Genomic DNA, 57671 nt, shown 5'->3' with positions numbered 1-57671 from the left:
CCCGGGAGAATCCGCCCCGGAAGACTTAGATCATCACCATCCCCCTATGGGGTCAGCGGACGTGCGCCGTACTGAGCCCAACGACGGGAAGCCCCCACCGGATGTGTCCGGAAGGGGAGGCATGGAGAGACCCACCGAGCGGCGCGCGTGAGGCGCGGCACTTTCTCGGTGGGTCTTGTTGCGTCCGGGGGGGCGCATGCGGGTACGCTGCATCGCATAGACCTCCTGCTTAGGTCTCCGGCCCCGAACCGCCGCGCACAGCGACTCCTACATCGCTGCGGCTGGCAAGGGGCCGTTTTCTTTGGCTGGCGCCAGCTTCTCGGTGTGTCGGGCACACCTTTGGCTGACTGCGGCCGATCCTAGCCCTATCTGCCCCCCTGGGGCACACACCAAGGGGTTACGGGATCGCGTGTCGGCAATCCCCCGGACGCCCCAAACCACCCCGGAGGCTGACGGCCGGTCATCGGTCAGAACCAGCCATAGGCGTCCTGCCACGAACAGGTGACCGGACCCCACGCGCCCAGGGGAACCTGGAAATCCGCACCAAAGGCGTAGGTGCCGGGCGGAACGAACATATCGGCGAGCCGGGTTGAGGCTCGGTCCAGCAGGTGCGCGACCGATGCCCCGGAGGACGTGCGCACCGTGCGAACCCAAGGCCGCGGGTCCACCCGCACCCAGTCGCCCGACACGATGGACATGCCCAGCTTGAAACGGACCTGGTCGCCGATCCAGACCGTCGGATTCAGCGCGGGCCCGTTGATGGTGATGACGGGCCACGTGGACATGTCACCGCGCATGGTCACCGACCCGCGGGCAGGTTGGCTGATAGGGGGCCTGACCGGCTTCGGTCCGACGGGCACCACAGGGGACTTCGTGCTGATGGTGACCACGTTCGAGCTTGAGTCGTACCAGCGGTCATCAGCGCACTGGAAGTCGGCGACGACCGGGGTGTACCCCTGGCGGAACAGCTTGGAGTGCGCCGGGGCGAACCGCCGGGGCCGTCCGTACGCGACCCGGGTCCGCGCCTCCGTCTGGTGGTACAGCGAGGCGACCGTTCCAGCCCCCGCGCGAACCGCGTCCGCCCGCCAGATCGAGCGGAGCTTGCTGAGGGCGTTCTGGTTCGACCGTCCCATGAGGGTGCCCGCCGGCAGGTGCAGCAGGTTCGCCTTAGTCCACTCCGCTGCCTCCGTGACCGTGTTGAGGCTGTTCGGGCCCCACGTCGACACGGCTGCCTCGAAGGTGACGCTCATCGCCCCCATGTAGTCACGGCCGAAGCGGATGCCGTCCTCGCCGGGAAGCGGCTGCTCACCGTTGTTGGCGTCGCCGAAGGTGATGTCCGGTTCCTGCGTGAGCAGCATCCCTGTGCTCTCCGTGCCGAAGATCAGGTCAGCGCCGGGCAGATGCCCCCTGGCGCTGTAGGCCAGACGCCACTGTCCCGCCAGCATCAGATACCTCCCATGCGCAGGCGCCGCAGCTCGAACAGGGCGTCGCCGATGCCGTCGCTGACGCTGTCCGCCTGCGTTGTGATCGTGAGATCTCCGCCCACCAGGGCGAGGGGGCCGCGGCCGGCTACCCCGGCCTGCCCGGCCCTGCGGGAGGACCGGAACAGGGCGTCGGCGCCGCTGAACCCGCCGTCGGAGAACCACTCGACCGCGCCGCCGAAGCGGTCGACCACGTTCTCTACGACGGCCTTGGACCGGGAGCGCTTGTCGGCCGCGAGGGGTACGTAAGCCTCGCCCCCGGTCTCCCGCTCCGCCCACACCCGCATGGCGCCGGCCGGGGCGATCTGCGCGACGTGGTTCTCCCGCACGCCGCCGTCGGCGTAGAAGTCCATGACGCCGCCGTTCGCCTGCGCCTTGAGCACGCCCTGCGGCAGGCCCGAGCTGCGGTAGCGCACGGGGATGTTGATGGGGATGCCCCGGAGGTCGTTGACCCGGTTCTGGATGGCGTCCAGTTCCCGGATCGTCTGCGCCTTGGGCACGGTGATCTCGACCTTGCCCTTTTCCAGGTGCGTGACCTTGTAGCCGAGATCCTTGAGCTCCTTCTCGGCGAGCGCAGTCGGGGCCTTCACGACGACGCTGGAGCCCTTCGGCATGCCGTTCACGGCGGTGCGGACCCGCTCCAGGTCGGTGGAGGCCTTCTCGATCTCGGCCTTCACGTCGATCGAGACGCCCCTGCGGTCAGCCTCATCGACCAGCGCCATGATGTTCGCCAGGTCCGCGCGGGGCTTCCCGATCGGCGCCCGGACCTCGATCTGCCCGTTGGGCAGGGTCTTCACGGAGTAGCCGATGGCCTCCAGGGCGGCCCGTGCCTGCGGTGCCAGGACGGACACGGTCGTGACCTTGTTGCCCTTGATGTTGTCGAGCTGCTTCTGCACCGCGAGCATCTGCTGCGAGGCCTCGGACTCGGCGCGGAACTCGAACGCGGTCTTCACCGTCTCGGGGATCAGCCCGAACTGGTCGGCGATCTTCCCGGCCTGCGTGGCGGTCAGCCCGAGGCTTTCCGCGTAGTCGATCGCGGCCTCGCGGGCGCGGACCATCTCCTGCCCGGCTGCCTTGGCCTGCGCCGCGGGGCTACCGCCCTGCGACTTGGCCCGGTCGGCGGCCGCGATGGCGGCCGAGTCGGCCTGCTGCTCCAGGCGCTGCAGAAGGTCGTACGCGGTCTGCCCCGTCTCGGTGACCGACGACAGGTTGCCGCTCTTGTCGAGTAGCCCCTTGGGCGGCTTGGCCTTCCGGCCCTTCTTCGCGTTCTCCTCGTTGGCCTTGGTGTTGGCCTTGGTCGCCTTGGTGACCTCGGTGATGGCCCGGTTGACCTCGAGTTGCGCGTCGGCGTACGAGCGCTGCTTGCCGGACAGCAGGTCGATGGTGGCGCGCAGTGCGTCGGTGCGGGAGTCGGCGTCGAGCGTGGTGTCGGCGAGCACCTGCACGGCCTTGGTGAGGCGGCTGTAGATGGTGGTGCCGTCCGCGCCGACCTGCTTGGCCGCCGACAGGAAGTCGGCGTTCGACTTCTTCGCCTTGTCCAGGTTCCCGGACATGCCGTCGATGGCGTCCGCCGCTTCGAGTGCGGTGTGGCCCTCCTGCGTCATGATCGGAAGCACGCCTTCGGCCGTGACCTGCATCCGGGTCATGCCCTGGGCGGTGTCGCGCATCTGGTCGGCCACCGTCCCGAGGGACGGGGCCAGGCCCAGTGCGGAGTCGGTGAGCTGCCGCAGGCTGATGCCCTGCGCCTCGGCCACCTCGGCGACGGTCTTACCGGTGTCGCCGACCTCCTTCTCCTGGAACTTCTTGGCGACCAGGCCGCGCACGTTCTCGTCAATCTCGCCGTTGGAGTCGCGGAGGGCCTGCGCCAGGTCCTCGATCTCCGCCCGGTGCGCCCGGGCCGCTTCGGCGTTCTTGCGCTGCCTGTCCATCAGCAGACCGAGGCCGATCACGGCCCCGGTGATGGCGATGCCCCACGGCCCGCCGAGGGCACCGGTGAGGCCGCTCACCGCGCCCCGGAGGCCGCCCATGCGGCGCCCAGCGGCCTGCACCACGCTGCCGACACCGGACACGGTCCGGCTGAACCGGTTCGCGCCCTCTGCGGCGCTGGAGAAGCCCCGCGCGTAGGCGCGCTGGACTCCGGCGATGGTGCCGGACTGGCGGGTGAAGCGGTCGACGGTGGCGCTCAGCCGGGACACGCCCTGTTCGGCCCGCTGCGCCGTGGTGCCGATGCCCACCAGCCGGTCGAAGACGCCGCCGACCAGGCGCACGGCCTTGAGGACGGTCAGCAGGGACAGCAGGCCGCCGACGAACAGCGCCAGGCCGGGCACCGACTTGAGGAGGAACGCGGTCGACGACGCGAGGGTGTCGATGGCGTGGATGATGATGCCGATGCCGCCGCCGGCCGCCGACAGCTGCGCGAGCACTTCCGCGAGCGACCCGAAGGCGTCGATGACCTTGGGGCCCACGTCGCGCCCGAGTTGGTCCAGGAAGTGCCCCACGCCGGGCAGCAGGTCGTAGCGGAGCGACTGGAGCATGCGGACCAGGCCGTTGTCCTCGGACATGCGCCCGAGGCCGCGGCCGATGTCGCCGAGGATGCCGACGACCTCCGCGAACGCGGGGCGTGCGCCGTCGAAGAACTCCTTCATGCGGTTCTGGCCCGCGACGGAGTTGGACCAGATGCTGAACTCCTGCAGGGAGTGCGTCAGCCCGTTGAGGATCGAGTCGCCGGAGTCGGTGGCCGCCCGTCCCATGGCCTTGAGGCCTCGCCACAGGTCCCGCGTGGCCAGGGAGAACTGCGAGGCCTTGTCCCCGGCGCGGTCCAGGAACCGGGCGAGGGTGCCGGTCTCCCGGCCGACCGCGATGGACGTCTGCAGCCACCGCCCGGACTGGGCGATCCAGCCGGCGACCCGCTGCGTGAGCGGCGCGGACGCGACCAGGAAGTCCAGCAGGGCGTGCCCGAGCGGCCCGAAGGCCTGCCCCATGCGCTGCAGGGCGGACGACGAGGAGCCGACGACGCGGGTGAAGTCGGCGCGGAACAGGGGGGTGCGGAAGAACTGCGCGGCCCGCTTCGAGCCGTTCCCGAACGCGTTCGAGACGTCGTGGATGGCGTTGCCGAGGATCGGCAGGACGCGCTCCCCGGTGGGCTTGATCTCGTCCGCGAGCTGCTTGAAGACGGCCCGCTGCGCATCGAGCTTGATGGACTTCCACGCGCCGCCGAGACTTCGCACCCCGGCGATGGCCTTGATGACGCTGCTGTCGACGCCGTCCAGGGCCTTCTGGATCTGCTGCTGCTCGGACTTGGTGAGCTTGGCGCCGCTGTTCAGGGCCTGCTGCTGCTGGGCGTAGGCCTGCGCAGCCTTACCCACCCCGCCGAACGCGGTCTTGAGGGACAGGAACGCCAGGCCTCCGGCGCCGATCAGGCCGGGGATGGCGCCCAGGATGCCGACAGCAGGCGCCAGCGCGGATATCTCGGCGGTCAGGCCGGTGAGGGCCGCGCCGATCGTGCCGACGGCCGGCTGCACCAGCGACGCCAGGCCGCCGATCTTGAGGAGCGTGCCGAGGAACCCGATGCGCGGCTGCCTGATGCGGGGCGTGACCGGGTGCCGGTCGGCTTCGGCCTGCATGCGCGTCAGGGCCGAGCGCAGCTCGGAGATGGCGAGCTCCTGCAGGGGCCCGTCACTGTCGAACCGCACGTTGACGGTCGACGCGCCGTCTTCCTCCGCCTGCGTCAGGGCGCGCTGCAGCTCCTCGCGGACCTTGTTGCGGTCCAGGCGGGCCCGCACCTCCGCGGGCTCGGTGCTGTCGATGGCGCCGTTGACGGCGTCCCGCAGCGCGGTGCGGACCTGCCCCTGGTCGACCTCGGCGGCGACCCTGGCCTTGGCGCCGGTCGACGCCTCCGTGACGGCCTCTTCCAGCGCCGCGCGGACCTGAGCGACGTTGAACGCCACGTCCACGCGGGCCTTGACGTTCTCCGCCGCGGTCTCGATGGCCTCGGTCAGGTCTGCGCGAGCCTGCACCGCGTCGAACTCGGCGCTGATCTTGGCCACGACACCGTTCGCGGCCTCTTCGATTTTCGCCCGCAGCTCCGTGGCGAACTTCGACAGGTCCGCGACGACCGGAACTTCAAGGCGTCCGGCGACCTGGCCCTCAGCCATGGCGGACCCGGCCGGCGGCCGCCGCGGCCGCCATCATCTGCAGGTGCGCAGCCTGCCGAGGCGCCCGGTCGGCCGCGCGGTACGGGCGCGGGATCTCCCGGGGCTTCTTGCGGCGGTGGTCGGACGCCAAGATGGACACCTCTTCGACAAGCTGGGCAAGCAGTTCTTCGACCTGCCCCCATGGGGCGCGGGCCCGGTCTGGGCGGCGCACCTGCGCGTGCTCTGGCAGGCCCGCGACGAGGACGATCAGCCGTCGGACTCCGAAGAAGCCGGGCTGTCCGGGACGCCGGTAGACGCCGCGAAGGTCGATCCCGGGGTAGTGGTGCGCGAAGTCGGCTTCGAGGTCGCTCCACCGCTCGCGGGCGAGGTGAGCGACCGCGCGGCTTCCCCCAGGCTCACGCCGTACAGGGACCACAGCGCCTTGATGAGCCGGATGTAGTCGGGCACCGACGGGCGCAGCCGCGTGAACTCGGCGTACTCCTCCACGCCGAACAGCGACTCCAGGGCGCGCGTGAAGGCCTTGAGGACGCTGTGCGGCAGGTCGGCGCGGTCGAGCAGCGCGTCGACCACGTCACTGCCGAACGTGGCCGTGGTGGACCGGTTGAGGCGCGACAGGAGGCCGGGCAGGTCCAGGCCCGGGTCCAGGATCAGGCCGGTGAGGGTGTCCAGGGGCAGCTCCGCGGGGAGCGTGAACGACTGGCCGCCGAAGCGCACCGGGATGCCGTCCGGGTGCGCGGACTCGCGGCGCGGGGCGTCAAGGTCGATCAGGGGGGCAGACACGGCAGGGCTCCAAGGCTCTGGGGGGAGGGGGCTGGGTATAACCGGCTTGATCAGGGGGTGGTGGTGTCGAACGCGGGGTCGTTGGTGATCGCGTACCAGGGAGCCGTGCCGTCGCCGCCGAGGATGCCCAGCTTGAGCGGCAGCGTGGAGGCGTTGGACTTCTTGAACTCCAGCTCCACGCCCTCGATCTGGAACACGCGGGGGAAGGCGAAGCGGTAGATCTTGTCGCCGTCGTGGGTTTCGAGCATGCAGGCGCGTTCGATGCGCTCGCCGATCTGCGGCGGCGTGAACTTGTAGATCTCCGAACCGGCCGTGCCGGTCTTGGTGATGCTGCCGCCACCGAACACGGCCTGGAAGTTCGGCCCGGACCACTCCTGCAGGGTGACCTCGATCGACGCGGCGTCCTTGGTCTGCACGCGGCGCACGGGGAAGTCGGACTGCGCGGAGGTGATCTCCTGGAAGTCCGGCTCGGTGCTGAACTTCAGGCCGTCTTCCTCGGTCAGGCCGACGCTGATCCACGCCGCGGCGGGCGCGGTGTCCACGTCGACGGGGAACGCGGTGGCGACGGGCGCGAGGTAGACGAACGTACGCGCGGCGACAACGAGCTGCTGGGGGTTGGTGACAGCGCCTGGCATGGGCTCTCCCGGACATGGTGGGGGCGGATCGCGCTGGGGAGCTTCACCGCCGGGGGGTGCTTACGTCGCGTGCTCAAGCCGGGGCCGGGTGGGAGGTGACGAGCACTCCCGTCGACCAGCGGGGCTGTCCGGTCTCCAGCGGCGTCCACGCCAGCGCCCCGGACGGGGACACAGCGGTGATCACGGGTGCGCCCGGCGGGCGGTCCGCGTCGGGCAGGTCGATGCACGCGGCGACCGCGAGGAGCGCCAGGCGGCGGAGCTCCGCCGGCCCCGGCCACCCCGACGGGTGCCCGTACGCCTCGATCGAGATGTCCATGACGGTGTCCCAGCGCAAGGTGCGCAGGTCTCCGCCCGGGCCGGGGGTGACGGTGATGTGCGGCCACGGCTCCTCCAGCAGCCCGGAGACGTGACCGGGGCCGCCCAGGGCCTCGGTCACGTCCGGGTGCTGCTGCAGGTAGGCCAGCACCTGCGGGAGGGGGTCCGCACCGGCCAGCCGTGCCGCGTTGCTCATCGTCAGGTCCGGGCGGCGTAGCCGTTGGCGCGGAGCTGGCGGGCGTAGGCGGCGGACACGGCGACCTTGGCCCCGGGCAGGAGGTCACGGCCGTCGATCCTCATGTGGTGGGAGAGGGTGACGACGGTGGGTGCCTCGCCGAGCGCGAGAGCGGGGCCGACGGTGGGGATCTGCTCGGTGGGGGCGCCGGTGGCCACGGCGGGCGCCGCCTCGGTCGCCGCGGCGGCGGCCGCCGCGGCCTTGGTCATCTTGGGGGTGCTGGTGGAGTCAGTCATGGGCGGGAGGGTGAGGTCCGGCCAGGCCTTGTGTCGCCTGCTCAGCGGCGGGATGCGACCGCCGCGGCGCCCCGCGCCATGAAGTGCGCGCCCGTGGCGACAAGCTGGCCCTCGTAGACCGTGCCGTACTCGGACTGCACCACCCAGTTGCCCTGGCAGACCACGGTGGCGGTGACTTTCTTCCCGGTGATGACGGGCGGGGTCGTGTGGATCAGGCGGGCGATGCCGTCCTTGTCGACCTGGCGGGCGCACCGGCAGTTCACCAGGTTGGCGACGGCCCGGCTCGTCTCGTCCTTCGGCCACCGGAAGTAAGTTTTTTCGCCGACGCCGCGGTGTTGCCGGTCCCAGTCCATGGACGTCACGACGAACCGCAGGTTGTCGGGGACCTCCTGGCCGTGCGCTTCGGCGTGCGTGGGCCGTACCCGTTCGTCGCCGACGGTGATCCACTTCTTGGTGGGCGGGGCGAAGCGCTTCGCCTCGGTCTCCACCTGCCGGGCGATCCGCTCGACGTCGGGGGCGACCATCTGGGCCACCATTTCCTCGAGTCCCGGCACGGCCTTGAACTTCGCCATCACACCGCCTTGGGCGGGTCCAGGACCCCGTTGGCCTGGATGTAGTCGGCGCCGCTGTCGACGGGCACGGCGCGCAGCCACGCCCCGGAAAGCACCCACGTGAGGGTGCCGTCGGTGATGCGGTCGCCGGGCCGTACAGGCCACTGCGACGGGTCCAGGCGCAGCGTCCATGACCCGTCGGGCTGTTCGGTCGCTGCGCCTGGCAGGGAGGGGCCGGCCGGGGCCGTCACGGTCGCCGGGTCCGGGGGGACGGGCTGCCCGTAGGCGTCCCGGTCCCACGGGTGTGTCCCTGCCCGCTGGACGGACAGGGAACGGTTCGGCAGGAGAACGGCCACGGCTCGACCCGACCTGTCAGGCGAAGACGAACGACTGGGTCTTGGTGACCGCGCCGCCGTCGTCGGTGGCCACGATGTCGACGGTGGAAGCCGCCTTCGCCGGGGTCGTGATGCGCAGCTCCGTGTCGGAGACGACGGTCAGGGCGGTGCCCGCCGTGCCGCCGAAGGTGACGGCCGTGACGCCGTCCAGGTACGTGCCCTTGAGGGTGACGACCGTTCCACCCGCGACGCCGCCGGTAGCCGGGGAGACGGAGGTGATGGTCGCCGGAGGGAACAGTTCGTTGATCTTCGACTGGCGCAGCTTGGTGCCTGCGCGCAGCGAGATCATCTGCATGGTGCCCTGCGGCAGCGCGTCGCCGTCCCAGCGGCGGGTGGACGTGAGGTCTTCGGAGACGACCATCAGCGGGTCGGAGTTGTCGACGGTGGCGGGGAAAGCCGCCTTGGTGACCCGACTGCCGTCGGATGCCTTGAAGATGCCCATGGGGGTGCTCTCCCTGCGCGTGGGGTGGTTGTCGGGGCGGATGGTGGCTTCTGGGCGGGGCTACCGTCGCCCGGTGCCGGTCACGAGTAGGGCCAGGGCATGCGGTGGACGCGCGGCGGGGCGCCAACCGGCATGGCCCGGTACGGCGCGAGATCCTCCAGCGCGGGAAGCGACCCGGGCTGGCCCGTGGTGGGCGTCGCCTCGTACGACACGGACTGACCCTCAGCCGAGACCGATGTGGTGCGCCGCGTGCCGTCACTGCCGCGGGTGCGCAGGGCCTCCCCGGCGTGCGCGGTGACGTACCGGCGGACCGCTGTCTCCGCTTCGGGCTCCAGGCCGGCGCGCACCGTCACGTCGTACAGGCCGTGGTCGCGGTCCACGACGGCGACGACGTCGAAGTCGTCGCCCACGACCAGGTGCCGCCACGTCCGCCAGTCGTCTATGCGGCGCGCGGCCGCCCAGTTCGGCGAGACGCCCGGGTACGTGGCGTAGGAGACGGCCAGGTCACGCCCGAGGTAGGTCCGCACGTCGCCCTGCGCGTCCTCGATGGCCTGCGCGAACCGGTCGCGCTGCACGGCCGTCAGCGGCAGTTCGATGCCGAGCCGCACCGCGACTTCCTCCGGGGAGGTGACAAGCCCGGAGTCCGTCGGCAGGTCGATGCGCGGGTTGCGGTCACGGGCCTGCACGGCCCCGGTCCGCGGAAGGTACTGCACCGCCCCCCAGTACCGGCCGTCAGGCAGGTCCGGCAGGTCAAAGATCCAGCGGCCCGCCGCGTCGGGCCCGGTAGGGGCCGGGACGGTGGCGATCGGCGTACCGGTGCGGTCCGGGGTGTCGTACAGGTCCACGGCGAGCGCCCGGCCGCCGGCCGCCGCGATGTCCACGACCGGACGCCATTCCCACGTGCCCACGGTGCTCCCTCCCTTCTGCCGGTCCGGTCAGTCCTCGATGGCGTTGCGCACGTCGGCCTGGTCCTTGAGGCGCTGCAGGACGGTTGCGGCGGTCTCGGCGGACACCTGTGCGTGCCGGGCGACGAGCAGCCGCATGGAGCGGCGGCCGTAGGTGTCGGCGACGTGCTCGATCAGGCGTGCCTGGGAGACCATCACGGTGCCGAACGTCGTGAACGGCGTGAACAGGGCCTCCAGGTCGGCCGGGGGCTCTCCGGTCTCCTCGTCCACGATGAGGCCGATCACGGGCGCCTCGGGCAGCACGTCGGTGGCGTTCTTCCGCTCGGGCGCGGCCGGTTCGGCCTTCTCCGGCTCCTGCGCGGGCGCCTCCAGCGGCGCGGCCGCCGACACGGACGGCGGAGCGGGCTCCGGCACGGGCTCCGGCTCCGGTGCGGGCTCGGGGGTGGGCTCGGGGGCGGCGGGGGTCTCCTCCGGCGCCTGCTCGGGCAGCGGCTCCTCCGCCGCGGCGGCGGGCTTACGGGTACGGGCGGCCATCGTGGTCCTCCAGGGGTGCGGCACGGTCGGCGGTCACGGTGCCTGCCCGGCCCGGCTTGCGTCGCCCGCAGCACGCAGAGCGGCCCCGGGCGAAGTGCCGGGGCCGCTCTATGCCCTACCTGCGGTCAGATCAGGCGGGGGTCGTCCACGAACCGATCACGAACGACTCGGGACGGTCGACGGAGAAGCCAACCCTGGACTCCGCGCGGATTGAAACTGCTCCGCGCTGGAAGTTGTCCTGGTCCTCGCTGGACACGGTGACCGTGGTGTTCTGCCGGTCGTAGATCTGCGCGCCGAGACCGAACGCGCCCAGCAGATACTTGCCGGACGGCATCGCGGTCGTCTCCACGACCGGGATGCGCCACACCTTCTTCTCCGCGCCGATGGCGACGGACACGGCGACGCGGAAGGCGCCCGTGTCGTCGGTCTCCAGCTCGACCTTCTCCCACATGTCGGGGGCCAGGACGAGGCCGGTCGGCTCGAACTCGGCGAGCAGGGACCGGGTGATGGCGCGGCGGACCTGCACCGAGTACCCGTCCTGGTTGGAACCCGTGTACGTCTGGACGCCGGGGGTGTTGAACAGGCCGGTGAGGGCCTGCGAACCGCCCGTGCCGGACAGCAGGTCGACGTCCTCGCGGAACTTCAGGGCCTCGGTGAGACGGCCCGACAGGAAGCTCTTGAGCATGGGCTCGTCGGCGAGGGTGTTCTTGTGGACGCGGAGGATCGTGGCGATCTCCACGACCGGGTACATCATCGACTCGAACGTGATGTCCGACTCCTGGGCCTTACCGAACACGTCGGTCGGGCCGCCCGTCGCCGGAGATACGCCGTCTGCGGCGTAACGCTCCTTGACCTGGGCTGCGTTGTTCGTCCACCCGGTCTCCCGGATGCCGTAGAGGATGCTCGCCTTGGTCGTGGCCTTCGGGAACAGGTCCCGGATGTGGGTCTTCCGGCGCTGGTACTCCACCAGGCCGATGTCCTGGGCGGAGCCGAACGCGTTGATCGTGTGGGTACCGGCGGACAGGGAGAAGATCGACTTCCCCTCCAGCTCGGTACGGATGTACGGGCGCTCGGCGAAGCCGTTGGCGGCCGCGCGCTTGTACTCCGGGGACTCCACGAACAGGTCGCCGAGGCTCTTGGCTTCCATGCCGCTGTCGCTGCCGCCGTAGTAGCGGCCGGCGGCGGTCGGGCCCTCGGGGGCGTCCAGGTAGGCGTCGATCTCGTCGGCCTGGCGGCGCGAGTCGATGAGGCCCTTGATCTCCTGCGCCTCGCGGATGGCCTTGCGGTAGGCGTCGTTCTGGGCGGTGGAGATCGTGAAGCGGTTCTTCTCGTCGACCTGCCAGGTGTCCGCGATGCGCTGCGCTTCGGCGCGCTTGGCGGCGAGCTCGGTCGTCAGAGTCTTGAGGCTGATGCCTTCGGTGCTCATGGGGTGAATACCTCGGGGGTGCTGGTGGGTGTGCGTTTGGGCGCGGTCGCTCGCCCGGCCAGCACCGGGACGACCCGATCGTCGGAGTCATGTGACAGGGGGTGGAGTGCTTGTGTCGCGTGCTCCCCGCACCAGGTGCGCGGGGAGCAATCGCGCAGGTCAGTCGTCCAGTTCGGCGAGCTGCTTGTGGACGTCGTCGGGGTTGAGCGAGACCGTGCCGTCGCCGTCGTCGCCGTCGTCCTCGTCGTCGTCGCGGCCGCCGTAGTCCAGGCCGTCGTAGGCGGCGTAATCGGCCCCGGCGTAGTCGCTGCCCATGTCGCTGCTGGGCGGCGGGGGCGGCACGGGCCGCCCGCTGTTCATGCCGTCGTCGCCGTCGTCGCCGTAGTCCCAGTCATCCCAGCCCATCTCGTCGTCGTCCTCCTGGTCGTCTTCGTCGTCGGGGCCGGGTCCGTCGCCGAGGGGGACGGTGGACTGCTGCGGCGCGTCCATCGGCATGCCCTTGCGGGCCAAGGTCGCCATCAGGCGCTGCATGACGGGCCGCAGTGCGGCCAGGGCGCCAGGGCTGGCCTGCGAGGCCTCCAGGGCGCTGGTGGCGTCATCCAGGCCTGCGGCGGCGGGCTCGATGTACCGGGCGTCGGCGGTCTCCTGCGGGCTCGCCGGGGCGTCGTCCTGGTCGTAGTCCTCGTCGTTGGGGACGGCCACGACCGTCACGGCGACGCGCTGCGGGGCTCCGAGGACCGGGTCGGTGCCCTCGAACCGGTAGGGCACGGAGTAGGTGGCGGGCGAGGAGTAGTCGGGGCTGCCCACGGTGGCGATCACGTGAGTGGGGTACGTGGCCTCTACGCAGCACCAGTGGTCAACGGGCGCTGCTCCCGAGTCGTCGTCGGCGTCGGGGTGGAACAGGGTGCGGATGGCGTCCGTGAGGGCGCGGCGCTGCTCCTCGAAGGAGCCGGGCATGTGGCCGGTCATGTTCTTGGTCTCCAGGGACGGGCGGGCGGCCGCGACCGCGGCACGGGCGGTCTTGGTCTGGTAGCGGGTGCGGGGGCGGCTCGGGGGCCGGCGGGCGGCTCGGACGGCGGCGCGTGCGGTCTTGCTCTGTCGGCGGGCGGCCGCCACGGCGGCGCGGGCCGACTTGGTCTCCACGGGCGCGGCCGCGGGCGTGGGTGCGGCGGGCGGCTGGGCGTCCTCCTCCAGGAGGGACAGCGGGATCGGCGTGCGCTCCTGGCCGACCACAACCCACAACTGATCGAAATGCACCGGGGTCGGGGGGACCGCCGGGGTGTCCGCGGGCAGGTCGTAGCCGAGCGTCAGGTGCGGCGTGAACCCGTGGTCGGCGCGGAGCTGCTCCGAGAACACCGACGTGGACAGGCGGGAGGCGACGCGATCCTGCAGCGCGGTCAGGCCGGGCACGTCCACGGGCACCCAGCACGGGGTGCCGTCCTCACTGGGCGGGAAGAACCCGATGCCGCCGATGGTGCCCTGCAGCGGCTCCGTGTCGGCCGCCAGGTCGCGCACCAGGTCCGGCAGGTCGTCGGGGTGCCCGCCGAGGTCGCCAGCCTGCCCGAGGTAGGCCAGGGTGACGTGCAGCTCCTCCGGGGCGGTGCCGTCGGGGTGCGCGATCCGCTCCGCCGTGTCCAGGTCCGGGTACAGGGCGACCATGACGCCCTCGCCGACGTTCGGTTCGCCGTGCGGCTGGCCGCCCGGGGTGGCCTTGTACTCCATCCCGTCGCCGACCCCGGCGGGGTTGCCCTTCACCTGCAGACTCATCGTCAGCGGGTGCGCGCCGTGCAGGACGGGGCTGACCTCGTACAGCTCCAGCTTGTGGATGATGCGGACACCTGAGCGCTTGGTCGCGCCGCCCTTGGGGACGGTGTAGCCGATGGACCACTGGGCGCCGCCGCCCTCCACGTGCCACTGCTTGACCTGCTCGTACACATCGCGGCCGCGGGTGGTCTTCATGTTGAACGCGACGTTGGCCACCAGGGCGCCGGCCGCAGCGGGCCACGGCTCACCCATGGGCGTGTACTTCGGCAGCCGCGGGTCTCCCGGCGGCCACTCCTCCACGCTGCGGCAGGCCCCGATCGGGTCCTTCCACTCGTGGCTGAACACAGGCTTCACCGGGCGCTTGCGCAGCGTCTCGGCGAAGGCGCCGGGCAGGATCACGTCGCCGACGTCGTCTTCGACGCCGGTCACGGCGGCTATGGCCAGGGAGGTCCCCCGCTCGGGGGGCTGAGGGCGGGGGCGCGGCGGCACGGTGGTCCTTCCAGGCCGGGGGCTTTGGCCTGCGTACCGTGCGCGCCGCGTGTGCCTACCGTCCTGCGCTATACCGCCGGGGCCATGGCGGTGAAGGGCTTCACGTGCGCGGCGATGGTGGCGATGAGCGCTTCCGGGCCCGTCCACACGCAGTATTCGTCTGCCTTGTAGAAGGGCACGGTGCCGTCGTCGGGGTCGATGACGCGGGCGGTCCGCAACGCCCGGTAGATCGCGTCGTGCAACTCCTGGTCGACGGGCGCCGGCTGCCGTGAAGGCCTACGGGTCACCGGGTGCCGTGCCTGCCGGGGTTGTCGTAGCCGAGCATCCAGAAGTGCCGGTGGAAGCGCTGCACAACGTCGCCATCGGCCGAGTACGGGCAGGCCTCTACGGCCTTGCCGGTGCGTGCGGCCTCCGCTCCGGCCTTGGCGGACCGGAAGCCCTCCGTGAGCGTGGCGGGCGGGGTGGTGTCGCTCATCGTGCCTGCCTCCGGGTCACTTCTTGAACGGGTTGGGCGACGCGGAAGGGTCGTCCTCGTCGTCCTCTTCCTCGTCCTCTTCGTCGTCCGGCTCCTCGTCCAGGCCGGGCAGGTCGCCCTCTTCGTCGCCCTCCTCCAGGCCGTCGCCCTCCTCGCCGACGGCAGGCTCGCCCTCGGGCATGCCGTCGGGGGCGGGGGCGCCGCCGCCGGAGGGAGTCATCCCGGCGTCGTCCACGTCGGTGGCCCACGCGTCGGCGTCGGAGTACCGGTAGACCTGGCCGGTGGCGTCACGGACCCACCCGGTGAGGGTGCCGTCCGGGGCCTTCTCAAGCCAAGCCTCCTCCCCGTTCGGGTCGGAGAAATGGTCGGTGACCGACGGGTCGTCGGGCTGCGTCTCGTCCCCCTCGTCGTACAAGTCACCTGCCCACGGGCGGGAGTCGTCGGTGGGCATCGGTGGCTGGCCGGCGTTGGGGTCGGCGGCCGCGGCCGGATCGGCGGCGGGGTCCATGGGCGGTATGGCGGGGCCCGCGCCGGGGGCACCCTTCACCTGGAGCTGCAGTCGGAATCTACGCACGGGCCGGACCATGACCCCCCGGGCGGCCTTGCGTCGCGTCGCCCCTCATCGGCGGCGGGCGGGCTTGGAGAGGGACGGCCCCCGGCCGGTGCCGCTGCCGGTCTTCGCGCGGGGCGTCTTGATCTGGGGCTTCCGGGCGGGCGGCTTGGTGGAGCTCTTGCCGTGGTGCCAACCGCCGTGGTGGTGGCCGTCGTCGTCCCAATGGCTCGACACCGGAGCGCTTCCGCCCGTGTTGGACGGGGCGCAGGCGGCGACTACGGCGCCGATCAGGATGACGATGACGAACAGGGCCAGGACGCCGATGACGGCGTGGAAGTCGGGTGAGCGGCGAAGAGTCGGTCTCATGGCGCGCACCATGGAGCGCGGCGCGGCCTTGCGTCGCGCTCCACGGCGTGCGGGCTCAGTGCACAGCCCCGGCGGGCCGGGGCGGGCCCGCCGGAGCGGGCACCTGCCCCGTCACCTCCTGCACCTTCGTCCAGGACTCCAGCACCGCCAGCACGGCGCGGGCGTTGGTGCCGTCCAGGTCCGGCAGCCGCGTGAACATCGCTGCGACCCGCTGCGACCCGATGACGGGCCGGGCCCGCTGCCCGGTCAGCCGCACCGAGTACAGCGACCCGTCATCGAACGCGCCCTTCACCTGCACGACGCTCACGCCGCCACATCCCTTCGGCTCACGGCCTGCGGCCCAGTACGGCGAGCGCGCCGAACAGGAACTTCCGCAGGTCGTCGTCCAGATACCACGAGTCGGAGAACAGTGACTCAAGGCCCACGGGCAGGAGCTGCCACGACTTGCCGTCGCGGGCGTCCATGCCGGCCAGCAGGTCCGCCCAGTAGCCGTCACGGGCCGTCGCGTCGGCACGGTGCCCACGGCTGGGGAACCGGTCCCTGAGCCGCACCTGCGTGTTGCGCTTCCGGTTCCCGATGCGACCGGTCGACGTCCGCAGCCAGTGGTACGCCTCCGAGGCGGCCGCCAGGTCCGGGATGGAGTGCTGCATGTGGTGGCCGAGCTGGTGGAGGGCCTGCGCGTCCAGCGTCGGCGCGGACGCCACCGAGGCGCCCTCACTGCCAAGGGCGGCTTCGCCCAGGTCCAAGTTGTAGTAGCCGCGGGTGAGGCCGTCGGGGTGGACGGTCAGCTCCTCGGCCGCGCTCAGCCAGTCCGTGGGCAGGAACTGCAGGGACCGGTTCACGGCCTCCTTGCTGTCGCCGTCGGGGCCGCCTACGACCATCGTGTCGGCGCCCGGGCCCATGGGCCGGACGTCGCTGAGGGCGGCCAGTGCCGACTCCCGCAGCGCCCGGTTGTAGGCCTCTTCCATGCGGCGGGCGTCCGCTGCGGCGTGCCGGGCCTCGGTCTCGGCCCCGGCAAGGTCGAGCTCGGCGCCACGGTTCCCGGATCGGGCCTGCGCGGTGACCTGCGCGACCCGTTCCACGGCGCGCCGCTCGGTGTCGCGGGCGGCCGCCACGGTGGCGTGCGGGTCCGCTCCCAGCTCGGGCGCGGCCTGCCGCATGCGGGTCAGCACGTCGGCGTCCAGGGCATCACCCGCGCCCAGCAGCGTGTCGAGCTGCCGCATGGCGTTCTCGCCCGGTCCGCCGTCGGCGGCACGGTCGGCCGTCCACCGCGTGCCGTCGGAGACTTCCGGCAGACGGCCGGACTCGAGGGCCGCCGTGCTCGTACGGCGCCAGCCGGTCACGCGGCGGGCGATCTGCCCGAAGCGGCCCGGCTCGGGCATCTCTCCGGCGTGGCGGGCGAGGCGTTCGGCGCTGTCCGCGCCGTCCTCCGCGCCTTCCACGGCGTCGGCGACCAGGGAGCGCAGCCCCACGGCCTCCGGCCACGACTTGATGCGCCGGGCGAGACCCTTGCCGATGCGGGACAGCCGCTCGCGGTCCCGGTCGCGCCACTTCTCGGCGGCCTTGCGGGCCACGGACCGCACCCACTCGGCGACCTTGCGGGCGATGCGCTTGATGAACGCCCAGATCCGCGCCCACAGGCCCGGGCGGGGCTCCTCCCCGGTGGCGTCGGTGACCGCCGCGGCGATCCGCCCGGCCACGGCCTGCTCGCCGTTCTGCAGGGCGGCAGCGGCCTCGGCGGCGATCCGGTCGGCCTCGGCGGTGGTGAGGGTGCCGTTCGTGGCGGCGTCGGCAATGCGGTTCAGCGCGGGCGTGACGGCCTGCGTGACGTGGTCGCTGACGGCCCGGTCGGTCTCGGCCTGCGCCCGGCGGCTGCCGAAGCCGAAGTTGAGCTGAATCAGCGGCGCGTTGCGGCCGCCGCGGCCGCCCCGGCTGGAGCCGCCGTAGCCGCCCCGGCCGGAGCCGGCGCCCCCACTGCGGGGGCTGTTGATGGCGGTGATGGTGTGCCGGGACGTCGCCGCGTTGACGATGCGGTCGGCGTCGATCGCGCTGGAGACGCCGCGCAGCAGGTCCACGGCCCGGCGGGCGGTGTCCTCCTCGGTCTCGTCGGGAAGGGGCTCGATGTCGTTGACGATCCGCAGGGCGGCCGCGACGGCCTGCTCGCGGGCCTTCTTCGCGGCGTCGGCGGCGACCTTCTCCGCGTACTGCCGTTCCGGGCCGCTGATGCCGTCGTACTCCAGCCCCGCGAGGAACGCCGCGGCGATGCGCTGCTCGGCGGCGCGGGTGGCGTCCGGGGTCATCTGCTCGGCGATGGACTGCCGCAGGGCGTGGATGCTGCCCGGGGTGGCTCCGGAGATCGCGGAGTCGATCACGGCGTCCATCACGGACCGGGCGCGCTCGGTCGTCAGGTCGGCGATGGTGCGCGGCTTGCGGTCGTCCCGGTCGTGGACGGTGGCGACCCATCCGGCGTGCCGGGACAGCTCCATCACCTCGCCGGTCTGCATGTCCTGGACGGTAAAGCGGCGCCAGAACCCTGCGACCTGCGGCGGGGCGATGATCCGCACCCGGCGGTGCGAGTGGGTGCCGTTGCTGAGCTTCATCGGGGCGTCGATGACGTCGCCCCGCTTGAGCTGGGAGGCCTCCATGCGCATCGGGGCCCGGGCGGGGGTGCTCGCGGCCGGGGCCGGGGCGGCCGGGGTGCGCGGCGCCGGGGCCGGGGTCGGCGTGCGAGCCGCAGCCGGGGCCGGGGCGCTCGGGGCGGCGGGTGCGGGAGCGCTGGGGGCGTCGGCGTCCAAATCCTGCAGTTCGGCGTCCACGTCGGCCGGGTCCAGCGTCACCGTGCCCTTTCCCTCGCCGGCGGCGGGGGTGAGCAGGCTGCGGCGGCGGGCGAAATACTCCTGCGGCCCGTTGCCGTCACCGTCGATGACGCGCACGATCTCGGCAAAGCTCGGCTTGCCGAGGAGTTCCTTGGAGGTGGGGCCTCCGCCGATCCCTTCGAGCTCGACCGTCACCTCCTCGCCGGTGCCCGGGGTGAGCGACACGATCTTGCGGGTGAACCAGCCGCCATCGCGCTCGGGGTCACCGACAACCATGCGGTCGCCGACGGCCAGGTCGCTGGAGCTGACAGTCCGGTAGCCGTCCTGCGCAGTGGCCGGGCCCCGATCGGGGGTGACCTGCTGCAGGACGTGGAACTCGGCGTTGCGGGGCACCGTCTGCCGCGCGAACCGCCCGTTCTCGTCGGCCACGAGGAGCCGGAACGAGGTGTTGGTGTCGTCGGTGGACTCGTTTTCCAGGACCAGGAGCCTGCGCATCTCGCCGCCCATGGGGGCGACGATCACCGAGCCGGGCCGCAGGTACCGGACCCGCTCCGGGGCGGTGCCTGCCAACGGGTCGGCCTCGGGCTCGGCGCCCTGGTCGTCGCCGGTCGACGGCAGGATGACGCGGTAGCTGTTCGCCGGGTCGGGCAGGTGCCACACCGCGGCGCCGGCCGCCATGGTGTGCTGCGAGGCGTTCCCGTCGGCGTCGGTGACGTCCAGGGTGCGGGTGCCGCCGGGGCCCTCGGTCACGTCGTTGACCGCGACCGGTTCGGCGGTGCCGTCCGCGTCGGGGATGGCGACGTGGTCGCCGGGGGCAACGTCCCCCGCGGTGCCCGGGGTCGGCCGCTGCTCGCCGTCGGGCTGTCCGCCGTCGAGCTTGTCGGCGGCACGGCGCGCGACGCGGCCGCGCGGCCCGTTGTCGGCGTGCTGCCGCAGCGACTCGGCCAAGGCCTGCGCCTGGTCCTCGGTCACGGGCAGGTCCGCGTTCAGGCGGACGGAGGCCTGCACGGCGTCGGGGTCGTCCAGGTCCATCAGGTCCAGGTCGTCCACGGCGTCACGCTCGGCCGGGGTCAGGTCCGGGTCGGTCGTCGGCCCGGTCACGGGGTCGATCGGGGCGGGCGCCTCGATGACGCGGGTGTCGTCCACCTGCGACGTGGCCTCGTACGGGGCGATGTCGGCGGGCCGGCCGGAGCCGTCCAGGGCGCGCTGCACCTTGGTAGAGCTGACGTCCTCGAGAACGCCCACCTCCCCGGTGGCGATGTCCGCGTACTCCACGCGGGTCCGGTCCCCGTTGTGCGTCACGTCGGTGACGTGGACGGGGGTGGGGTGTCCGGCGTCGTCCAGCATCACCGTGTGGCCCGGCTGCAGATCCCGCAGGGCGGTGGGCTCCAGCGAAGTGACCGCCGGGCCCTGCTCGGTCCCGGTGCCCGACACGCGCAGGGTGGAGGCGTCGACCTGGTCGGTGCCGTCGGGGCTGGTCACGGTCACCTGGTCGCCGTCGACCCGGTCGACCACGCCCAGCGGGCGGCCGCCTTCACTGATGGCGACCTGGCCCGGCTCGATGCGGCGACCGTCGGCGGTCCAGCCCTCGGGCCGGGACGCTCCGCCGTCGGTCACGCTCAGCTCGGTGGGCGTCGTCGGCTTGCTGCCGCGCTCGCCCTCCCAGTGCACCGCCACGGTGCTGCTGTTGGCCTCGGTGACGATGCCTTCGCGGCCGCCGTGGTCGCGGACGACGCTGCCGGGGAAGATCCCGTTGCCGTCCCGGTCGGTGGGCACCTGACCGGGCAGGTTGCCCTGCAGCGCGTCGAGCTGCGCCCCGGTCGGGGCCGCGCCGGGCGTCGACTGCGGGAGCTGCTCCGCGCGGGCCGCCTGCGCGTCGACCGGGACGTACACCGGAGTGCGGTCACCGGACGCGGCGTCGGGGGTCTCCGCCACCAGGATCTTGAGGGCCTGCTGACGCTGCCCGCGACGGGAGACCGTCACCTCCTGCGGAACGCCCTGCACGTAGCCGGACGCGACGCGCGGGGTGCCGCCCTTGGTAGTGCCTTCCAGGCGGGCCACGTCGCCCTGCTGGAGCTCGTCCGCGCGGACCCAGTGTGCGGGCTGCCCACCGATCGGCTCCGGCGCGTTCACGGGCGTCTCGTCGCCGCTGGTGGCGGCACGCTCGGCGTCGGCCGCCGCGTGCTGCTGCGGGGTGGCCAGTTCACCGCGGCGCGGCCGCCGGCCGATGACGGTGTGCTCGCGGGTCACCCACGCGACGGGCACGGGCTCGGTGACGGCGCCTTCCGGGCCGTCCTCGCGGACCCACTTCGCGTCGTGGAGCTGCCCGTCCTCGCCGATGCGGGCCCGCACCGTGGCGTACTCCACGCGCGGGTTCTTGCCCACGGAGGTGATCGACGCGTCGCGCTCGTTGGGGTGCGCGAACGGGGACGGGGTGCGGCCGCCGTCTTCACGGAACGGCACCGCCGCCAGGGCCAGCACCTCATCGCCGGGCCGCAGTTCGGCGGAGTCCCACACCGGCCACGTGTAGCCGTGCTCTGCCCACTGGTCGCGGGCCGCGCGGGTACGCCGCACCCACGCCTCGCCCAGCGGCTCCGGCACGGGCGGCAGGCCGGGCGCGTCGAACCGGGCACGCTCGACGGCGGCACCGATGCGGCGGCCGTCGGCGTCGCGGAACCCGGAGTCGCCCAGCGGCGGCAGGTCGGAGTCCCAGCCAACCGGCCGGCCCTGCCAGTCCTGCAGGTCTTCCAGCGCGTCAGCCAGCGCGTGGGCCTGCTCGCGGGAGTCCAGGCCGTCCGCGTCGCCGACGTCCTGCGCCGACCCGGGCGCCATGACGTGCCAGCGGCCGTCAGCGCCCTCGTGCACGGCCAGGCGGCCGCCCCTGGACAGTTCCAGCGACGGGGCGTCGGCGGCGCCCTGAGCGGCCTTCACGCGGCGCGCCCACTCGTGGGTCTTGAAGCCGGACGGGTCCTGCTCCCGGGTGGGGCTCTCGGACCACGTCAGCTCCCACAGGTGGTTGCGCAGGTCGTCCAGGCTCGGGAAGCGGCGCCCGGCCTCGCCCTGGCGCTGCGCCAGGTCGGCGGCCGCGGCCTCCCGCTCCTCGTCGTACGCCTCCTGCTCCGCCCGGCGCTGCCTGATCTGCTCGTTGTAGAAGGCGGTGCCGGACATGGGGCGGGCGTTCTCGTCGCCCCACTTCTCGCGGACCCAGTCCTTGAGCTCGTCCGACGCGTTCTTCTCGTAGGTGGCCTGGTTGGCCTCGAACAGCAGGTAGGTGGGGTCGTCCAGGCGCTGCCCCGGGATCGTCTTGGCGGGGCGGCCCTCGGCGGCCGCGAGAGCGTCCTCGGTGGGCTGCTTCTCGCGGGCCTTCATCGCCCGGTCGATGGACGCGCGCTTGGCGACGTTGCCCTCCAGGCCCTGCACGGTCGCCAGCTCGTCCAGGATCGGCTGCTGGTAGTTGTTCCGGTAGTCCGCCGCGATGGCCTCCCGCTCAGCCGTCAGCCGGGCAAGACGGTCCCGGCGGGCCTCACGGGTGGACATCACGCCCGTGGCGTTGGCGATGTCCTGCGCATCTTCGCGCGGCTTGCCCGCGGCGATGCGGCGCGCCTCGGCTTCCCGCAGCTGGTCCTCCAGCGGCAGGGCGCGGCGCCGGTCCTGCTCATCGCCGACCCGCTCCAGGTCCGCGATGTCGTCCCAGCCGTTGTCCGTGGCGTGCTGCACAAGCACCTGCAGCAGGCCTTCGAGCTGCCCGTCATCGAGCGCCGTCAGGTCGTCGGGGACCTGGCCGGGGCCGCCGCTCCACGTCGGCATCGCGCCGTCCGCGACAGCCTGCGCGGCGTTGCTGGAGGGCTTCTCCGCGTCGGCGGCGGCCTGTTCGGCCTTGGCCGCGCCGGGGGTCTGCGACTGCCCGGCAAGCCGGTCGGCGTCACGGGCCGCCCGCATGGCCTGAGCAAGGTTGCGGCCCTGCCCGTCGCGCCACTCGGCGGCCTCGCCCGGGTCGAGCGGTTCGTTCCACGGGAACGGCCGGCCCTTGGCGTCGGGCATCGCCTCATAGGTGTCGGCCATCCGCTGCGCGTCCTTGGCGGTGCCGCTGATCTGCGAGTCGTCGTGGGTGCCGAAGGTCAGCGCGGTCCGGGCGTGCCCGAACTGCCAGGTGCGGCCGCCGTCCGGAGACCAGTACGCCACGCCGCCGTCGGCGGAGACGCCCAGCGTGGGGTTCTCGGCGAGCTCGCGGCGGAACGCCTCGTGGTCGGCGTCGCGCGGGTACGGGTTGGTGCGGTACCGGTCGCGCAGCTCAGCGACGGCCTTGGTGCGGCCGCCCGCGGGGGCGCGGTCGGAGCCGCCGGCCGGGGTCTGGGGGACCTTCGGCAGCGGGGCGAGCGGCAGGCCTCCGCCGCCGGGCAGGCCGTCGCCGCCGTCGCCGTCACGGTCGGGGCGGTGCCGCCGCTTGCGGCGCTTCTTCTTCCGGCCGTTCTCGTCGGTCTCCTCTTCCTCGTCGTCCTCGTCGACCGCGTCGTCGGCTTCGTCCTGCCAGTCCGCGCCTTCCTGCGCGTCCGTGTCGTCGCCGTCGTCGGTGCTGTCGTCCTGCTCGTTGTCGTCGGGGCGCGGCTGCGGCTCGTCCGTGCCGTTCTCGTCCGGGTTCGGCTTGTTGCTGCCGGCCTCCGGGGTGGTGTCGACGTCGCCCTGGTCCTCGTGGGCGCCGGTCTCGGGCGTGCGGTCGTCGTCGCCGTTGCCGAGCTCGGACGGGCGCGGCTTGCGGCGCACCACGCCGAGCTTGATGTTGGCCGTCCTGACGTGCTGGGTGCGCCCGTCAGGCATGGTCAGGGTGCCGTCGGCGGGGTACTGGGCGAAGTTCTCCGTGCCGAACGCGCGGACACCTTGGGACAGGAGGCGCCCGTGCCCGGTGATCGTGGCGTGGACCGTGCCCATCGGGTTCGGGTTCTCGCTGAGGTTCGGCACGGTGCCCCGGTCGCCGGACAGGAAGTCGTGCGTCAGGGGGAACACGACCTCGTCGCCGGGCTGCAGGTCCCACTGGCGGGTGGCGACAGTGAAGCCGTCCGCCACCTGGTCGGCGTGCCAGTCGGCGGCCGCCGCCTCCCAGTTCGCGTCCTCAGCGCCCTCTCGGAGGCTGCCGTTCCACTGGCCGTACTTGTTGTCGTGCTCGGCCAGGGTGCGGCCCATGGCCACGCTCAGCGTCTCGCCGCTCGGGCCGAAGAACTGCCGCGCCAGGGCGAACGCGTCCGGGGAGTCCCACGGGAAGAGGTGGCCGTCCCTGTCGCGGACCCCTTCCAGGGCGTTCGCCATCGCAAGGGCGTCCTTGCGGGTGGCCGCGCCGACCAGGGGCTCCATCGAGCCGGGCACGGCCACGAAGTAGTGGCGCATGTAGGCGTCGCCGCCGCCGCCGAGAGCCGCACGGTTCGGGTAGACCATCAGCCGCTTGCCCTTGGACAGGCCGGTCAGCTTGCTGTCCGCGATCGCCGCCCGGTCCTCGGCCGTCGGCCGGGGGGTGCCGAACCCTCCGCTGACACTGTCGCTCGCGGAGTACCAGTCGCCCAGGTCGCCGGAGCGGATGTGGTCTCGCAGCGCCCCGATGTTGGTGAACCGCACCGGGTGGTTGTCGGCCATGCTCGGGCCGCCGGCCGGAGTCTCGGGCGCGTCCGGGACGTCAGCGTTGTCCCTCCCGAGGGGGGAGTCCTCGGGAACCGCGACCACGTACCTGCGGGTGAAGCCGCGACCGTCTTCGTTGTCGAGCTGGTTGTAGAACCCGGCCCTGGACTCGCCGACTCGCACGGCCATGTACCGGCCGCCCTCGTCTCCGTAGGTGCCCTTGGGCCACTCGATGAGGACACGTGCGCCCACGGGCAGCTCGTCCAGCGGCTTGTCCAGCCGCCGCCAGCCCGTCTTGGGGAAGGTGCGGAACACCTCCGTCACGGGCTCGCCGTTGGTGGTGTCCGGGGTTGTCTCCGGCGCGTCCGGAGCCTCGGGCGCGCCCTCGGGCGCGACCCGCTCCACCGTGGTGCCGCGGTCCACCGAGATCTGGTGTCGGCGGTCGGTCGGGTCCGCGTCCGGGCTGTCGCCGATGGCCAGGCGATAGACCGGGACCTTGATCTTGCCCTGGCCGTGCGTGTTGGTCCGGGACGCGGTGCGCTTCTCCGGCTCGGCCAGGACGTAGCCCTCACGGGTCACCTTGCGGCCGCTGCCGATCACCGGGATGCCGGTGACGCGCACGAGCTGGCCGGGCTCAAGGTCGCCCGCGTCGACGTGCTCCGACGCCTGGCCCTGGATCGGCTGCGGCCCGGCCGGGGCCTCCTCGACGGTCTCCGGCTCCTTCGACGCCTTGCCGGCCTGCCACTCCTTCCGCCATTCCGCGCGGCGCGCTTCATCCTCCTGGTACTGGTCGAAGATCTTGCGGGCCTTACGGGCGCGCTGCGGGTCGTCCACCCGGTAGATCACGTCACCCTCGTGCGGACGGGAGGTGAAGCGGCCGTTCTCGCCACCGATCGCCAAGTCCCAGATGAACAGCGAGCCGTCCTCGCGGAAGGACCGGTTGACGACCACGGAGGTGCCGGCGAGTTCGCCGCGGGGGTCGATGACCCGGATCATGTCGCCGGGCTGCAGGTCCTCGTAGGCGACCCGGTGGTAGTTGGCGGGCAGCTCCAGGCCCTCGGGGTGGCCAGGCGACGGCGCGGGCATCGGCGCCGCCCCGAGCTGCTCCCGCACCTCGTTCATCCCGTGGTTGCCGCCGACATACCGGTGGTCGGAAAGGGCCCGCATGTAGGCGTCAGCGTCGGAGTGCGCGGCGTCCAGGGAATGCAGGGCGGCGGGACGCGGTCCGCCCGCGTCCTCTTCGGCGATCTGCCGGAGCGTCTTCTCGGCCTGCGCGCCGTCCATGCCGTTGGCCTCAGCCTCGGTGCGGATCTTGTCGGCCTGCTGGTCGATAAGGGCCTGCGCCGCAGCGTCGTCGGCTGCCCGGTCTTCTTCGTTCTGACGCCAGGCGGCCATCAGCTTCTTCTCGGAGGTGCCCTCCGCGACGAGCTTGGCGCGCATGGCCGTGCGCCGCTCCTCGGCCTGCGCGGTGAGCGCGGCCTTGAGCTGGTCAGCGTGCTCCTGCACGAGCTGCCGCTGCTTGTCGTCGGCGCCGGCCAGGGCGTGGCGAGTGTTCTCGTCCCACTGCGCCCACGGCGCGCCCTTCCGGGCCACCCCGCCGTACAGCCGCCGGTAGTGCTCGCGGTCGACGTCGCGCTCATAACTGGACCGCAGGTGGCTGAGGGCCACCTCTTCCGCCACGTCCCGCGGGCCGCCGTCGGCCGGGGCGTCCGGGTTCCGCTCGGCCCGTTCCGCTTCCCTGAGCAGGTCGTTGCTCAGCCACCCAGAAATCGACTCCTGGGCGCCTCCGCCGGGCTGCTCGTTCCGGTACTTCCGCAGGGCTGCGCCCGCCGCGCGCAGACGCGCCGCCCGGTCGGAGTCGCCGTTCTCCCAGGACTGGATGGCCGCCTCGACCTGGTCGTGCAGCTCAGGCGAGTAGTTCTTGAGGTTCAGCATGTCCAGCAGGTCGCGGTGCCTGTCGGCGCGGGGCTGAGGCACCTGGACGATGCGGTTGCGGCCGCTAATGCCCTCCTGTGTGCCGTTGCGGATGCGCTCCGCGAAGTCACGGGCCGCTTCCTCGATCGTGTCGAACTGGGTGTCGCTGGTGCCATTGCCGCCAGGGAGCCACCACACGTAGCGGCCCGTCACGCGCCGCCGGCTGATGAGGCCTTCCACCTTGCCGTCCACGCTGACGTTGAGCGGGGCGCCCTTGGCGTGCGTGTCGCTGTCGGGGTTCGTGACCCAGACGCCGTCACCGAGGTCCGTAGCAAAGTCGGGAACCTCGTATCCGTCGGCGTCGCCAGCGGTGGCCGCCCCGGCCTCCGGCGCCTCCTCCGGTGCCTCCGGCGTGCCAGGCTGCTCCGGCTCCTCCGCGGTGTCCTTGATGGAGTCCAGGTCGGACTTCACCGTCTCCGGGGTGAGCTCGACCGTGCCGGGGGCGGCCGGCGGCTGCTCGCCCTCGGGCGTGTAGCGGCCCGCCGCGACCGCGGCGTCCAGCTCCTCGTCCGACGCCACCGGCAGCGCCGGGGGCTGCTCCCCGTTGCGCTGGAGCACCTGCGCCGGGGAGATGTCCTCCCGACGCTGGCGGCCGTCCTCGTCCTCGTACCGGGCCAGCAGCGAGAAGGCGTCGATCCGATCGACGGTGCCCGTCTCCCACTCACCGTCTTCACTGCGGAAGTTGATGGTGTCGCCGACGGAGAAGTCGGGCATCTGCCACTCGCGCCGGTACTGGCCGTCGGGCCGCTCGACCGGGTCGTCCTCCCGGGTCGCGTCGAACACCCAGCCCAGCGAGCCGGGGTCGAGCACCTCCGTGGCGCGGGTGACCGCCACGTATGCCAGGCGCAGCGCCTCATCGTCGGGGATGGTCTCCCACTTGATGTTGCCGTGCTCGTCGTACTTCGGGCCCCGGAAGTCGTCGGCGATCTTCACGCGGGCCGATTCGAGGCCCTTGGACTTGTGGCCGGTGGTGACCAGCACGTCATGGTCCATGGTCTCGGGCACGACCACGCCATAGCCCTCGCTGGTCTCGGGCGCCGGGAACTCCCGGTCAATGTAGGCGTTGAGCTGCTCGCGCACCTCGTCCAGCGGGGTGGCGTTGTTGATGGTGTAGTTGATAGTCCTGCCGTTCTTGACGAACGATGCAGGGTGGCGGCCCGGCTTGTAGACCAGGCGGCGGGTGCCCTCGACGTCCACGAACCGGCCGAACCCGTTGTCCTTGCTCTTGGCCCACTTCAGCAGGGCCTTGGTGGCTTCGGGGTCGCTCCAGTTGTAGTCCAGGTACAGGTAGCCGCCGGCCTCCGTGAGGTGCGGCGGTTCGTGCACCGCGTCCAGCAGCTCCTGCAGCTCGGCGCCGTGCTTCTCGTACAGGTTGACCATCGACTCAAGGCGCTGGTACTCCGGGCGGCCCTCCAGAGCCGCCTTGAAGTCGTCCCACTCCATGCCGTTGAAGCGCCGCAGCTCCGGGTGGCCGGTCTTGCGGCCGCCACGAAGGGCCTTGAGGGCGTTGTAGTAGTCGGACAGGAAGCCCAGACCGCCCGAGACCGAGACCGTGCGGCCCGCGCGGACCGCGTTGAGCGCGGACAGGGCGATGCCCTTGTTCGTCTGCGCGATGATCATGGTGGCGTCGGCCTCGCTCACCTCCCCGACCTCGGACTTCTTCCGGTCCCAGCCGCGCAGCCGCATCCGCGTGCCCAGCAGTCGCAGGAACCTGTTGCCGATCCCGGCGACAGCCGGGCCGAAGCGGAACGACTGGGTGAGGGTCGCCTTGGCGTCCGCGGGGATCCGGCCGAGCGCGTCCGCCGCACCCCGGAAGCCGTAGATGGCCTGGTTGGAGTCACCGACCGCCACGACCTGCACTCCGGCGTCGATGGCGGCGCGCACGACGCCTTCCATGACCGGGTTGACGTCCTGCGCCTCGTCCCAGAACAGCACGTCGGCGTCGAGCTTGAAGCCGCCCTGCGCCCACAGCTTCACCACGTGGTCCTGGTCGACGGGCAGGTCCGTCTGCGCGTTGCCGCGCTCCGGGTCGGAGATGTTCGCCCACATGCGGTCGGCGAGCGGCTTGACCGCGTTGAAGATCCGCCGCGTCTGTGCCGGGTCGGTCGATGCGCCCTTGAGGTGCTGCGGGCCGAGTTCGTCGTCCGCGGACTGCGCCCACTTGCGGAGCATCCGCGAGGCGAACATCGCGGCCCGGGCGGGCGTGATCTGCTCATTGCCCGCACGGACTGTGTCCGCCCAGCCCATGCGGTCGGCGATCTCCTGGTCCGACAGTTCGTAGAACTTGTTCGGGTCCAGCTCCTCGCCGGCCTTGGGCTTCTTGGCCGGGTTCCGGGCGAGCAGTCGCTTGTCCACCGCCCGGGAGGCGTAGGAGTTCGCGGTAGACGCGATCAGGTTCGGCGCGTACTCGCCGCGGGCCTGCGCCTCCCGCGCTTCCGATGCGACCGACCGGTTGAAGGCCAGGTACAGGATCCGCTTGCGCGGCATGCGGTGCGACAGCATCTTGAGCGTGGACGACTTGCCGGTACCGGCCAGCGCCATGACGACCATGTTCAGGGCCCGCCGCGCGGCGCCCTCAATGATGATGCGCTGCTCGTCGGTGGGCGGGTACGCCTCGTTCGCCGCGGCCGCGGCCTCGATGCCTGCCCACTCGTCATCCGAGTACGCGCCGGGCTTAGCCTCCGGCAGATCCTCCACCCGCTGGACCAGGCCCTCAGTCTCGGCCTCAGCCAGGCCGTACCCGGACAGCCGGTCACGGACCACGTCACCGCGGTCCGGCTGCTTCACCTTCCCGTTGTCGTCGTACTCCACCGGGCGAACCCAGCGGCGCCGCTCCTCCCACTGGGCGTCCCACTGTCGGCGCTCAAGGCGCAGCCGGTACGCCAGGTCGAGCGGGTCCGTGGCGTCCTCAAGCTCCCTGAGCCGGTCGTCCAGGTCGGCGATCTCGTCGGCGAGCTCGTCGTTGCTCATCTCGCCGACGGGCCGGTCACTGATGTCGAGTCGGCGAGTGGGCTGCGGCGCCTGGGGGGCGGCCGACTGCGGGGCGGGGCGGCCGGCGGGCTCCCCGTCGGACTCCACGGCCTCCCGCACGTTCGCCTTGGGGTCGTAGAAGTGCTGGCGGCCGTTGGTGTCGGTCACCATGACCTTGCCGCGGCCCGTACGCACCACAGCGTCCGGCCCGTCTCCGGCCTGGATCACGTTGCCGTCGGCGTCCACGAACCGGTCGCCGGGCTTGATGTCCGCCGCCCGCCGGTACTCGGGCGCGGCCTCCATCTGGTCCTGGCCCTCGGCGTCGGCGAACATGTCGGGCGTGCCGAAGGCATCCACGGGCTTCTGGGCGATCTGCTCCGGCCGCTGGTCCTTCGGCCTGGCGGGGGCGCCGAACAGGCCACTGTCGGCCGTCTCCGGGGCGGGCTTGGGCTTAACCGGGGCGGCGGGCTTGCGGCCCGCACGACGGTCCCGCTCGGCCTCGAGGACGGCCATGCGGGTCTTGTCCGCGCCGGACAGCTCGCCCTCGGTGAAGCGGCGCTCGTCCATCGCCATCAGCTCGGCGGCGATCTCCTCGTTGGACATCGCCGACGGCGCCTTCGCGGGCGCGGCCGGGGCCTGCGCGGGCTCGGGGCGGGTCTCTTCGCCCTCGGGGTCGCGCAGTTCTGCGCCGTCGCGGACGCGGGCGACGACCGCCGCCGGGTCGATCTGGTACTCGCGGCCGGTGCCGGGCTCGGTCAGCGTCCATTTGCCGTCGTCTTCGACGCGGGCGAACGTGCCCTCGGAGTGGCCGCCGCGGCCGCCGATGACGTTCTGGTACCGCACCTGGTCGCCGGGCTGGAAGTCCGACGCGTTCCAGGCACGGGACAGGCCCAGCCGCTCGGCCTCGGTCTCCGGGGTGGCCGTGGACGCCATGTCCTGCGCGACCTGCTCCGGCGACGGGGCGACCTGCTCACCGGGCTTCGGCTCGGGGGTCAGCTCGTCCGGCCGGAACGACGCCTTGGAGCTGCCGTTGCTGACGGCGACCCTGCCGTTGTCGGTGTCGGCCAGGACGTGCCAGCCGTGCCCGTCGGGGTCGGTGACGGCCTGGCCGAAGGTGAACCGGCCGCCGATCGGCTTCCGTGCGGCGCGCGCCTCCTCGCGGCGGCGCAGCTCCCGCTTCCACAGCTCGTCGCCGCGGGCCTCCATGGCGTCAAGCAGCGCCTGGTCGTCCTCGGGCAGGACGCCGTCGTTCTTCTGCTTGGCACGCTTGAGGTCACCGGCCGCGCGGATCAGGTCCTTGTGCTCGGCCCAGTCGCGGCGCTGCTCCTCCGCGGCCTGGCGCAAGGCCCCGTCGGTGATGCGCAGGTCGTCGGGGTGGTATTCGGTGCGGGTGCCGTCGCGCTCAACGATCACCGACCGGTTGGAGTTGGCGCGGTCGACGGCCTTGCCCGTCCAGCCGTCGGGGGTCATCACGGTCGCATCGCGGGGGATGCGGCCGCCCAGCAGATGCGACGGGCCGAGCTTGCCGTCGCGGGGGCGCAGCAGCGGATCCCAGTCGGGCTCGGGCATCTGCCGGCCCTCTGCCTTGAGGCGCTTGGCCGCGTGGCGGCGCATCATCGGCAGGATCTTGTCCGGGGTGTCGACGCTGCCGATCGAGACGGTGTGCGTGCCCGCCATCGAGTCCGGGTCGGGCATGTACCGCACGCTGTACTTCTTGCGGTCGAAGCCGGGGCTGCGGAAGACGTAGATCGAGCCGTCGGGGAGCTGCACGTCGTAGTCGCCGTCGAAGCGGCCCGCGTACCCGAGGTAGCTCTCACCGTGCTGGAGGCCGAGCGCCTTCACCATCCCGCTGTACTCGCGCTTGGGGATGAGTGCCGGGCGCTTGTCCAGACCGCCCGGGAGCTGGTCGGCCGGGTACTCGACTTCGCGGCCGCCCACGTCCACGGTGACCTTGGTGGTGGCCCCCGAGTCCAGGTAGGTGATCGTGCCGGTGCCGTCAGGAGTCGTGATCTGGTCGCCGAGCGCGTAGCCGCCAGACCTTGCGGCGGACCCACGACGGTGCTCGCGGAGATACTTGATCTCCTCCGTCACGTCCTCCAGGCGCTGCCGCTTGGCCCGGTCGCTCTGCAGCTCCGGGTCGCGCATCAGGCGGGACTGCTCATCCAGGGCGTCCGTGAGCTTGGCCCACTGGCGGCGGCGGCTCTCGGCCTCCAGCCGGTTGGCCGGGTCGGTGATGGTGACCTTGTCGGGGTGGAACTCGGCCTGGGAGCCGTCGCCGTACTGCACGACAAGGTCGCCCTTGCCGTTGTCGCGGGTGGTGGTGACCGCCTTGCCAGAGCGCCCGTCGGGGCCGGTGACGATCGAACCGAGCGGGAACCGCCCAAGCAGGAACTCGGCCGGGCCGGGCCTGCCGTTCCGCGGCTGCAGCAGGTCGTCTTCGGCGGCCGGCGCCTTCGAGTCCGAGCCAGACTCACCCGGCGCGGGGAGCATGGTCCGCGCCCTTTCGCCCTGGTCCGCGTGGCCGTGCAGCTTCGCCGCCAGGCCCTGCAGCACCTTCTGGCGGCGCCGCCCCTCCGGGGCGGAGGTGTCCACGGCCTCGGCCTCGCGGTCTACCTCCGTGGCGAGACGGCGCATCTCGGCCACGGTGATGTTGCCGTACTTCCGGTCGGCAGCCCGCGCCAACACCGGGTCATCGGACCGGCGCCACACCTTGGACAGGGCGTCGAGCTCATCCTTCTGCCGGGCAGACAGAGCGCTGTACCAGACCTGCAGCCCGGTCATTTCCTCCGGCTTGAGCGGCCCCTGCCGCGGGTTGTCGCTGCTGTGCGCCCTCTTCGAGCCGTCCACGACCTTCTCGGCGGCTTCCGCCATGGCGCGGACCGGACGGCCGTCCCCATTGCTGCCACCGTGCGGGCGCCCGCCGCGCACGTCCTGGCCCCGCCACACGCTGCCGTCGTCGCTGGCGCGGATCCAGCCGAGCACGTTGCCGTCGTCGTCAACGACGGTGCCGTGTCCGGCCTCGCTGTCCACGTCCTTCAACCGCCCGCCAGACGGCAGGGACAGGCCTTCGCTGCCGGTGGCCCGCTCCAGGTCCGCGGCGTCCGTCGCGGCGTCCTTCTCGGCCCGCTCCTGCGCCTTGCGGTCCCGCTCCTGCTGCTTGACGGGCACCTTCGGTTCCGAGCCGGGCAGGCCCAGGTCGCGCACCTCGTGCACGGCGTAGCCGCCGGTCGCGTTCGTGCCGGGCCCGTGGTTCACCACGGCGGTGTCGCCGTCGATGCTGTGGATCCGGCCGGGGCCGTGCGGGGTCATGACCTCGTCGCCGACCTTGAAGCCCGGCGCCTGCGTGGTGCCGGCGTCCGGCGCGGTGCTGGGGGCCTCGCCGACAGCCGCGCCGTACTGGAACTCTTCGTGCGGGAAGTCCATGTCTTCGGCGCGGGCGATGCGCTGCACCGAGCCGTCGACCGGGATGGACATGAGGTTCGTCTCGGGGCCGTCCGCGTACGGGGTCGCGCCGATCTGGAAGCGCCACACGCGCACCTTCTGGCCGTCCACGGACGCGGTGACCCGCTTCGGCTTGCCGATCACGTAGCCGGTGATGTCGTCATTGCGCGGGTACGGGTAGCTGGCCCGCCCGACGGCGCGCACCAGGTCGCCGGACTGCAGGTCGGGGCCTCCGACCCGCTGGGCGCGGTCCAGCGCGCCCGCCTGGAGCAGTTCGTTCTTCGCCTTGATGGCGGCGCGGTACTGGGCTTCCTTGTGGTGCAGCGCCCGCGGGTCCTCCGGCCGCAGGGTGTCCAGCATCCTCGCCAGGCTCCTGGCGTAGCGGTCGGGCCGAGCGGTGTTGTTGCCCACGCGGTAGCGGCTGGCGAGCCACGTCAGCTCGTCGTAGGCGTGCGCGACGTCGTCGGCAACGTTGCCGCTCGCGGTGCGGCCTTCCTGCAGGCCCTTGAGGAGACCACCCAGAGCGTCGAAGCGGTGCTGCTCCTGCGGCGTGAAGTTCTGCCCGTCCAGGCTGGTCGGCCAGTTGACCCGGTTGCTGACCTCGATGTCGTGGGCGAGCTCGGGGTGGACCTGGGCGAGGTCCATGGGGCCGTCCTGCTGCGCGCGATACGCCAGCTCCGCGATGGCGGCCTCACGGCTGGTGAACCGCGGCTGGTCGTGGATGGTCGTGAACGGGACCTCGATCTCCCAGACCGGCGGGTACTTGTGCTTGTCCTCCCGCATGGCCGTGAAGCGCGAGTAGTCGTTGATGTCGTGGAGCGTGCCGATCAGACGGCCCTGGTACCAGGCCTGTTCCGGGCCCGCGTAGTTCCACATCCGCGGCATGACGGTGGGCTGCGCGGCCAGATCGCGCATGCGCTCCTCGCCGCCGAACCGGCGAGCGGCGTTCGCGTCGCTGACGGCGTACTGCTCGGCCTCGCCGCCCTTGTACGGTGCCAGCTCGTCGCGGCGGTCACGGGGGCCGCCAGAGGGCGCCTCGGGGGCACGCTCGGGGGAAGTCTGCTGCTCCTCCGGATCCGCGATCGACTCCATGTCCTTCTGGACCTGGCCCGGGGACATCGTGACTGTTTCGTCCGGGGTGACGTCCGGCTTGGGCGCCTCCGGCTCCGGGCGGTCGCTCAGCTCGGCTGCAGCCTCGTTGACGCGCTTGGCGTAGCTGTTGTAGGCGCGCCTCTCAGACTCGGTGGCGTCCCCTTCGCCCAGAACCCAGGAGAGTTCGAGCATGTCGTGATGCAGGTCGACCGGCCCGGTTACCTTGAGCGCGCCGTTGCCAGCCTTCTTGGCCTCCCGGAAGCCCTTCTGGATGTCGGGGTCCGTCGAGGCACCCGTCCCCTCCTCGTTGAGGAAGTCAACGAGCACGGCGGGCACGGTGACGGTGACGAACCGCTCCGGCCGGCTCCAGTCGTGGATCAGGGCGTCGTCGTTCGTCTGGGCCTGCGGGGCCGTATAACCGGCTTCATCGTTGCCGTCCCCGGCGGCGGGGGTGACGCCGTTGTTCGCGTCGTCGTTGAGGGCGTCCAGGTCGGACTGCACCTTCGCGGGGGTGAGCTCGTCCCGCTCGGCGGGCTTCGGCCGCGTCTGGGCGTTGGACTCGGGGGTGGTGCCGGCGTCGTCGTTGCCGCCGTCGGGGGTGCCGGTGGTGCGCGGGGTGCGCGGGGGCCGGCTGCCGCCGCCGGATTCGCCGGAGGCCTGCGGGCGCGGCTCGGCGGGGGTGCTATCGGGCGTGGTCTCGTCGTCGTCCAGGGCGTTGATCTCGTCCTGCACCTTGGAGGAGTCCAGGACGATGCGGTCACCGTTGGTCTTGCTGCGACGGCCAGAGAGCTGACGGGCGCGGGCCCGCTCCTCCTTCTCCTTCGCGCGGCGTTCCTTCTTCGCCACGGCGTCCGGCCACACGATGCGGGTGGCGCCCTTGTCGTCGCTCTCCACGACGGGCGGGGCGGGCGTGCGCGGCGTCAGGTCGGTGTCCTGCGCGACGGCCGGGTCGTCGGCGTCCTCTTCGTTCTCGCCCGCACGGACACGCGCGTCCTTGAGCTGCGCCTCAAGGCTGCGCAGGCGCTCCAGCTTGGCCTTGCGGGCTTCCTCGGTGGTGGTGTCCTTGCCCTGCTCGCGGATGAGGGCGTTGACGAGGTTGTACCGCTCGCGGGCGGACTCGAGATCGGCCTCCTGCTCGAAGGGCTTGCCGATCCGCTCCCGGGCCTGGCTGGCGGTCTGCCCCTCGGTGCGGAGCATGCTCTCGGTGTTGCGGATCCGGCCCTCGATGCCGTTGACGCCCTCTTCGATGCGGCGCACCAACACCGGGTTGTTGATCTGGCCGAGCGTGTAGCCGTTGCGGCTGCCGGGCACGTCGGGCAGCTCGACGTCCACGACGTGCTGCACGCTGCCGTTGGCGAACGACACCCGGAACTTCATGGTGACGTCCAGGCCGCCGACCTGGCCGACCTTTACGGCCGGGTGGTCATTGCGGTACGGGTCGCGCTTGCCCTCGGTGAAGACGTCCTGAGCCTCGGCGACGAGCGCGGCCAGGGCGTCCTTGCGGTCGGTGATGTCCTTGCCGCCGATGGAGGCGTTGAAGTCGTCGCCGCGGGTCGACTTGCGCTTGGCGAGTGCCGCCTGCCAGGTCTGCATGTGGCCCTGGGCGACGGACTGCAGGCTCTCGAACGCCTTGACGGTGTTCTTGTAGCCCTCCTGGGCCCGCATGTAGGCCTTGGCCTTGCGCTCCAGGGTGCCGAGCGAGGCCTTGAGGGTGGCCTTCTCCAGCAGGTACGGGTTGCCGGTGGCCAGGGCGGTGACCTGGTCAGCGTTGAACACGCCGTCGGGGATGTCCTCCACCGTGCGGTCGGTGAGGTTGCCCTTCATGAGCTGCCGGATGAACTTGGCCTTCCGGGCCACGGTCTGCCAGGAGAACCCGTCGAAGGACTGTTCGGTGACGTACTGGTAGATCGCCACCGCCGGGTTCACGTTGCCCTGGCGGATGATGCGGCCGTTGCGCTGCTCCAGGTCCGCCGGCCGCCACGGGCAATCCAGGTGGTGCAGCGCCGTCGCGCGGAGCTGCACGTTGGTGCCGGTGCCCATTTTGGTGGTGGAGCCGACGAGGACGGCGATCTTGCCGGTGCGGGCGTCGTGGAACAGGCGCGCCTTCTCGGCGTCGTTCTTCGCCTCGTGGATGAACCTGATCTTCTCGGCGGGGATGCCTCGGGCTATGAGCTGGGCCTTGAGCTCCTCGTACGCGGGGAACTGGCCCTGCTCCATCTCCTCCACGGAGGTGGGGCCGTCGGCGCCCTTCTTGGGCTTCTTCTTCCGGGATGGGTCCTTGGGGGTACCCATGTCCATGAAGACGATCTGCAGGCCGCCGCGCGTCGGGTGCGGGGTGCTGTCCTTCGCGCTGACCGGGTACTGGGTGTCCTTGGTCTGCTCGTGGATCTTGGCAATCTGGTCGGCGGCCGCCGACAGCTTGTTGCCCGCCTCTTCCAGGCCGACCATGCGCGGGTCCAGCGACACCTTCCGGCCGTCGCTGGAGATCTTGAGCATGTTGTCCTCGGTGGGATCGACATGTCCGCCCTTGACGTCCCGGGCGCGCCGCTCCAACTCGCTCTGGTAGTCGAGCTGGGCCTGCGTCGGCTCCACGGTGATGGTGATGGCCTTGCCGCCCACCACGTCCGGGGTGTCGACGTAGTCCGCCAGGTCGTCGGAGTCCTTGACGTCCGCGACGGTCTTCCAGATGCGCAGCAGCTCGGGCATGTTCCGGAACGCCGCGAAGCGGGCGACCTCGCGGAACCCGGAGCCGTCGGGGGCGAGCTCCGACCCGGTGACGATCTTGCCGAAGGTCGACGCGAACTCGTCAAAGTCGCGGACCCGGGCGGCCTCCAGCAGGTCCGGCCGCAGGTAGCGCAGCATGGTGTGCGCTTCGGTGACGGAGTTGGAGATCGGGGTGGCGGTGGCGAAGGTGACCACGCGGCCGGACTTCGTCTTGCCCCGCAGGTACTCCAGCTTCATGTCCAGGTCGGAAGCCCTGTTGGAGCCTTCGATGCCTGCGCCGGGGATGGAGCTGTTGGTGGCAAGGTTCTTGTAGTGGTGGGCCTCGTCCACCACCACGTAGTCGATGCCGGTGTCCTCGAACGACAGTCCGGCCTTGTCCTTGCTGGCCCCGGTCTTCCTCTCGATCTTCGCCCGGAGCTTCTTGATCCGGTTCTCGATCTCCTTGACCATGCGGGTGTCGGACTTGTTGCGGCCGCGGCCGTCGGCGTCCTCCGCCGCCTTCTGCCGAGCCATGGCCCGCTCAAGGGACTCGATCTCGCGCTCCATGTAGGCGCGCTGAGCCTCCGGACGCATGTCGATCGACTCGAACGCGGTCTGCGTCATGATGATCGCGTCGTAGTCGCCCGTGGCGGTGCGGGAGACGAACTGCCGGCGCTTGCGGCCCGCCAGGTCGTCCGACCCGGCTGCCAGCAGCTTCGCCTCGGGGTAGATCTCCTGGAACTCGTCCCGGAACTGCTGCAGCATGTGCCCGGGCACGACGATCACGGGCTTGTTGACCAGGCCCAGGCGGCGGAGCTCCATGACGCCCATGGCCATTTCGGCCGTTTTGCCCGCGCCGACCTCGTGCGCCAGGAGCGCCGCGGGCTCGTTGACCATGCGGGCGACGGCCGCGTGCTGGTGGGCGTGGGGCTTGAAGTGCTCGACCAGGCCGGGCAGGGTGCGGCGCTGGCCGTCGTAGGAGCGCAGCGCCAGGTTGTTGTGGGTGTCGTTGTAGAGCTTGGCGACCTGCGCGGATCGGGCGGCGTCCTGGAACAGCCAGTCCTGGAACCGCTCGCGCATCTCCTCGGCCTTGTCCTGCGCGAGCTGGGTGGCCTCAGCGTCGACGTAGGAGTTGCCGTCTTCGTCCTTGCGGCGGACCTGGATGCGGCCGTTGGTGAGGATGGCTTCGGCGAGCTTGACCGCGTCGTAGTCGTCGGTGCCCCACAGCGAGGTGGCGCGGTCGCTGCGCTTGACGCGGTCGGGCGCCTCCACCTTCCACATGGAGCTGCCCTGGTAGTCGACCTTGACCTGGTTGCCGAGGATCGACTGCAGGAACTGCTCGACGGGCTCCTTGCCGAGCCAGGAGGCGCCCATGGCGGCGTCGATCTCGCCGGGGGAGATGTCCGGCGGGATGACGTCTTCCAGGTGCCGGACGTTGACCTCGAACTCGGGGTCGTCGGCGGCCTTGGCGCGGGCGTCGTTGAGCTTCTGGCGGACGTTGCCGGACAGGTAGTCGGCGGCCGGCACCAGGTCGGGGCCGCCGTGGTCCTGGAAGACCAGCGGCATCTCTTCGCCGGTCTCGGGGTCGGTGGAGCGGGCGGCGAGCAGCTGCCGGCGGGCGTCCTCGGGGGTGGTGCGCAGGGCCCGGGCGACGTCGTCCACGTCCAGGTGGCCGTGCGTCTCCAGGGACAGCACAAGCGCGTCTTCGGGGGTGTCGGCGTGCTCGGCGATGGCGCGGTGCCGCCCCTGCCGCTTGGTGAAGATCGCGGCGGGGGTGGTGGTCTTGGTGTTCTCGTCGTAGCTGTCCAGGCCAAGGACGACCGCCATGGTGGGGTCCTTGGTGAGCAGCCCGCCCATCGGCGGCCGCTTACGGAAGGCCTTCTTGATGCTCTCGCCGGTCTCGGGGTCGGTGGCCTTGCGGTCGGACCACTCGAAGCGGTTCAGCGACCCGAACTTGCCGTGGTACGCCTGATACGCGTCATTGAGGACGTGGCGGAGCCGTTCGACCTCGGCGTCGGCGACGGCCGGGTTGTTCTCCGCGCGCACCAGGTCCTTCATGGCGTCGCGCAGGCCGACGAGCTGCCGGGCCTCCTCGAACTGCGTCTTCGGGACGTTGTACGGGAGCACCTGGCCGTCACGGACCTGCGTGAACGTGCCGTCGGCCTCGAACTGCACGTGCCCGTCTTGGCGGTCGGAGCCGGGCTCCAGCAGCCGCGGCTTGACGCGGGTCGCGGAGTCCGGGCGGTACGCCAGGCCGTCGGCCTTCGCGTCGCTGGCGATGTGCCCCAGGACGCGGTGCAGGTCGGGGGCGGCGTTCCGGTTGCCGTCCACGTTCAGGTCGCTGGGCCCGTACATGCCGTGGCCCACGGACATCTCGCCGAGCACCCGTTCCGGGTTGACCAGGAAGTACGGGTTGACGTGGACCTTCGGGGCCTTGGGGTCGTCGGCCTGCTCGGGGTCCTGCCCGGGCAGGTCGGTGACGCGTGCGGTGTGGACCCACATCGGCGGGTCGTCGGCCTTGCGCTCGGTGAGGGGCTTCACCGCGCCCGTGCGGTCGCGGCCGGAGGTGAACTCCTTGTCCTTGTCGCGGCGCCGGAACACGAGGAGGTCAGTGACCACGTCGGTGCCCGCGGTGCGGCGGTGCGCGCCGCCCGGCAGACGCACCGCGCCCACCAGCTCACCCTTGGAGGCCATCTCCATGCGGGCGTCCTCGGCCCGCGCGCCGCTGCCGTCCATGGTGAAGCGGCTGGTGATGACGGCGACCAGACCGCCGGGGCGGGTCAGGTCCAGCGACTTGAGGATGAAGTGGTTGTGGATGTTGTGGTTGCCCTTGTTGTGCCGGAAGTCCACTTCCTGGTAGTCGCCGAAGGGGACGTTGCCGACCGTGGCGTCGAACATCCCGTCGGGCAGGCGGGTGTCCTTGAAGTTCTCCGCGCGGATGTCCGCGTGCGGGTACAGGGCCTTGGTGATACCGGCGGTGATCGGGTCGAGCTCGACGCCCGTGACGTGCACGCCGTCGGGGGCGTGGCCGATGAAGTTTCCGGAGCCGGCGCCCGGCTCCAGCACCTCGCCACCGTCGAAGCCGAGCTGACGCAGGCCGTCCCAGATGGCCTGAGCCATCGCCGGGTCGGTGTAGTGCGCGTTGAGGGCGTTGCCCTTCGCGGCCGCCCACTCGTCATCCGACAGCAGCTCGCGCAGCTTGTCGTGCAGGGCCGTGAACTCGTGCGACGGGTTGTCGGCGAAGATGTGCGGGACGGCGCCCCACCCGGACCAGCGGGCGAGGATGGCCTGCTCCTCGTGGGTGGCGGGGCGGTTCTCCGCCTCCAGGCGGCGCAGCACCTCGATGGCGGCCACGTTCGCCTTGGCACGGGCCAGGACCGTGGACGGGACCAGCACGGACCCGTCGGCAGGAGGCTCCCACGACGGGGCAAGGGCCTCCTGCTCGGGGGTGCCGAAAGTTACAGCTCCAGGGCCAGACTGGGCAGAGTCGGGTACGCGGGCATGTCCAGATCCTCCGTCCCGGGCTCCTTCTCCCGGTCGTACACCGTCTCCTGCAGCACCTTCTCCCGCGCCCTGTACCGGGCGGCGTTCATCTCCCCGATCCGATCCCGGAAGTCCTGCCCCGGCGTCCCCTGCGGCGTCAGATCCAGCGCGTCCTCCGCGATCTGCTCCTCGATCTCCTGCCCCAGAGCCGTGAAGAACGCTTCCGGATCGGGCAGTGCCGCTGTCGCCTGCGGCCGGTACGTCGTCCAGTACGCCTTCGCCAGGGCGCCGTACGGATTCATCGGTGGTCCTCTCGGGGGTGGTGGGCGCGGCCGGCGTCACCGTACCTGTGCGCGCTGACTGCACCGCGCTCGCGGCGTTGCGGTCGCCGTTGCCGTCGGTCTCGGTGGCCTTCGCGGCCTTGGCGGCGGCGTGGGCCGCGCGGGCCGCGGTGTTGGCGTCCTGGGACGCCTCCATGCGGTCGACGTGCTCGCGGACCTGGCGCTCGAATTCCTCCAGGTGCGGCCGGTCGCGGCGGTACCCGTCAAGGCCCGGCTGCTTGTCCAGCTTCGCCAGGGAGGCGCGGGCGGCGTCGTCCAGGGCGCGGTAGGCCTGGATGCGCTCGGCCATCGTGCGGTGGTGCCGGTTCGTCGCGGCGTCCACGGCGTCGCGCAGGGCCGGGGCCTCGGGGTGCCCGCCGATGAACATGTTGTCGCGGGTGGGCGTGTGGTCCCACGCGGGCCATGCGTCCTTGATGGCCTGCTCGGCGGCGTCCATCTGCGCGTGGGTCTGGGCAAGCCCGGCGTTCGTCGTGGGGTCGCCGTACACCGCCGGCCGGTCGCCGTCCGCCTTCGGCGCAGGGGTCTCGCGCTGCAGCTTGCGGCCGTCGAGCATGGCCTGTCCGGCGTCCTCGGCCAGGTTGTCCAGGACGTGAGGGGCGTTCCAGTTGAAGGCGCGCCCGTCGGCGTCGCGGTAGTCCTCCAGCTCGTTCGCGCGGGCCAGGGCGGCGGCCTTGTCCGGGAACGGCTTGCCGATCTGCTGGCCGGTGCCAGCGTGCCGCACGTACCAGACGTCGTGGTCCTTCTTGACGACCAGCGAGCCGCCCTTGGACATCTGCCCGTTGCTGATCAGGCCCTTGGCCCAGACGCGGGCCTCCCGGCGGGTCTGCTCGGCGGCGCGGTCGTTGGTCGACCACGCGTCCGGGTTGTCCTGCCAGTGGGCCTGGACCTGCTGCAGAGAGGTGAACCGGCGCGGCTGCTCCTGCCCGGACGGCAGCCACGCCTCGCCCGACGCAGGGGCGGCCCGCAGTGCCTCCCGCTCCGCGGCGTGCGCGGCCCGGGAGGCTGCAAGCTCCTCCTCCGAGGGGTTCCAGTAGGAAGTGTTGGACCTGTCGTAGGCCTTCTCGCCTTCGGGGCTGCGAAGGCGGTCCTCGAGGAACGGCGCGTCCCAGTTGAAGGCGCGGCCGTCGCTGTGACGGGTGTCCTCCTCCACACGCTTGGCCCACTTGAGGGCTTCGCGCTTGCTGTCCCAGGACAGCACGGACACGGTGTCGCCGGTTCCGGCGTACGCCACGCGCCATTCGCGGCCGGACTGGTAGATCACGAACCGGCCGTGCGCGGAGAGCTGCGCGTTGTCGGGCAGGCGCTCGGCGAGCGCGGCGGCCTGGCTCTCCTGGAGCTGGCGCACCTCGGGGGTCTGCTTGGCGGTGGGCTGGTCGGGGTTGTTGGCCCAGTGCTCGCGGACCTGGTCGACGGTGTTGAAGCGGCGGGGCTGGTCGGCGATGGACTGGCCGGCGGGCAGCCAGTCGTCGCCGGAGGGCGCCGGGACGGCCGCCGGGGCCGTGGGGGTGAGCTCGGGCTGTTCCGCCTGCGGGGCGGCCTGCTGCGGCTGCGGGGCGGGCTCCGGGGTGTCCTGGTGCTTGCGGCCGCGCTCGATGGCCTTGTCGATGCCGTCACGGCCGTTGGCCATGTCCAGCCGGTCGCCGACGTGCTTGGCGTTCCAGTCGATGAGGTTGCCGCGGGTGTCGCGGGCGTCCTCCAGCTCGTCCGCCCACGCCAGGGCGTCGCCGCTGTTGGAGAACCCCGCGGTGTCGTTCATGATCAGCCCGGAGCCGCTGTGGTACACGTACCACTTCGACTTTCCGGAGCGGGTGACCAGGAAGTTGCCGTTCTTGGAGACCGCTGCGGTGCGCGCGATCTCGGTACGGCTGTCGGCCGAGTAGGTGGCCAGCCGGACCTGGCGCTTTTCCGTCGCGGTGGCGCCCCGGACGGGGACGCCGTTGTGGGTGCGCGGCGGGCGGGCCCACACCTCGTCGCGGCCGCGCGCCCAGTGCGCGGTGACGTCCTTGACGGTGTGGAACTTCCGCGCGGGGGCGGGACGCGCCGGGGCGGGGGCGGGCTTGGCGGCCGCGCGGGCGGCAGCCTCCACCTTCGCGGACGGCGCGCCGGAGTTGGCGCGGTCGCGCTGGTAGTCGTCCAGCGGGTAGTCGACGCGGACAACCTCGAAGCCGTCGCCGATGGAGTTGTCGATGACGTTGGCTTCAAAGCCGTCGTCCATCGTGATCTTCGTGCGGCCGTCGGGGAGCTTCTCCGCGGCGGTGACCCGGCGGGTGAACCATCCGCCGTCGTTGTCGATGCCGCCGAACGCGAGGTACTCGCCTTCCTTCACGTCGCGGGCGCGGGAGTGCCGGTAGCCGGGCTGGGACTTCGCGGAGCCGGTCGGCCGGCCCCGGTGCACGGGCGCGTCGGCGGCGGCCGGGGCGACCAGGGACGTGCGGGCGCGGCGGCGCGCGGCGGGCGTGTCCAGCACCGCGGCGAGCTCCTTGAGACCGAACGCCGGGGTGGGCAGCCATCCCTGCTGGTCGTGGAAGGACTGCTTCTCCAGGTTCTCGGCGGCCGCGCGGGCTTCGGGCTTGGAGTCGAACCAATCGCGCTGACGGCGGCCGGTGGCGGCCTCGAACACGTGCCACCGGTCGCCGATCTTGCCGATGATGTGGCGGCCGGACGGGGTGAGCTGTGCGGAGTCCAGGGCGTTGGCGACGTCCTTGGCCTGCTTCGCGCGCTCGCTCGCGGTGACGTCGCGCTCGGGCGATGCGGCGAGGGCCTGGACGCGGCCGTTGCGCCAGTCGTTCAGGACGCCGATGACGCTCGGCTTGTCGTCCGGGATGGGCTCCGGCTCGTCCTCGTCGCCGTGGGTGTGGGCGCGGGGGGTGACGCCCGCGTGGCCGGTGTCAGGGCGGTCGACGCCGTCGCCACGGCTCGGGTCGCCCTTGCGGAGCTCGTCCTCGTCCTGAACCTTCTTCTGGCTCTTGGTGGGGCGGGAGCCGTCGGGGCGGGCCACCATGGTGAGCCGGTTGGCGTACATCCGTTCGTGGACGCCGTTGTCCAGGCGCTCCACTTCGACCATGTCGGTGCTCAGCGCGCGCACGACGCGGGCGAGGCCTCCGCCCCACAGGCGGGCAATGCCGCCCGTCTCGACAAAGCGGCCGCGGGAGTCACGGGGGTGCAGGGCCGGGTTCCACGCCCTGCGGGTGATCTTCGACTCGAAGGCGGCGGGGGTGGCGGCGGAGCGGCGGCGGAGCGACATGCCGCGCACCATCGAGCGCCGGCACATCTAGCGTCGCGCGCTCACCCTCCCCATCCGACTGTGACCTGAGTCACGGCAGGTGGGGGGCTTCCCACAGGGTCCGGGCGATGTTGTCGGCACCCCGGGACTGGCGCGGTCTGCTCGCGCAGTCCCAGCCCCGCCGCGGCGGCCGCTGCGCCAGCACCCGCCAGCCTGCAGCGCGCAGGCTCACCCCGGTCTCGCCCTCCTGCGTGTACGTCACCAGGCGCGTGTAGCCCATGGCTTGCGCGGCCCGCCACGCCGCGCCGTACAGCATGCTGTTCGCGTTGGAGGCGCCGTCGGTGGCCGTGCGGGTGACCTCCAGCGTCTGCCCGTTGTCCAGGTGCCGGGCGACGGGCCGCCCGACCATGGCGACAGCCCGCAGCACCCCGTCGCCGTCGGCGGCCCCGACGGCGAACACCATGCCCGGCGGCGGCTTGTGATGGCGGTGCCAGGCGGCGACGAACGCCGCGGCGTCCCGGAACCGCACCGGGACCAGGTGCAGGCGCTCACCCACCCTTCGGGCCGTTCGTCGGCGGCAGCTTGCCCGCGTCCTTCGTCGGGGCGGTGCCGTCCGGGCGGGCCACCATCGTCAGTCGGTCCGCACGGTGGTTCTCGCGGCCGCCGCCCTCCAGGCGCTCCACGCGGATGCGCTGGTTGGCGAGGGCGCCTACGACCCGCACCAGTCCGCCACCCCACAGCCGGGCGACGCCGCCCGGCTCGATGAAGCGGCCCCGGGAGTCCCGGGGGTGCCGGGCCAGGTTCCACCGGGAACGGCGGGCGCTCTTGCCCTCCAGGCCCGGGCGTCCGCCGTCAACCGGCCAGTAGTACAGGCGGCAGCGGCAGTTGATCGTCAGGTGCAGGGGCGCCAGCGGATCGCCGGGGTACCGCAGCGACGCGCCCTCGATCTCGAAGGGCTGGTCGACGGGCAGCGTCTCGTCGTTCAGTGCCTCGTGGGCGGGCCGTACGCGCTCGTCGCCCATCGTGTGCCAGGTCCGGACGATGCCGGGGACTTCCTCCGCTGCGGCCTGTGCTGCCCCGTTGACGACCGCAGAGGCCACCTGACGGGCCAGCCCTTCGGCCAGCTCGTGCGCGGCCCCTGTGCGGCCGTGTACGACCTCGGCGAGGCCGTCAACGGTGTCGGTGTGGCCCTGAGCTGCCATCACGTCGTCCGCCAGGGCGTTGAGGAACGTCCGGACGGCTTCGGCGACGGCGGCGAGCGCCGCCATGACGGCTGCTGCTGGCCCCCCTCGGCCGCGCAGCGCCTTGCCCTCGATGGCGGCCGCGTCCGACAGGGCCCGGGTCGCGTCCTCGTACGCGCGCTCTGCGGCCGCCGTCACCAGCGGCGACAGGGTCGCGGTCGCTTCGGTGGCCCACCGTTCGGGGGAGATCGCCCGGTGCGCGTCCAGCGGCCCGTCACCGCCGCGTGTGTCCTCGGGGAGGGACTTGTCCGGTTGCCAGTACCGGGTGCCCTTGCGGGCCTTGGGGGAGCGCAGCCGGGCGATGGTGATGTCTGTCTGTCGGGCGAGGATCGCGTCCAGGGCGCCGGCCGCCGCGGTGGTGAGCCGTTCGACGGCTGCCTCATCGGGGGTCCAGCCGGGATCGCGCCGCGCGGACTTGGTCTCTCGGGCCGCACCGACGGCGGCGGCGGCCGCGCCTGGCGCGGTGGGCTGCTGGGAGGCGCGCGCCGCGGTGACGGCGGCCGCGGCGGCCCCCGGGGCCTGCGAGGCGCCGCCTGCAGCACGGGCCGCATCGACGGCTGCGGCGGCCGCGCCCGGGGCGGTGGGCTGCTGGGTGGCGCGGGCTGCTGCCACGGCCTGCGCGGCCGCACCTCCCGCGTCTCCGCCGTCCCCGCGGGCTTGGGCAACGGCCTGGGCGGCCGCGCCGCCGCCGTCCTGCCCGCCTTCGGGCGCATCGGCCGGGGGAAGTCCGCCCGGGCCGGCACCCGGCGCACCGGGGGGAGCGCCGGGGGCGCCGCCGACACCGAGGGCAACCGCGTCCTCGGGCCGCGTCGGCACGGGCGCTTTCTGCGGGTTGAGCCAAAGGGCACGGGTCTGCGGGTTGTCGATCGGGTCACGACCGGCAGCCGCCCGGTACTCGTCCACGCTGATCAGTCCGGCCTGCCACTCCTCGCGGAGCACCTGCAGGCGGTGACGTTGGGGGAGCTCCAGGGCTTCGACGCCGCTGGTGTCCAGGTACGGGCGCCACCCGTCGTCGTCGGCGACGTCGGGCCAGAACGCGGAGGCGATCAGGTCGTTGTGGGACGACATGGTGATCGTCCAGAACGTGTACTCGTCCTGCTCGGCGTTGTCGTAGGTCCGGCCCGAGGTGTTGCCGAACATCGACTCGGGCGTGCCGAACGCGGCCAGGATCTCGTCCTTGGAGATCTTCGACAGTTGCTCGTAGGCCATGTCACGGGGCCGGGTGGCGACGTCGATGTAGCTCATGCCGCCGGGGCCCATGCCGATCACGGCGAGCTCTCCGGCCCGTTCGACGCCCGGCGCGAACCGTTCCTCGATCCGGTCGAGCTGACGGCCTGACGCGCCCTTGAGGTCGACGCCAAGCACACCGCCGGGCCGGGCGTCGTTCCGCAAGAAGCTGACGTTGTAGAGCCGCGCCAGGTGGTCCAGGTCCACCGATATCCCGGCGGCCTCCAGCGGCGTCGTCCCCGAGAACGGATCCGTGGGGTGGGGCTCTCGCACCCATCGCACCCGCTCCGGGTCCAGCTCCCGGGTGCGCCCGTCGCGCTCGAACAGCTCGAAGTGGCTGATGTACTCCCCGCGGGGGTCGGGAATGGGCATCACCCGGTCCGGCGGCAGCAGATCCAGGCGGGTCATCGTGCCCCGCCGCGAGCGGGTCACCTCGATGAACGCGCCGCGCTTGCTGAGGAGCACCTGCGCCGACAGGCGCTTGCGGAACACGCGCCCGCTCTCCAGCGGGTTGGCCTGCCCGTTCAGCAGCCGGTACAGCGGATGCTCGTCCATGGTCTCGTCGATCTCACCGGGGTTGTCCCCGCGGCCGACCATGAACGGCAGGCGGGAGGAGTGCCCGGCGATCGTCTCGACGGCCTTGAAAACCCACACGCCGCGCTCGTAGCCGTCGGCGATGACCTTCTCCAGGTCCCAGCCGTCCGCGCGGCCCTCGGTGCCGTACATGCGCGACACGCCAGCGGGCACAGTCCAGCCGCCGGACCACCCCTTGGTCTCCTGCATGGCCGGCGCGACGGCGCGGCGGCGGGCCAGGGCCCGCATCGCGGGCAGCAGGGTCCGGCGGCGGGCCATCAGCCGGCGCTGCTATCGCCGAGGGACAGGATCAGTCCGAGGCTGATGAGCGCGGCGGCGACAACGGCCGCGCCGAGCAGCGGATCGACGGCGAACGCCACGACGGTGAGGCCTACTGAGCCGAGGACGACCAGGACCAGGCCGACGATCTCCCTGACGGGCAGCGGCGGCGTTGTCGGCGGGGGCGCGTCGGTGGCGGAAGGGATGTGAGTCACGGCGCGCAAGCTAGGAAGGCGTCGCGCCTAGTGTCGCGGCGTCACCCGCGCCGGGGTGCCGGCCACTCACGGACCGGCCCCCGGCGGACTGCGCTCAGTGGCGGCAGGTCGGATCCTGGGGCACGACCGAGATGGCCGTGTACGCACCGTCGCCGTGGAACGACTGGTAGATGCGGTTGCCGTGGTCGCACTTCGTGCAGGAGTTGGAGAAACCGTCGGGCATGGCGATGACCTCGCAGGGCTCCCGGTTGATCGTGCCAGCGCGCGGAGCGTCGTTGTACGGCTCCATCATCTTGGCGCAGCCCGCCAGGCCCAGTGCCAGGGTGGCGGCGGACGCGGCGGCGACTATGCGGGTACGGCGGTTCACGGGGTGGTGCCCTTCTGCAGGTGAGTGGTCAGACGGTGCCCGCGACGTACGCCTCGATGCCGCGTCGCGTGTAGGTGTGGCCCGGGATGACCCGGGCGCCCTTCGGAGGCTGGGGCGGAGGCAGGCGCTTCGCGCGGACCCGCTGGTCTCCGCCGATGAGGTGCCGGTTGTCGATGAGTGCAGAGCACTCCTGGTCTGCCACGTCCTCGAAGGGGCGTTTGCAGGCCTTGCAGTACACCTCCAGGGCGTTGACGCGCTGTCCGCCCTCCTTGATCACGAACGATCCTCGGAAGTCGGCGTAGCGGGCAATGTTGGTCTCCACGGGCAGCTCGGCCGCGACGACCCACGCATGGTCGGCCGCCTTCTTCGCCGGGGGAGTAGGCACAGGCGTCGGTTCCTTCCGCCGGACGGATTCGGATACACAGCCCCTGCGCTAAGCGCAACCCCCACCCATGGGAACGATCAGCGGCGCCAGAGTGTGACAACAGCGGCTCTACCGGGGCGACAGCCCCAGACGGTGGCGCAGATCGTCGGCGTCCACGACGCGCGGCCCGTCCTCGTGCAGCTGCATGGTGGGGGCGGCGGCGACGCGGTCGAGTAGCGCGCATGCCCGGTCAAGGCGGGCTTCCGCCTCGATCGCCACGGCCTTCTCGTGCTCCGCCACGCGGGCCATGTCGGCCAGGCCCGACCGCAGTTCCCGCACCCGGCCGCGGAGGCGCTGCAGCGCCGCGTCCCGCTCGTCGGTGCCGTTCAGGGCGCGCAGCAGCTCGGTGCGTGCGGCCCGCCCGTCCTGCGGCCCCGACTCGTGCCACCGCTCCAGGAGGTCAGCCACTCGGCCGATGGTGTCGTTGGCGCGCATCGCCTCCACCTGGGAGGCGCGCCACACCTCCACGGGCACGGCCGGTTCGGCGGCGAGCTGGGCGCATCGGGCCTCGGCGGCGATCCAGCGCTCGCGCATGCGGCGGGCGCGGGCACGGGCGGAATGCCACGCGGTCAGGGATCGGGTGGCTCGGTCCACCGGAACCTCCTCGCGGGTTCGGGGACCAGGCGGCCCCGCCCGGTGTGCTACCGGGACGGGGCCGTTTGCGTCGCGTCAGACCTGCGTGCGGTGGAAGTGCAGAGACGACCGTGACGGGGTCGGGCCGCGCTGCCCCTGGTACCGGGAGCCGTACCGCTGCGAGCCGTAGGGGAATTCGGCCGGCGAGCTCAGCCGGAACAGGCAGAGCTGCCCGATCTTCATGCCGGGCCACAGCTTGATGGGGAGCGTGGCCACGTTCGACAGCTCCAGCGTCACGTGTCCGGAGAACCCGGGGTCGATGAAGCCTGCGGTGGAGTGCGTGACGAGTCCCAGCCGACCGAGGCTCGACTTCCCCTCCAGGCGGGAGGCGATGTCGTCGGGGAGTGTGATGACCTCGTACGTGGAGGCCAGTACGAACTCCCCGGGGTGGAGGATGAAGGGCCCGTCGCCCTCCGGCTGCACTTCCCTGGTGAGGTCCGGCTGCTCGATCGCGGGGTCGATGTGCGGGTACCGGTGGTTCTCGAACACCCGGAAGAAGCGGTCGAGCCGTACGTCGATGCTCGACGGCTGCACCATCGACGCGTCGAACGGGTCGATCCGCACCCGCCCGCCGTCGATCTCGGTCCTGATGTCCCTGTCGGATAGAAGCACGGGGGAAGGCTCTCATGTATAACTGGCCCCCGCGCCCGCTGGCAGATCGCCTGCGGCGGGCGCGGGGGCCGGCCCTTCGGGCCGTACGCCCCAGCAGCGAAATACTGGGGCTGCCAGTCACCTTCGGCGCATGCGCCGCCGGGCAGCACGGTCGGCCCGGCCCTCCACCTTCACCACGGGGCCGGCGGGCTCCGCGACCTGGTCGACGGCTGCCGCCCCGACCACCTTCACCGCGTCGAACGGGTCCTTCTCCGCGTCGATCACGGGCCGGACATAGGTGATCTCGGCGACGGATGACTTGTCCGCCCACCGGCCCTGTCGGTTGAGCACCTTGCCCCGGACCCCGGCGGCCGCCAGGTCGGTGGCCGCTCCCGCGCGCAAGCCCTGAGCCGTCACCGGCCGCCCGTCGGTCTCGAGTCCAGCCTGCTCGAACCGCTTCTTCACGATGCCGTCGCACGCGGACCCGGTCAGGTGATCGCCCCGCTTGGTCGCGTGGGCGCGCCCGGCGAGCGCGCCCTTCTTGGTCAGCGCCCGCAGCAGCGGACCCGAGGTGACGCCCTGCTCGGCGAGGTACGCCAGCCACGCCCGCATGCGCTCGACCTGCTGCAGGTCGGCGCGGTTCTTCTGGGTGAGGGTCTGTTCCTCGGTCTGGTGCGTCTTGTCCTTGGCCAGCTTCACGACGATCCGGTCATCAGTGATCACCAGATCCTCGATCAGCAGCTCGGCGGGCTCGGTGCGGCGCGCCACGAACCGGTAGGCGAACGCCAGGTAGGCGGCGTCACGCATGCCGATGGGGGTGGACTCGTCGCACACGTCGATCATCGCCAGCACGAACGGCAGCGTCAGCGGGAACGCCTCCCGCTTCCGGTTCGCCCGCGGGTTCTTCGCCGTCCAGCCCTTGATGTTCTCGTTGAACATCGTGCGGTCCGGGCGCTTCCCGGGCGGCTGCCACATGCGGATGTGCGACATGTAGGCGCGGATCGACGCGGCCTTCATACTGCGCGTGCCGTCCTTGCGGTTGACCCGGGTCATCAGGTGAGTGCCGTACTCGGTGAACGTCGCCGTAGTGCACGGCCGGGCGACGCGGCCGTGCACAGCGCACCAGGCCTCGAACTCCCTCACCGCGGTGGTGCGCATCCGGCGGGTGTTCTCCGCCTTGGCCTCAGCGTGCAGGTCCATCGTGGCCTGCGAGACCCGGAAGTCCTCTTCCGAGTACCGCGGGCCCTGCCCGGCCACGGGCAGATCCTCGCCCGGGCCGACGATCGTGTGCTGATCGACGTCGTAGCGCGGCGCAGGCAGGCTCTCCCGGACGGCGGGAAGCCCCTCGGGCTCCTCGTCGTCCAGGAGCTCCGCGACGACGACCTCTCCCTCTTCCTCCATGCTCACGCGTTCTCCCTGGAGCCGTACATGGAGCGGATCAGTTCCTCCAGAGACGGCAGGTCCAGGAGGCATCCGCAGGGCTGGAAGTGCAGGTGGGCGCCCGTCTTCGGCGGGCACGGCTGGAACGGGCAAAACCCGGTGTGGCCGGACAGCTTGCCGGACACGGGCACGTCGCCACACACCGGGCACGGCGGCACGGCGGCAGGGTTGGGGAGCCGCGCCGAGGACAGCACCGACCAGTCGATGCCGCCGTTCGCCGCCTCCGCGGCCCGCTGGAACGCGTCGAACCACGCCTTCGCCGCGCCCGGCAGGGCCGGTATGCGCTGCCCGTACTGGTCACTCACTCGTGCGAGTCCCGGCTTACGTACGTCGGCGAGGAGAGGTCCGTGTCCAGGTCCAGGAACCACATGGTGACGGCGTGCTCGAACTTGGTGCGGGCGTCGCGGTGCTGCTCCTTGAGGTTGCCGAGGTACGCGGCGGCGGCCCCGCTGTGCCCGTCGGCGCCGCTCGACAACCTGCCCTGCAGGACGGTGATCGCCCCGTACCAGGCGCTGAGGAGCTCGGTGGAGAACAAGAGCAGCATCTTGCGGGTTTCGTGCTCGCCGTTCTCCGCCGCGAAGCCGCGGATCTCGTCGGCGTTGAAGCCCTCGAAGGCGATGTTGGGGAGGTCGCCGATGAAGTCGTGGTAGCCGTCGATCGCCTTCCGCTCGGCCGGGGTGAACGGGGCGTCGGTCTCGTACTGGGCCAGGTCGTGGATGCCGGTGTCAGCCATGGTTCTCCTTTGGTGGCGCTACGGGTGGGGTGGGTCAGCCGAGGTACGAACACAGGTGCAGGCTCGGCCGCTCCTGCAGGGGGGTGATGCCGAGGGCGTCGAGAGCGGCCTGCAGCTTGGCGTCCCAGTCGCCCGCCTGCGAGGCCTCCACCAGTTCCGCTATGTCAATTCCCTGGGTGTGGCCTTGGGCCACGCGGAAGGACTTCGCGGCCAGGAAGTACATCGGGTAGGCGTGGGAGCAGTACGCGACGACCTCCACGCCGACGCCCGCCGCCCGCAGCCGGTCCATGGCCGCGGACTCGAAATCGTCGTCCACGTCGGGGTCGTACCAGGGGGCGGCCGGGGTCAGCTCGCCGAACTCGCCGGCGCCCTGCACCTGCCAGCCGTTGTCGTCGCCGCCGAGGACGTAGCCGTACGCCAGCAGGCCGGATGCCGAGAGGCCGCTCATGCCGTCTTCTCCTTGAGGTGGTCGGGGTGCTGGGGGTGGTCGGCCCATTGGGCGCCCATCTGGCGGAACCAGGCGAGTTTCTTGCGCGCGCGGTGGGGCTGGTCGTCGGCCAGTGCGGCCTCCCCGTAGCCGAACGCGTACGCGGCCTTCACGCGCAGGGGTGTGGTGATCGTGCGGCATTCCAGGCCTGCGCGGGAGTGGATCGCGTCGGCCATGGCCTCGCGCTCGTCCAGCCGGGCGGAGACGAACGCGAACCACTGGTTGAACAGGGCGCGGCTCATCTCCGGCGGGGCCACAGGGCCGTCTTCGGAGGGGTGTTCGGGATCTTCTGACACCCCCTTAGAATAGCCTGTGATTCTCCAAATTATCACCGGTAAGGCTCCCCTAACCATGCGTTCGGGGGTGTCCGGCCGGATGTTCGATCCCGGTTCGGCGGACTGCCGGCGAGGTCGGCGAAGACGCGCACGGGTGCCGGGGCAGGCGCCGGGTAACAGGGTGGCCCCCCTCTCGAGTGAGAGGGGGGCCACCCTGTGCTCGTGTGTGGATCAGGCGCCGAAGAACCGGTTCCCGGCTTCGACCAACGGGATGGCCACGCACGCATGGACCGCGCCGCCGAGGGCCGCGAGGGTCACCTCACGGCGATTGTTCCTGACCGCGCGGGCCACGGCTTCCAAGGCAGTCCTCACGAACTTGACGACATCCTTGATGCCCTTGGCGCAGGCTTTGCTGCAGGCACTACTATTGAAGCGCATTGTGGGTTTTCCATTCTCGAGTTGGTTCCTACGGTGCGCCAGAGGAGGGCAACGACCCCCAGCCAGGTTTTCCAGGCCACAGGCTGGATCACGGGTCGTGCTCTCCTCTTCGGCGTTCTTAAGCTTACGGCTTCCGCGGCCGCGTGTTGCAATTGCGCGTAGTGCTGCGAGGGGGTAACAGCCGCCCCATGTATGAGAAGTTGTAAGGCTCACGGAATGAACCGGTCAGGAAACAGCCGACACTTGCAGTGATCGAGCAATCAGGGTCGGCCAGCTTCCACCCCGCAAAAAATCTTGGAAACTACGCGCACCTATGCGCATAGACGTAGCGGAGGTCCCGATGCCCGCACCGTTCCGCCGCCCCGCGGCCCCTCCCCTCCCCGAGGCTCACCGCGCGGCCCTGCGCACCATCCGCGATCACGCCGTCAGTCACGCGAGCGTCCCCGGCTCCCCGGGCCGCACCCACTACCGCTACGCCGCACCGGAGCCCGGGCAGTGGCTCACCCTGGCCAAGCTCGACGTCCTGGCGCTACTCCGCGCCGAGCTCGTACGCCACGGCGGCCGCACCCACGACCGGGGACAGTGGACGGAGCTCGTCGGGCTGACCCTCGCCGGGGAGCGTGAGCTGCGGCGCAGCACCAAGGCCGTGGCCGCGAAACGCACTTCGGGCACGGCCAGGCCCCGCAAGGCGAAGGCGCCCCGCCCGGTCGCGGCCGCCGGCCCCGCCCCGGATGTGGACCTGGACGACCTGGTTGCCGAGTTGGCCGGCGCGGGCCGCTCGTGGGTGATGGCCGTCCCGCCGCTGCCTCTGCTCAGCTCCAACATGCGCCTGCACTGGGCGCCCGAGGCCGACCGGATAGGCGAGCTCCGCAAGACGGGGAAGGTGCTCGCCCGTAAGCACCGGCTGCCGACGCTGGCCCGGGCCCACCTGCACTACGTCGTGCACCCGGGCCCGCGTACCCGGGACTTCGACCCGGGGAACTGGGCGCCCTCGGCGAAGGCGCTCCTTGACGGCCTGGTCGACGGCGGGGCCCTGCCGGACGACAACGCCCGGATCCTGACAGGGCCGGACCCTCGCCCAGGTGCCAGGTCTGCAACCCCCGGGGGAAGGCTGACACTCGTCCTGACAGAACTGGTCGCGTGAGCCGGTTATACCCGGGAAAGTCTGGAGGGCCCGTCACCGGGGAGGTGGCGGGCCCTCGGGCTGTCCGGTCACTTCCCGGTGAGGATCCCGGCGAGCTGCCCGCGGAGCTCGCTGCGGGCGCGCTCCGTGGCGATGTGCTGCGGGATGTCGGCGGGCACCGGCTCCACGGAAACGACGCCCCGCAGGAGACCGATGGCGGCCCGGAGCTGCTCGGCGTCGTCGGCCCGGAGGTCTCCGGCGAGGGTGACGACGTAGCCGGCGTGGCGGTCGGTCATGCGGCTGCCTTCTCCTCGTCGCTGTACATCGGGGCTTCGCTCCAGGAGGCCCGGCCCCGGTCGACCCGGAGGCGAACCCTCGCGGCCCACGCGTCGTACTCGGCGGGCGGCATGCTGGCCAGCCGCAGCAGTTCGTCGGCGTGGCACGCCTGATCCGGTCGGCACGTGCAAGCGACGTCCTTGCCGCGCAGCTCCGGCACGCTGACAAGGATCCGCTCGCGCCGCTGGTCGGCCTCGTCGGTCGGGGCGTTGGTTCGGTCCCCGGCCAGCCACATGCGGAAGTTGGCGGCCGCCGCGGCGTGCGGGTCGACGTATCGCATCTCCCGCATCACCGCGATGGTGCACGCGTTGCCGTACCGGCTGGGCTGGCTGACGATGACGGCGCCGTTCGGGTTGGTGGTGGCATCCGCCAGCCGCCAGCCCTTCGTGCGGCCGCGCTGGATCCGGGCGGGTGCCCCCAGGGTCGTCGCCGTCACCGAACGGTCCAGCCGCGAAGCGCCAGAGCGATCTCCTTCACGGTGACCCGGCCGGCTGCCGTGTCGCGGACGAGGACGGCGGCCTCCTTGGGCGGGTAGTTCAGGCTGCGGTCCTGCAGGGTCAGGAACCCGATAGTGCTGACCCATGCGAACTGCAGGTTCGAGTGCTCCAGGCAGGGAATCCGCGCGAGCTCGTGCATGAGCGCGGCCGCCTTGAGGTGGTCAGAGCCGTAGCAGTCGCGCCCCATGGCGCTGGAGTGGACGCGGGCGACCGCGGCGTAGAGCACGCCCAGTTCGTGCACCTGCGGGTCGCCGTCGATCTGCTCGGCGACGTGCAGCAGGAACGGCACGTCGATGGTTTGGGTCACGCGGCGTTCCCGTGGCCAGCCTCAGCGCGGTCCAGCTCGGCAAGGCGCTGCTCCGCGGCCCGCGCGGCGGCGTGCCGTTCGGTGTCGGGCACGTTGTCGCCGAGCTCGGCGAAGGCTTCGCGGGTGTACTCCATGGCTTCGCGGGCCGCCTCGAGGAACACCCGCTCGACGGCCGTGGCGCGCTCGTAGGCTGCCGACAGCACGTACTCCTGCATGCTCATGTCGGCGGCCTTGGCGGCTGCGGCGATGGCGTCGTACTGCTCCGCGTTGGGGAACCGGAGGCTCATGGCCTTCTTCTCGGTCTTCTCAGATGCTGGCATGGTGGCAACGGTACCACTGGTGTCATCCGTTTGGGGAGGGAATCCGGCGGGCCGGCTTGCCGGTCCCGTTTCACGCCCCGCCGCCGCCGGGCCGCACCCGTCCGCCGGCACCCGCCGCCCAGGTGTTGTTGATGTTCGTCTAGTTGAAGTTCTTCTAGTTACTAGGTGTTGCGCTAGAGCGTCAGTCGGACTTGCGCTCTAGCGCAAGTCGCATGTTGCGCTCTAGCGCAAGTCGAATCGCGTGTTGCGCTCTAGCGCAAGTCGCCTTCATCCCTGGCGGCAAAACCGCAGGTCACAGGGCTTTCGTCGCTTTGTGCTCACCAAATTCCCTGTCTTGTGTCACACCTGGCGGGCCTCCGACGTTCCCCCTCATTGCAAGGCACCACCACCCAGCCGCACGGAGGCCCCTGGTGCGAGACACCGAGCCGAATACGCAGACATTCGGCACCCGCCGAACCCCTGCCAGTCCCGCTGTCGGGCAGGCTCGGCAGATCGTGGAAGAGGCCCTGCTGCCGCTGTACCTCTCCGACTCCGTACGCATGGAGCTGGCCCGCAACATCGCCGAAGCCCTGGTCCACCCGGCCGAGGACGAGATCCGCGCCCTCCGCGCCGAGCTTGCCGAGGCGAAGCGGAACCATGCGGCCGAGCTGGAGGAGCTGCAGCGCAGCACTGCTGGCCAGACGGACCTGATGCACCGCGCGCGGGCCGTCCTGGAGCGGGTTGCCGCCCACATCCGGCTGGACTCCCGCGAGTGGGACGCCAACCGCAACGACGCCTGGCTGTACGGGGCGCTGGTGGGCTGGAGCGAGGACGGCAGGCCCGTCGGCATGGACGACGACCCGATGATGCTCGAGACCGTAGGGGCCCGGCACCGCTGGTCCCTCGCCCGCATGCAGAACCTGCGCTTCTGCGCGGCCGTGGTCCGCCAGATCCGGGGCGACATCGACCCGCCCGCCGTCCCGGCCCGCCAGGCCGCGCCCACCCCTCCCGCTCCCGGCTTGCCGGATGGCCTGACCGCCGTCCTCGAAGCCACCCACGTGCACCCCGGACCCGTCCGTATGCCCGCCTTCTCCTTCGCCAAGGGATTCTGAAAATGACCACCGTTCCGGCTGACGCCTCCCACATCACCGACGCCGAGCTCGACGCGCTGTTCTCCACCGTCGGCCGCCTCACCGCCCGCATCAACCAGCTGGAGTCCGCGACCGGGCAGAGCGCCGACCCGGCCGCCGTCAAGGAGGTGCTGGACCGGATCGTCCCGCCGAACGCGAGCACGACCGTGGTCTGCATCTGCGGGAAGTCCTTCGACGGGCAGGGCAAGGGCCGGCCGCGCCTCTACTGCTCCCCGTCGTGCAGGCGCAAGGCGTACCGGACGCGTCAGGGCGAGGTGCGGGAGCTGCGGGTGGTCGAGTCGGAGCCGGAGGCCGTCGCGGAGCCCGAGGTCACCCCGGAGCCGGAGGCCGTGCCCGAGGTGGAGGTCAAGGTGGAAGTGAAGGCGAAGCCGGAGACGGCCGCCCAGGCCCGTGGGCGCAAGCCGCGCGGCCCGGAGTGGCTGACCGTCGAGCAGGCCGCGGTCGCCTGCGACACGAGCGTCGCCAACATGTACCGGTGGATCGCCGAGGGCACCGGCCCGAAGGTCGAGAAGGTCGGCACGTCCAACCGTGGCATGCGCGTCCACATCAAGGATCTCGCCCGGTGGCGCAAGACCCGCATCTTCCCCAAGCCGCGCAAGCGCCGCCAGGTCGACGCGGTCGACGCGGCCTGACCCACTCGACCCACACCATCCGAACCGGCCCCCACGGGGGCCGGTTCTTTGCTTCCCGTCACGCCCTGGCCGCCGCCCCCTTCCGGGCCCACGTCGGGAGCGCCTGGCCGTGCTTGGGCCTGGCCGCGACACCCCACGCCGCCAGGTCGCGGGAGCGCCACAGGAAGCTGGAGTTCTCCCGCCACTGGCCTGCGCTCACCGCGTCCAGGTGCAGCATGACCTCGCCGCCGTCGTACCCCCACGCCTGCCAACCGGACAGGCCACCGCGCTGGTTGACGTACCGGGCGACCTGGCCCCGGGTGCGCTCGCCGTGCCGCACGAGCCACAGCCGGCGCTCCTCGTCTCCGTCGCGCTGCACCAGCGACCACCCGTCGCCGAGCCGCGCGGACATGTCCACGGTGCGCACCGCCGGACGGGCAAGGTCGCGCTGGTACTTCGCCGTGCGGACGGCGGCCGCGGCCGCGCACTGCGCACACCGCAGGGCCAGCGCCGACCGGACCCGGGCGCGCCCGTTCCACTCGCCGCCCACGATCTGCCAGCCCTGCGCCTCCATGTGCGCGCGCAGCTCCGCGCCGAGCGCTTCGGACTCCAGGCGCGGCTCCTGGCCGTCCGGGCCCGTCGCCCTGGTCCCGCACAGCGGGCACCGCGGCACGTAGTAGGTCACTCGGTCGAAGCTCACGTCGGCCCCTGGTCGCGGCTCGGCTTCGGGCCGCCGCCCTTCCCCTGGGCCTTGGGGTGCGTGTCGAAGTAGGCGTCGATGGCGTCGGCTGGCCAGCGGGGCCGGGTGCTGCCGGGCACCAACACCGCTTCGGGGAAGTCCGGGTCGTTGGTGATCCGGTCGTGGACCCCTTGGCGGCTCCAGCCGCGCCGTTCGGCGATCTGCGGGACCGTCAACAAAGCGACCTCCTCATCGGGTTGGCGTCGCATTTCCATGCCACCACCATCCCCCAATCCTCTTGACCGCGTCCAGAGGATCGCCGTAGGTTGGTCCCACCACAAACGAAAAAGACCCCGGCGCGG

Annotated in this window: 42 protein-coding genes; 3 read left to right on the top strand and 39 right to left on the bottom strand. The window is 71.9% G+C overall.

Annotated features, from left to right (window positions below; genetic code table 11):
- Positions 1-467 precede the first annotated feature (467 nt).
- The 33 genes from ACZ7MY_RS36050 to ACZ7MY_RS35890 all read right to left on the bottom strand — a co-directional run bounded on the left by ACZ7MY_RS36050 (position 468) and on the right by ACZ7MY_RS35890 (position 52306).
- The gene (locus tag ACZ7MY_RS36050; protein ID WP_499608644.1) at positions 468-1445 is read right to left on the bottom strand and encodes a hypothetical protein; all 978 of its coding nucleotides are present in this window, start codon (positions 1443-1445) and stop codon (positions 468-470) included.
- The gene (locus ACZ7MY_RS36045) at positions 1445-5635 is read right to left on the bottom strand and encodes a hypothetical protein (RefSeq protein WP_499608642.1); all 4191 of its coding nucleotides are present in this window, start codon (positions 5633-5635) and stop codon (positions 1445-1447) included. The genes ACZ7MY_RS36050 and ACZ7MY_RS36045 overlap by 1 nt, the downstream gene beginning before the upstream one ends.
- Positions 5628-5765: a hypothetical protein gene (locus tag ACZ7MY_RS36040; protein WP_431959437.1), complete on the bottom strand. Its 138-nt coding sequence runs from the start codon at positions 5763-5765 to the stop codon at positions 5628-5630. Before ACZ7MY_RS36040 ends, ACZ7MY_RS36045 begins: the two co-directional genes overlap by 8 nt.
- A 116-nt stretch (positions 5766-5881) precedes the next feature.
- Complete coding sequence (locus tag ACZ7MY_RS36035) at positions 5882-6415, bottom strand: hypothetical protein (RefSeq protein WP_499608640.1); 534 nt, start codon at positions 6413-6415, stop codon at positions 5882-5884.
- A gap of 50 nt (positions 6416-6465) precedes the next feature.
- Complete coding sequence (locus ACZ7MY_RS36030; protein WP_499608637.1) at positions 6466-7050, bottom strand: phage tail tube protein; 585 nt, start codon at positions 7048-7050, stop codon at positions 6466-6468.
- A 73-nt stretch (positions 7051-7123) separates the two neighbouring features.
- Positions 7124-7561, bottom strand: a complete 438-nt coding sequence (locus tag ACZ7MY_RS36025) for a gp17 family tail completion protein (RefSeq protein ID WP_499608635.1) — start codon at positions 7559-7561, stop codon at positions 7124-7126.
- Positions 7562-7563: 2 nt separating this feature from the next.
- On the bottom strand, positions 7564-7836 hold the full coding sequence (locus tag ACZ7MY_RS36020) for a hypothetical protein (protein WP_499608633.1): 273 nt from the start codon (positions 7834-7836) through the stop codon (positions 7564-7566).
- Positions 7837-7877: 41 nt separating this feature from the next.
- The gene (locus tag ACZ7MY_RS36015) at positions 7878-8408 is read right to left on the bottom strand and encodes a putative phage head morphogenesis protein (RefSeq protein ID WP_499608632.1); all 531 of its coding nucleotides are present in this window, start codon (positions 8406-8408) and stop codon (positions 7878-7880) included.
- Positions 8408-8743, bottom strand: a complete 336-nt coding sequence (locus tag ACZ7MY_RS36010; RefSeq protein WP_499608629.1) for a hypothetical protein — start codon at positions 8741-8743, stop codon at positions 8408-8410. Before ACZ7MY_RS36010 ends, ACZ7MY_RS36015 begins: the two co-directional genes overlap by 1 nt.
- Positions 8744-8759: 16 nt before the next feature.
- A complete protein-coding gene (locus ACZ7MY_RS36005) occupies positions 8760-9224 on the bottom strand; it encodes an IPT/TIG domain-containing protein (protein WP_499608626.1) in 465 nt (154 codons plus the stop codon).
- Between the two features lie 80 nt (positions 9225-9304).
- Positions 9305-10132 (bottom strand): hypothetical protein, encoded by an 828-nt coding sequence (locus ACZ7MY_RS36000; RefSeq protein ID WP_499608623.1) that lies wholly within the window; start codon positions 10130-10132, stop codon positions 9305-9307.
- 27 nt (positions 10133-10159) lie between these two features.
- Entirely contained in the window at positions 10160-10663 is a 504-nt protein-coding gene (locus ACZ7MY_RS35995) for a hypothetical protein (protein WP_499608619.1), read from the bottom strand.
- A gap of 130 nt (positions 10664-10793) precedes the next feature.
- Complete coding sequence (locus ACZ7MY_RS35990; protein ID WP_499608617.1) at positions 10794-12089, bottom strand: phage major capsid protein; 1296 nt, start codon at positions 12087-12089, stop codon at positions 10794-10796.
- Between the two features lie 159 nt (positions 12090-12248).
- Positions 12249-14282, bottom strand: a complete 2034-nt coding sequence (locus ACZ7MY_RS35985) for an HK97 family phage prohead protease (RefSeq protein ID WP_499608615.1) — start codon at positions 14280-14282, stop codon at positions 12249-12251.
- A 128-nt stretch (positions 14283-14410) separates the two neighbouring features.
- Entirely contained in the window at positions 14411-14629 is a 219-nt protein-coding gene (locus tag ACZ7MY_RS35980) for a hypothetical protein (protein ID WP_499608613.1), read from the bottom strand.
- Entirely contained in the window at positions 14626-14817 is a 192-nt protein-coding gene (locus ACZ7MY_RS35975; RefSeq protein WP_499608611.1) for an Rmf/CrpP family protein, read from the bottom strand. The genes ACZ7MY_RS35980 and ACZ7MY_RS35975 overlap by 4 nt, the downstream gene beginning before the upstream one ends.
- A 16-nt stretch (positions 14818-14833) precedes the next feature.
- A complete protein-coding gene (locus ACZ7MY_RS35970) occupies positions 14834-15391 on the bottom strand; it encodes a hypothetical protein (RefSeq protein ID WP_499608609.1) in 558 nt (185 codons plus the stop codon).
- Positions 15392-15436: 45 nt separating this feature from the next.
- Complete coding sequence (locus ACZ7MY_RS35965) at positions 15437-15736, bottom strand: hypothetical protein (RefSeq protein ID WP_499608606.1); 300 nt, start codon at positions 15734-15736, stop codon at positions 15437-15439.
- A gap of 55 nt (positions 15737-15791) precedes the next feature.
- A complete protein-coding gene (locus tag ACZ7MY_RS35960) occupies positions 15792-16043 on the bottom strand; it encodes a hypothetical protein (RefSeq protein ID WP_499608603.1) in 252 nt (83 codons plus the stop codon).
- A 19-nt stretch (positions 16044-16062) separates the two neighbouring features.
- Complete coding sequence (locus tag ACZ7MY_RS35955) at positions 16063-43404, bottom strand: helicase-like domain-containing protein (RefSeq protein ID WP_499608601.1); 27342 nt, start codon at positions 43402-43404, stop codon at positions 16063-16065.
- Positions 43405-43474: 70 nt separating this feature from the next.
- Positions 43475-43939 carry an XF1762 family protein gene (locus tag ACZ7MY_RS35950; RefSeq protein ID WP_499608599.1) on the bottom strand — a complete coding sequence of 155 codons (465 nt, stop codon included), beginning with the start codon at positions 43937-43939 and terminating at the stop codon, positions 43475-43477.
- The gene (locus ACZ7MY_RS35945; protein WP_499608597.1) at positions 43932-46703 is read right to left on the bottom strand and encodes a phage portal protein; all 2772 of its coding nucleotides are present in this window, start codon (positions 46701-46703) and stop codon (positions 43932-43934) included. Before ACZ7MY_RS35945 ends, ACZ7MY_RS35950 begins: the two co-directional genes overlap by 8 nt.
- Positions 46703-46918, bottom strand: coding sequence for a hypothetical protein (locus ACZ7MY_RS35940; RefSeq protein WP_499608594.1), 216 nt, complete (start codon positions 46916-46918; stop codon positions 46703-46705). The genes ACZ7MY_RS35945 and ACZ7MY_RS35940 overlap by 1 nt, the downstream gene beginning before the upstream one ends.
- A gap of 94 nt (positions 46919-47012) precedes the next feature.
- The gene (locus tag ACZ7MY_RS35935) at positions 47013-47285 is read right to left on the bottom strand and encodes a hypothetical protein (RefSeq protein ID WP_499608592.1); all 273 of its coding nucleotides are present in this window, start codon (positions 47283-47285) and stop codon (positions 47013-47015) included.
- A 28-nt stretch (positions 47286-47313) separates the two neighbouring features.
- Complete coding sequence (locus tag ACZ7MY_RS35930; protein WP_499608589.1) at positions 47314-47670, bottom strand: hypothetical protein; 357 nt, start codon at positions 47668-47670, stop codon at positions 47314-47316.
- 108 nt (positions 47671-47778) lie between these two features.
- Positions 47779-48303, bottom strand: a complete 525-nt coding sequence (locus ACZ7MY_RS35925; RefSeq protein ID WP_499608586.1) for a hypothetical protein — start codon at positions 48301-48303, stop codon at positions 47779-47781.
- Positions 48304-48378: 75 nt separating this feature from the next.
- Complete coding sequence (dcd, locus tag ACZ7MY_RS35920; protein WP_499608582.1) at positions 48379-48954, bottom strand: dCTP deaminase; 576 nt, start codon at positions 48952-48954, stop codon at positions 48379-48381.
- Positions 48955-49071: 117 nt separating this feature from the next.
- The gene (locus ACZ7MY_RS35915) at positions 49072-50334 is read right to left on the bottom strand and encodes a tyrosine-type recombinase/integrase (protein WP_499608869.1); all 1263 of its coding nucleotides are present in this window, start codon (positions 50332-50334) and stop codon (positions 49072-49074) included.
- Positions 50335-50336: 2 nt separating this feature from the next.
- Positions 50337-50678: a hypothetical protein gene (locus tag ACZ7MY_RS35910; RefSeq protein ID WP_499608580.1), complete on the bottom strand. Its 342-nt coding sequence runs from the start codon at positions 50676-50678 to the stop codon at positions 50337-50339.
- Positions 50675-51106, bottom strand: a complete 432-nt coding sequence (locus ACZ7MY_RS35905; RefSeq protein WP_499608577.1) for a hypothetical protein — start codon at positions 51104-51106, stop codon at positions 50675-50677. Before ACZ7MY_RS35905 ends, ACZ7MY_RS35910 begins: the two co-directional genes overlap by 4 nt.
- A gap of 34 nt (positions 51107-51140) precedes the next feature.
- Positions 51141-51554 (bottom strand): hypothetical protein, encoded by a 414-nt coding sequence (locus ACZ7MY_RS35900; protein ID WP_499608574.1) that lies wholly within the window; start codon positions 51552-51554, stop codon positions 51141-51143.
- Complete coding sequence (locus ACZ7MY_RS35895) at positions 51551-51889, bottom strand: hypothetical protein (RefSeq protein ID WP_499608572.1); 339 nt, start codon at positions 51887-51889, stop codon at positions 51551-51553. Before ACZ7MY_RS35895 ends, ACZ7MY_RS35900 begins: the two co-directional genes overlap by 4 nt.
- A gap of 210 nt (positions 51890-52099) precedes the next feature.
- The gene (locus tag ACZ7MY_RS35890; protein WP_499608570.1) at positions 52100-52306 is read right to left on the bottom strand and encodes a hypothetical protein; all 207 of its coding nucleotides are present in this window, start codon (positions 52304-52306) and stop codon (positions 52100-52102) included.
- Between the two features lie 340 nt (positions 52307-52646).
- On the opposite strand from ACZ7MY_RS35890, the gene ACZ7MY_RS35885 reads away from it, so the two are divergent.
- Complete coding sequence (locus tag ACZ7MY_RS35885) at positions 52647-53450, top strand: hypothetical protein (RefSeq protein ID WP_499608568.1); 804 nt, start codon at positions 52647-52649, stop codon at positions 53448-53450.
- A gap of 68 nt (positions 53451-53518) precedes the next feature.
- Here the strand turns inward: ACZ7MY_RS35885 and ACZ7MY_RS35880 are convergent, their stop codons facing one another.
- Genes ACZ7MY_RS35880 through ACZ7MY_RS35865 form a run of 4 tightly spaced genes read right to left on the bottom strand, consistent with a single transcriptional unit; the run spans position 53519 to position 54889 of the window.
- Positions 53519-53725 carry a hypothetical protein gene (locus ACZ7MY_RS35880; RefSeq protein ID WP_499608567.1) on the bottom strand — a complete coding sequence of 69 codons (207 nt, stop codon included), beginning with the start codon at positions 53723-53725 and terminating at the stop codon, positions 53519-53521.
- A complete protein-coding gene (locus ACZ7MY_RS35875; protein WP_499608565.1) occupies positions 53722-54201 on the bottom strand; it encodes a DUF4326 domain-containing protein in 480 nt (159 codons plus the stop codon). The genes ACZ7MY_RS35880 and ACZ7MY_RS35875 overlap by 4 nt, the downstream gene beginning before the upstream one ends.
- Positions 54198-54569, bottom strand: coding sequence for a fic family toxin-antitoxin system, toxin component (locus ACZ7MY_RS35870; RefSeq protein ID WP_499608563.1), 372 nt, complete (start codon positions 54567-54569; stop codon positions 54198-54200). The genes ACZ7MY_RS35875 and ACZ7MY_RS35870 overlap by 4 nt, the downstream gene beginning before the upstream one ends.
- Positions 54566-54889 carry a hypothetical protein gene (locus ACZ7MY_RS35865; protein WP_499608561.1) on the bottom strand — a complete coding sequence of 108 codons (324 nt, stop codon included), beginning with the start codon at positions 54887-54889 and terminating at the stop codon, positions 54566-54568. Before ACZ7MY_RS35865 ends, ACZ7MY_RS35870 begins: the two co-directional genes overlap by 4 nt.
- A gap of 494 nt (positions 54890-55383) precedes the next feature.
- On the opposite strand from ACZ7MY_RS35865, the gene ACZ7MY_RS35860 reads away from it, so the two are divergent.
- Together ACZ7MY_RS35860 and ACZ7MY_RS35855 are read left to right on the top strand one after the other, a co-directional pair.
- Complete coding sequence (locus ACZ7MY_RS35860) at positions 55384-55980, top strand: hypothetical protein (protein ID WP_499608560.1); 597 nt, start codon at positions 55384-55386, stop codon at positions 55978-55980.
- Positions 55981-55982: 2 nt separating this feature from the next.
- The gene (locus ACZ7MY_RS35855) at positions 55983-56651 is read left to right on the top strand and encodes a helix-turn-helix domain-containing protein (RefSeq protein WP_499608557.1); all 669 of its coding nucleotides are present in this window, start codon (positions 55983-55985) and stop codon (positions 56649-56651) included.
- Positions 56652-56709: 58 nt separating this feature from the next.
- Here ACZ7MY_RS35855 and ACZ7MY_RS35850 read toward each other — a convergent pair whose 3' ends face one another.
- Together ACZ7MY_RS35850 and ACZ7MY_RS35845 are read right to left on the bottom strand one after the other, a co-directional pair.
- Positions 56710-57330: a hypothetical protein gene (locus tag ACZ7MY_RS35850; RefSeq protein WP_499608555.1), complete on the bottom strand. Its 621-nt coding sequence runs from the start codon at positions 57328-57330 to the stop codon at positions 56710-56712.
- On the bottom strand, positions 57327-57545 hold the full coding sequence (locus tag ACZ7MY_RS35845) for a helix-turn-helix transcriptional regulator (protein WP_499608553.1): 219 nt from the start codon (positions 57543-57545) through the stop codon (positions 57327-57329). Before ACZ7MY_RS35845 ends, ACZ7MY_RS35850 begins: the two co-directional genes overlap by 4 nt.
- Positions 57546-57671: the final 126 nt, after the last annotated feature.

Source organism: Streptomyces sp. NPDC111520, from assembly GCF_055635295.1.
This window is presented reverse-complemented; position numbering and strand designations above follow the sequence as displayed.

What these genes read in the sequence shown, in the direction of transcription:
- ACZ7MY_RS35995 (WP_499608619.1), bottom strand. Translation starts at nt 10,663, where the DNA reads ATGGCCGCCCGTACCCGTAAGCCCGCCGCCGCGGCGGAGGAGCCGCTG.
- ACZ7MY_RS36030 (WP_499608637.1), bottom strand. Translation starts at nt 7,050, where the DNA reads ATGCCAGGCGCTGTCACCAACCCCCAGCAGCTCGTTGTCGCCGCGCGT.
- ACZ7MY_RS35855 (WP_499608557.1), top strand. Translation starts at nt 55,983, where the DNA reads ATGACCACCGTTCCGGCTGACGCCTCCCACATCACCGACGCCGAGCTC.
- ACZ7MY_RS36005 (WP_499608626.1), bottom strand. Translation starts at nt 9,224, where the DNA reads ATGGGCATCTTCAAGGCATCCGACGGCAGTCGGGTCACCAAGGCGGCT.
- ACZ7MY_RS35990 (WP_499608617.1), bottom strand. Translation starts at nt 12,089, where the DNA reads ATGAGCACCGAAGGCATCAGCCTCAAGACTCTGACGACCGAGCTCGCC.
- ACZ7MY_RS36045 (WP_499608642.1), bottom strand. Translation starts at nt 5,635, where the DNA reads ATGGCTGAGGGCCAGGTCGCCGGACGCCTTGAAGTTCCGGTCGTCGCG.
- ACZ7MY_RS35945 (WP_499608597.1), bottom strand. Translation starts at nt 46,703, where the DNA reads ATGGCCCGCCGCCGGACCCTGCTGCCCGCGATGCGGGCCCTGGCCCGC.
- ACZ7MY_RS35885 (WP_499608568.1), top strand. Translation starts at nt 52,647, where the DNA reads ATGCCCGCACCGTTCCGCCGCCCCGCGGCCCCTCCCCTCCCCGAGGCT.
- ACZ7MY_RS35905 (WP_499608577.1), bottom strand. Translation starts at nt 51,106, where the DNA reads ATGGCTGACACCGGCATCCACGACCTGGCCCAGTACGAGACCGACGCC.
- ACZ7MY_RS35880 (WP_499608567.1), bottom strand. Translation starts at nt 53,725, where the DNA reads ATGACCGACCGCCACGCCGGCTACGTCGTCACCCTCGCCGGAGACCTC.
- ACZ7MY_RS35915 (WP_499608869.1), bottom strand. Translation starts at nt 50,334, where the DNA reads ATGGAGGAAGAGGGAGAGGTCGTCGTCGCGGAGCTCCTGGACGACGAG.
- ACZ7MY_RS35965 (WP_499608606.1), bottom strand. Translation starts at nt 15,736, where the DNA reads ATGAGACCGACTCTTCGCCGCTCACCCGACTTCCACGCCGTCATCGGC.
- ACZ7MY_RS36020 (WP_499608633.1), bottom strand. Translation starts at nt 7,836, where the DNA reads ATGACTGACTCCACCAGCACCCCCAAGATGACCAAGGCCGCGGCGGCC.
- ACZ7MY_RS35865 (WP_499608561.1), bottom strand. Translation starts at nt 54,889, where the DNA reads ATGCCAGCATCTGAGAAGACCGAGAAGAAGGCCATGAGCCTCCGGTTC.
- ACZ7MY_RS35900 (WP_499608574.1), bottom strand. Translation starts at nt 51,554, where the DNA reads ATGAGCGGCCTCTCGGCATCCGGCCTGCTGGCGTACGGCTACGTCCTC.
- ACZ7MY_RS36015 (WP_499608632.1), bottom strand. Translation starts at nt 8,408, where the DNA reads ATGGCGAAGTTCAAGGCCGTGCCGGGACTCGAGGAAATGGTGGCCCAG.
- ACZ7MY_RS35975 (WP_499608611.1), bottom strand. Translation starts at nt 14,817, where the DNA reads ATGAGCGACACCACCCCGCCCGCCACGCTCACGGAGGGCTTCCGGTCC.
- ACZ7MY_RS35955 (WP_499608601.1), bottom strand. Translation starts at nt 43,404, where the DNA reads ATGTCGCTCCGCCGCCGCTCCGCCGCCACCCCCGCCGCCTTCGAGTCG.
- ACZ7MY_RS35890 (WP_499608570.1), bottom strand. Translation starts at nt 52,306, where the DNA reads ATGCGCTTCAATAGTAGTGCCTGCAGCAAAGCCTGCGCCAAGGGCATC.
- ACZ7MY_RS36025 (WP_499608635.1), bottom strand. Translation starts at nt 7,561, where the DNA reads ATGAGCAACGCGGCACGGCTGGCCGGTGCGGACCCCCTCCCGCAGGTG.
- ACZ7MY_RS36050 (WP_499608644.1), bottom strand. Translation starts at nt 1,445, where the DNA reads ATGCTGGCGGGACAGTGGCGTCTGGCCTACAGCGCCAGGGGGCATCTG.